Origin of the sequence: Providencia sp. PROV156 (assembly GCF_028480905.1) — a bacterium.
Classification (GTDB): domain Bacteria; phylum Pseudomonadota; class Gammaproteobacteria; order Enterobacterales; family Enterobacteriaceae; genus Providencia; species Providencia hangzhouensis.
Map to the genome: position 1 here is coordinate 1 of NZ_JAMPPE010000025.1, position 57,671 is coordinate 57,671.

Annotated in this window: 50 protein-coding genes (1 of these 50 running past the window's edge); 41 read left to right on the forward strand and 9 right to left on the reverse strand. The window is 40.6% G+C overall.

Features of this window, described 5'->3' with window-relative positions; all coding sequences use genetic code 11:
- The first annotated feature begins 230 nt into the window (after window positions 1–230).
- From PSF31_RS16585 to dld, 8 genes are all read left to right on the forward strand, one after another.
- Window positions 231–1,721, forward strand: a complete 1,491-nt coding sequence (locus PSF31_RS16585) for an amino acid permease (protein WP_096863850.1) — start codon at window positions 231–233, stop codon at window positions 1,719–1,721.
- Between the two features lie 250 nt (window positions 1,722–1,971).
- On the forward strand, window positions 1,972–3,108 hold the full coding sequence (locus PSF31_RS16590; RefSeq protein WP_172974367.1) for an ABC transporter substrate-binding protein: 1,137 nt from the start codon (window positions 1,972–1,974) through the stop codon (window positions 3,106–3,108).
- Window positions 3,109–3,127: 19 nt separating this feature from the next.
- Complete coding sequence (locus tag PSF31_RS16595) at window positions 3,128–4,222, forward strand: FecCD family ABC transporter permease (protein WP_004253151.1); 1,095 nt, start codon at window positions 3,128–3,130, stop codon at window positions 4,220–4,222.
- The gene (locus tag PSF31_RS16600) at window positions 4,216–5,004 is read left to right on the forward strand and encodes an ABC transporter ATP-binding protein (RefSeq protein ID WP_094960415.1); all 789 of its coding nucleotides are present in this window, start codon (window positions 4,216–4,218) and stop codon (window positions 5,002–5,004) included. The genes PSF31_RS16595 and PSF31_RS16600 overlap by 7 nt, the downstream gene beginning before the upstream one ends.
- A gap of 270 nt (window positions 5,005–5,274) precedes the next feature.
- On the forward strand, window positions 5,275–7,257 hold the full coding sequence (locus PSF31_RS16605; RefSeq protein WP_096863852.1) for a ligand-gated channel protein: 1,983 nt from the start codon (window positions 5,275–5,277) through the stop codon (window positions 7,255–7,257).
- A gap of 358 nt (window positions 7,258–7,615) precedes the next feature.
- Window positions 7,616–7,828 carry a hypothetical protein gene (locus PSF31_RS16610; RefSeq protein WP_004253162.1) on the forward strand — a complete coding sequence of 71 codons (213 nt, stop codon included), beginning with the start codon at window positions 7,616–7,618 and terminating at the stop codon, window positions 7,826–7,828.
- On the forward strand, window positions 7,818–9,203 hold the full coding sequence (locus PSF31_RS16615; RefSeq protein ID WP_004253165.1) for an APC family permease: 1,386 nt from the start codon (window positions 7,818–7,820) through the stop codon (window positions 9,201–9,203). The genes PSF31_RS16610 and PSF31_RS16615 overlap by 11 nt, the downstream gene beginning before the upstream one ends.
- 329 nt (window positions 9,204–9,532) lie before the next feature.
- A complete protein-coding gene (dld, locus tag PSF31_RS16620) occupies window positions 9,533–11,272 on the forward strand; it encodes a D-lactate dehydrogenase (RefSeq protein WP_004253168.1) in 1,740 nt (579 codons plus the stop codon).
- A 72-nt stretch (window positions 11,273–11,344) separates the two neighbouring features.
- Here dld and sbcB read toward each other — a convergent pair whose 3' ends face one another.
- Window positions 11,345–12,772, reverse strand: coding sequence for an exodeoxyribonuclease I (gene sbcB / locus PSF31_RS16625; RefSeq protein ID WP_096863853.1), 1,428 nt, complete (start codon window positions 12,770–12,772; stop codon window positions 11,345–11,347).
- A 347-nt stretch (window positions 12,773–13,119) separates the two neighbouring features.
- Here sbcB and PSF31_RS16630 point away from each other — a divergent pair, with 347 nt between their 5' ends.
- Together PSF31_RS16630 and tmaR are read left to right on the forward strand one after the other, a co-directional pair.
- Complete coding sequence (locus PSF31_RS16630) at window positions 13,120–14,403, forward strand: MFS transporter (RefSeq protein ID WP_004253175.1); 1,284 nt, start codon at window positions 13,120–13,122, stop codon at window positions 14,401–14,403.
- Between the two features lie 124 nt (window positions 14,404–14,527).
- Window positions 14,528–14,860: a PTS system regulator TmaR gene (gene tmaR, locus PSF31_RS16635; RefSeq protein ID WP_004253179.1), complete on the forward strand. Its 333-nt coding sequence runs from the start codon at window positions 14,528–14,530 to the stop codon at window positions 14,858–14,860.
- 66 nt (window positions 14,861–14,926) lie between these two features.
- On the opposite strand, the gene PSF31_RS16640 is transcribed toward tmaR, so the two are convergent.
- Window positions 14,927–15,616, reverse strand: a complete 690-nt coding sequence (locus PSF31_RS16640; protein WP_094960618.1) for a helix-turn-helix domain-containing protein — start codon at window positions 15,614–15,616, stop codon at window positions 14,927–14,929.
- Between the two features lie 211 nt (window positions 15,617–15,827).
- On the opposite strand from PSF31_RS16640, the gene PSF31_RS16645 reads away from it, so the two are divergent.
- From PSF31_RS16645 to PSF31_RS16655, 3 genes are read left to right on the forward strand one after another with little or no spacing between them, the layout of a single operon-like run.
- A complete protein-coding gene (locus PSF31_RS16645; RefSeq protein ID WP_096863854.1) occupies window positions 15,828–18,158 on the forward strand; it encodes a molybdopterin-containing oxidoreductase family protein in 2,331 nt (776 codons plus the stop codon).
- Between the two features lie 2 nt (window positions 18,159–18,160).
- Entirely contained in the window at window positions 18,161–18,709 is a 549-nt protein-coding gene (locus PSF31_RS16650; RefSeq protein ID WP_176489289.1) for a 4Fe-4S dicluster domain-containing protein, read from the forward strand.
- Window positions 18,710–18,711: 2 nt separating this feature from the next.
- Window positions 18,712–19,527: a dimethyl sulfoxide reductase anchor subunit family protein gene (locus tag PSF31_RS16655; protein ID WP_096863855.1), complete on the forward strand. Its 816-nt coding sequence runs from the start codon at window positions 18,712–18,714 to the stop codon at window positions 19,525–19,527.
- Window positions 19,528–19,747: 220 nt separating this feature from the next.
- On the opposite strand, the gene PSF31_RS16660 is transcribed toward PSF31_RS16655, so the two are convergent.
- Window positions 19,748–20,038 (reverse strand): putative quinol monooxygenase, encoded by a 291-nt coding sequence (locus PSF31_RS16660; RefSeq protein ID WP_004253191.1) that lies wholly within the window; start codon window positions 20,036–20,038, stop codon window positions 19,748–19,750.
- Window positions 20,039–20,236: 198 nt separating this feature from the next.
- Window positions 20,237–23,515, reverse strand: coding sequence for a ribonuclease E (gene rne / locus PSF31_RS16665; RefSeq protein WP_096863856.1), 3,279 nt, complete (start codon window positions 23,513–23,515; stop codon window positions 20,237–20,239).
- Window positions 23,516–24,058: 543 nt separating this feature from the next.
- Between rne and rluC the strand changes: the two genes are divergently transcribed.
- Complete coding sequence (gene rluC, locus PSF31_RS16670) at window positions 24,059–25,018, forward strand: 23S rRNA pseudouridine(955/2504/2580) synthase RluC (protein WP_096863857.1); 960 nt, start codon at window positions 24,059–24,061, stop codon at window positions 25,016–25,018.
- Between the two features lie 42 nt (window positions 25,019–25,060).
- Here rluC and PSF31_RS16675 read toward each other — a convergent pair whose 3' ends face one another.
- A complete protein-coding gene (locus PSF31_RS16675) occupies window positions 25,061–25,648 on the reverse strand; it encodes a Maf family protein (protein WP_096863858.1) in 588 nt (195 codons plus the stop codon).
- Between the two features lie 143 nt (window positions 25,649–25,791).
- Here PSF31_RS16675 and yceD point away from each other — a divergent pair, with 143 nt between their 5' ends.
- The 22 genes from yceD (at window position 25,792) to umoD (ending at window position 47,049) form a co-directional block, all read left to right on the forward strand.
- A complete protein-coding gene (gene yceD, locus PSF31_RS16680; RefSeq protein WP_004253206.1) occupies window positions 25,792–26,316 on the forward strand; it encodes a 23S rRNA accumulation protein YceD in 525 nt (174 codons plus the stop codon).
- Between the two features lie 12 nt (window positions 26,317–26,328).
- Window positions 26,329–26,499 carry a 50S ribosomal protein L32 gene (gene rpmF, locus PSF31_RS16685; protein ID WP_004253223.1) on the forward strand — a complete coding sequence of 57 codons (171 nt, stop codon included), beginning with the start codon at window positions 26,329–26,331 and terminating at the stop codon, window positions 26,497–26,499.
- A 12-nt stretch (window positions 26,500–26,511) separates the two neighbouring features.
- On the forward strand, window positions 26,512–27,552 hold the full coding sequence (gene plsX, locus PSF31_RS16690) for a phosphate acyltransferase PlsX (protein ID WP_096863859.1): 1,041 nt from the start codon (window positions 26,512–26,514) through the stop codon (window positions 27,550–27,552).
- Window positions 27,553–27,561: 9 nt separating this feature from the next.
- On the forward strand, window positions 27,562–28,512 hold the full coding sequence (locus tag PSF31_RS16695) for a beta-ketoacyl-ACP synthase III (RefSeq protein WP_094960620.1): 951 nt from the start codon (window positions 27,562–27,564) through the stop codon (window positions 28,510–28,512).
- Between the two features lie 18 nt (window positions 28,513–28,530).
- Window positions 28,531–29,463 carry an ACP S-malonyltransferase gene (fabD, locus tag PSF31_RS16700; protein ID WP_096863860.1) on the forward strand — a complete coding sequence of 311 codons (933 nt, stop codon included), beginning with the start codon at window positions 28,531–28,533 and terminating at the stop codon, window positions 29,461–29,463.
- 7 nt (window positions 29,464–29,470) lie between these two features.
- Window positions 29,471–30,205, forward strand: coding sequence for a 3-oxoacyl-ACP reductase FabG (gene fabG, locus PSF31_RS16705; protein ID WP_004253233.1), 735 nt, complete (start codon window positions 29,471–29,473; stop codon window positions 30,203–30,205).
- 155 nt (window positions 30,206–30,360) lie between these two features.
- Window positions 30,361–30,597 carry an acyl carrier protein gene (acpP, locus tag PSF31_RS16710; protein ID WP_004253236.1) on the forward strand — a complete coding sequence of 79 codons (237 nt, stop codon included), beginning with the start codon at window positions 30,361–30,363 and terminating at the stop codon, window positions 30,595–30,597.
- Between the two features lie 77 nt (window positions 30,598–30,674).
- Window positions 30,675–31,925: a beta-ketoacyl-ACP synthase II gene (fabF, locus tag PSF31_RS16715; RefSeq protein ID WP_096863861.1), complete on the forward strand. Its 1,251-nt coding sequence runs from the start codon at window positions 30,675–30,677 to the stop codon at window positions 31,923–31,925.
- A 150-nt stretch (window positions 31,926–32,075) separates the two neighbouring features.
- The gene (pabC, locus tag PSF31_RS16720; RefSeq protein ID WP_096863862.1) at window positions 32,076–32,906 is read left to right on the forward strand and encodes an aminodeoxychorismate lyase; all 831 of its coding nucleotides are present in this window, start codon (window positions 32,076–32,078) and stop codon (window positions 32,904–32,906) included.
- 52 nt (window positions 32,907–32,958) lie between these two features.
- Window positions 32,959–33,981 (forward strand): endolytic transglycosylase MltG, encoded by a 1,023-nt coding sequence (mltG, locus tag PSF31_RS16725; protein ID WP_096863863.1) that lies wholly within the window; start codon window positions 32,959–32,961, stop codon window positions 33,979–33,981.
- A gap of 5 nt (window positions 33,982–33,986) precedes the next feature.
- A complete protein-coding gene (tmk, locus tag PSF31_RS16730; protein ID WP_004253248.1) occupies window positions 33,987–34,616 on the forward strand; it encodes a dTMP kinase in 630 nt (209 codons plus the stop codon).
- 24 nt (window positions 34,617–34,640) lie between these two features.
- Window positions 34,641–35,633, forward strand: coding sequence for a DNA polymerase III subunit delta' (holB, locus tag PSF31_RS16735; RefSeq protein ID WP_096863864.1), 993 nt, complete (start codon window positions 34,641–34,643; stop codon window positions 35,631–35,633).
- A 12-nt stretch (window positions 35,634–35,645) separates the two neighbouring features.
- Window positions 35,646–36,437 carry a metal-dependent hydrolase gene (locus PSF31_RS16740; protein ID WP_004253269.1) on the forward strand — a complete coding sequence of 264 codons (792 nt, stop codon included), beginning with the start codon at window positions 35,646–35,648 and terminating at the stop codon, window positions 36,435–36,437.
- Between the two features lie 40 nt (window positions 36,438–36,477).
- Window positions 36,478–36,828, forward strand: a complete 351-nt coding sequence (gene hinT / locus PSF31_RS16745) for a purine nucleoside phosphoramidase (RefSeq protein WP_036957623.1) — start codon at window positions 36,478–36,480, stop codon at window positions 36,826–36,828.
- Between the two features lie 13 nt (window positions 36,829–36,841).
- Window positions 36,842–37,234, forward strand: a complete 393-nt coding sequence (locus PSF31_RS16750; RefSeq protein ID WP_004253275.1) for a YcfL family protein — start codon at window positions 36,842–36,844, stop codon at window positions 37,232–37,234.
- A gap of 2 nt (window positions 37,235–37,236) precedes the next feature.
- Window positions 37,237–37,815 carry a penicillin-binding protein activator LpoB gene (lpoB, locus tag PSF31_RS16755; RefSeq protein WP_004253278.1) on the forward strand — a complete coding sequence of 193 codons (579 nt, stop codon included), beginning with the start codon at window positions 37,237–37,239 and terminating at the stop codon, window positions 37,813–37,815.
- Window positions 37,778–38,680 (forward strand): phosphotransferase, encoded by a 903-nt coding sequence (locus PSF31_RS16760; RefSeq protein ID WP_272683213.1) that lies wholly within the window; start codon window positions 37,778–37,780, stop codon window positions 38,678–38,680. The genes lpoB and PSF31_RS16760 overlap by 38 nt, the downstream gene beginning before the upstream one ends.
- Before the next feature lie 64 nt (window positions 38,681–38,744).
- Window positions 38,745–39,764, forward strand: coding sequence for a beta-N-acetylhexosaminidase (gene nagZ, locus PSF31_RS16765; protein WP_094960434.1), 1,020 nt, complete (start codon window positions 38,745–38,747; stop codon window positions 39,762–39,764).
- A gap of 1,374 nt (window positions 39,765–41,138) precedes the next feature.
- Complete coding sequence (locus PSF31_RS16770) at window positions 41,139–42,491, forward strand: OprD family outer membrane porin (RefSeq protein WP_004253295.1); 1,353 nt, start codon at window positions 41,139–41,141, stop codon at window positions 42,489–42,491.
- 35 nt (window positions 42,492–42,526) lie between these two features.
- A complete protein-coding gene (locus PSF31_RS16775) occupies window positions 42,527–44,146 on the forward strand; it encodes a bifunctional metallophosphatase/5'-nucleotidase (protein WP_096863866.1) in 1,620 nt (539 codons plus the stop codon).
- A 412-nt stretch (window positions 44,147–44,558) separates the two neighbouring features.
- Complete coding sequence (locus PSF31_RS16780) at window positions 44,559–45,863, forward strand: NAD(P)/FAD-dependent oxidoreductase (protein ID WP_004253300.1); 1,305 nt, start codon at window positions 44,559–44,561, stop codon at window positions 45,861–45,863.
- Window positions 45,864–46,452: 589 nt separating this feature from the next.
- Window positions 46,453–47,049: a UmoD family flagellar biogenesis regulator gene (gene umoD / locus PSF31_RS16785; RefSeq protein WP_004253302.1), complete on the forward strand. Its 597-nt coding sequence runs from the start codon at window positions 46,453–46,455 to the stop codon at window positions 47,047–47,049.
- Between the two features lie 69 nt (window positions 47,050–47,118).
- Here umoD and mfd read toward each other — a convergent pair whose 3' ends face one another.
- Complete coding sequence (mfd, locus tag PSF31_RS16790) at window positions 47,119–50,562, reverse strand: transcription-repair coupling factor (RefSeq protein ID WP_096863867.1); 3,444 nt, start codon at window positions 50,560–50,562, stop codon at window positions 47,119–47,121.
- Window positions 50,563–50,838: 276 nt separating this feature from the next.
- Here mfd and lolC point away from each other — a divergent pair, with 276 nt between their 5' ends.
- Genes lolC through lolE form a run of 3 tightly spaced genes read left to right on the forward strand, consistent with a single transcriptional unit; the run spans window position 50,839 to window position 53,982 of the window.
- The gene (lolC, locus tag PSF31_RS16795) at window positions 50,839–52,041 is read left to right on the forward strand and encodes a lipoprotein-releasing ABC transporter permease subunit LolC (protein ID WP_004253308.1); all 1,203 of its coding nucleotides are present in this window, start codon (window positions 50,839–50,841) and stop codon (window positions 52,039–52,041) included.
- Window positions 52,034–52,735 (forward strand): lipoprotein-releasing ABC transporter ATP-binding protein LolD, encoded by a 702-nt coding sequence (gene lolD / locus PSF31_RS16800; RefSeq protein WP_096863868.1) that lies wholly within the window; start codon window positions 52,034–52,036, stop codon window positions 52,733–52,735. The genes lolC and lolD overlap by 8 nt, the downstream gene beginning before the upstream one ends.
- Window positions 52,735–53,982: a lipoprotein-releasing ABC transporter permease subunit LolE gene (gene lolE / locus PSF31_RS16805; RefSeq protein WP_096863869.1), complete on the forward strand. Its 1,248-nt coding sequence runs from the start codon at window positions 52,735–52,737 to the stop codon at window positions 53,980–53,982. Before lolD ends, lolE begins: the two co-directional genes overlap by 1 nt.
- Before the next feature lie 78 nt (window positions 53,983–54,060).
- On the opposite strand, the gene PSF31_RS16810 is transcribed toward lolE, so the two are convergent.
- Both PSF31_RS16810 and PSF31_RS16815 read right to left on the reverse strand, forming a co-directional pair.
- Window positions 54,061–54,606, reverse strand: coding sequence for a class IV adenylate cyclase (locus PSF31_RS16810; RefSeq protein ID WP_272683214.1), 546 nt, complete (start codon window positions 54,604–54,606; stop codon window positions 54,061–54,063).
- Between the two features lie 139 nt (window positions 54,607–54,745).
- Window positions 54,746–55,234: a TIGR00645 family protein gene (locus PSF31_RS16815; protein ID WP_094960443.1), complete on the reverse strand. Its 489-nt coding sequence runs from the start codon at window positions 55,232–55,234 to the stop codon at window positions 54,746–54,748.
- 419 nt (window positions 55,235–55,653) lie between these two features.
- On the opposite strand from PSF31_RS16815, the gene cobB reads away from it, so the two are divergent.
- Window positions 55,654–56,487, forward strand: a complete 834-nt coding sequence (gene cobB, locus PSF31_RS16820) for a Sir2 family NAD+-dependent deacetylase (protein WP_036958103.1) — start codon at window positions 55,654–55,656, stop codon at window positions 56,485–56,487.
- 51 nt (window positions 56,488–56,538) lie between these two features.
- Here cobB and PSF31_RS16825 read toward each other — a convergent pair whose 3' ends face one another.
- Window positions 56,539–57,249 (reverse strand): SDR family oxidoreductase, encoded by a 711-nt coding sequence (locus PSF31_RS16825; protein WP_004253328.1) that lies wholly within the window; start codon window positions 57,247–57,249, stop codon window positions 56,539–56,541.
- A gap of 385 nt (window positions 57,250–57,634) precedes the next feature.
- Between PSF31_RS16825 and pepT the strand changes: the two genes are divergently transcribed.
- On the forward strand, window positions 57,635–57,671 hold the 5' end (the start) of the coding sequence (gene pepT / locus PSF31_RS16830; RefSeq protein ID WP_004253330.1) for a peptidase T. 1,199 nt of this gene lie beyond the right edge of the window; the window shows 37 of its 1,236 coding nt (coding positions 1–37); its start codon is at window positions 57,635–57,637; its stop codon lies beyond the right edge, outside the window.

Below are 57,671 nucleotides of genomic sequence, written 5' to 3' on the forward strand. Positions count from 1 at the left end.
CTTTTTATGCGCCTTGAACAGTCACATTTGTTGCTACTGACACGATAAAGAGAATAAAACGTCGTCCTCTTATAAGAGGGTATACTGAATTTTTTGAGATAACGTGTTTTACTTATAATTTTGTATGAATTATGAAGGTATCTTATAACAGTGAAGAGTTGCTTAGTTCTCACAGTCTATTTTGCTAGAATCCATGCGATATTAGCTGAATAATAAAATACAGGGAACAAATGTCAGAACAACATACCAATACTATCTCGCTGGGCGGCCCACAAAGACTACGCCGTGAGTTAAAGGCGCGCCATCTTGCGATGATTGCTATCGGTGGATCTATCGGTACCGGTTTATTCGTTGCATCCGGTGCAACGGTTGCACAAGCAGGCCCCGGTGGAGCACTCCTTTCTTATGCTATCATTGGCTTAATGGTCTACTTTTTAATGACCAGTTTAGGTGAATTAGCCGCTTATATGCCTGTCTCAGGCTCATTTGCAACCTATGGTGCAAAATATGTCGATGAAGGTTTTGGTTTCGCACTAGGGTGGAACTACTGGTACAACTGGGCTGTAACAATTGCAGTTGACTTAGTTGCTGCTCAATTGGTGATGACCTATTGGTTCCCAGATACCCCAGGTTGGATTTGGAGCGCTATTTTCCTTGCGATTATTTTCTTACTGAATTTCATCTCTGTGAAAGGGTTTGGTGAGGCGGAATACTGGTTCTCATTAATAAAAGTCACCACAGTCGTTATTTTTATTGTTGTTGGCGTATTAATGATTTTTGGCATCATGAGCGGTGCGGAAAATGCCGGGTGGCATAACTGGGAAATTGGTGATGCACCTTTTGCGGGTGGTTTTTCAGCAATGATTGGCGTGGCAATGATAGTTGGGTTCTCATTCCAAGGAACTGAATTAATCGGTATTGCTGCGGGGGAATCGAAAGATCCTGCCAAAAATATTCCCAAAGCAGTACGCAAAGTATTTTGGCGGATATTGTTATTCTATATCTTTGCAATCTTAATTATTAGTTTGATCATTCCTTATACTGATCCAAGCTTACTGCGTAATGATGTAAAAGATATTAGTGTGAGTCCATTCACTTTAGTATTTGAAAATGCAGGTTTATTATCTGCTGCTGCGGTGATGAATGCGGTTATCTTAACGGCAGTATTATCGGCAGGTAACTCGGGTATGTACGCATCAACGCGTATGTTGTATACCTTAGCGCGTGAAGGTAAAGCACCACGTATTTTCGCTCGTTTATCTAAAGGTGGCGTACCTCGTTATGCGTTGTTAGCAACGACGGTTATTGCGGGCTTATGTTTCTTGAGTTCCATGTTTGGAAACCAGACGGTGTACTTGTGGCTATTAAATACATCGGGGATGACAGGGTTTATTGCTTGGTTAGGTATTGCAATTAGCCATTATCGTTTCCGTAGAGGCTATATTGCACAAGGGAAAGATCTTAATGACTTACCTTATCGTTCAGGTTTCTTCCCAATTGGTCCTATTTTTGCCTTTATTTTGTGTTTAACAATTACATTAGGCCAAAACTACCAAGCCTTTTTAGAAGATAAAATTGATTGGGTAGGGGTTACGGCAACTTATATTGGAATTCCGCTGTTTTTAGCAATTTGGTTTGGTTATAAGATAGTGAAGAAAACAACGTTTATTCGCTATAAAGATATGAGCTTTCCAAGTTACCGAGAAAATTTAGATAAATAATATTCTTAGAATATCTATCATAAAAAACAGCACTCTTTATAGGGTGCTGTTTTTTTATATATAGCGCAACAAACCTGCATTTTGGCGGTAAAATAGGCTGAATGTTTGGCTTTACGATGATGGTCACAGAATTCCATTGATGAAAGTCATGATTAAACTAATAATCGTATTGATAAGTATTCTTATTTGCTTTATTGTTACCGCATAAAAAAAAGGTAAGTCAATGAGGTTAATAGTGGAGCTTAATACTATGTCGTCGGTAGCCAAGAAGTCTGTAGCTAGGTCGGTAGTAAAAGGAATAGGTTTAGCGTTATTAGCAAGTGCCAGTATGAGCGCTTGGGCTGCAACAGTGACTGATATTGCAGGCCGTACTGTTGAGGTTCCTGATAATGTTAATCGCATTTTATTAGGTGAAGGGCGCCTGTTTAGTGCAATAGCTCTGCTGGAAGGTGATAAACCTATTGACCGAATTGTCGGTTGGCAAGGTGACCTTCGAAAACTAGACCCTCAAACCTACGCTGTTTATAAAGCTAAATTCCCTGAAATTGACAATATTCCACTGATTGGTAATACCAGCGCAGATAGCGTCAGTTCAGAAAAAGTATTAACCCTAAATCCTGATATTGCGATTTTTGGTTTGTCAGGCCATGGGCCGGGTAAAAACAGTGAATTAGTTAACCAGCTTGAGAAAGCCGGCGTGCCTGTTGTATTTGTGGATTTCCGTGATAAACCACTGGAAAACACCTTGCCAAGTATGCGTTTACTTGGTAAAGCGTTGAACCGCGAACAGGCAGCAAATAAATATGTCGATTTTTATGAAAGAAACCAAAAATTAGTCACTGATATTACTTCTAAAATACCAGAAGATAAAAAACCAAGTGTTTTTATTGAGTTACGTGCAGGAGCATTTGAAGATTGCTGTGGTACCGCTGGCGATGGAAATATGGGGAACTTTATTGATTTAGCTGGTGGTAAAAATATTGCTAAAGGCGTTTTGCCGGGCGCGCTTGGTACGATGAACTTAGAGAAAATCATTGCTGCGGACCCAAATATTTACATTGCATCTGGAGCAAAAGCACCGGGAAGTAAAGATGCAGGCGTTCAATTAGGGGCGCAAAGTTCATTAGCTGATGCGAAAGAAAGCCTGAAAAAAATAACTGAACGTAAAGGAATTAGCTCGCTATCAGCTATAAAAGATAAGCAAGATTATGCTATCTGGCACAATTACTATAACTCTCCATACAATGTGATTGCGACACAAGTTTTCGCCAAATGGTTTTACCCAGAACGATTTACCGATCTTGAACCGCAAAAAACACTGGATGAATTACATAGAGAGTTTCTCGCTATCGAACCAACAGGTGTATATTGGGTCAGCGAAAAGTAATGAAAATGGGTAAGAATTGATGAGTATCACGAGCGAGCCAATAGTGGCGGCTGAAAAAGCAGCGATTCAGGCTGATAACAATGTAAAACAACATTATCAAAATATGTTGCGTCGTCGATTGACATGGATAGCTGTTATCGTCGCTGCGATTTTATTATCACTGGTTATTGATTTCACCTTAGGTCCTTCAGGGTTATCCCTTGAACGCTTATGGCAAACCTTAATGACCCCAGAAGCAGTTGATGCAGGAACTCGAGTCATTGTTTGGGATATCCGTCTGCCATATGCATTGATGGCCGTGGTGATTGGTATGTCATTAGGACTTGCTGGTGCTGAGATGCAAACGATCCTTAATAACCCGTTAGCGAGCCCATTTACACTAGGGGTATCTAATGCGGCGGCTTTTGGTGCCGCATTGGCGATTGTTTCAGGGATTGCAATTCCAGGCGTGCCTGACCAATGGGTAATATCAGCCAATGCCTTTATTTTTGCATTATTAGCAGCCTTGATGTTAGACGCGGTAACTCGCTGGACGCGTGTAGCAACCTCAGGTGTCGTATTGTTCGGTATTGCACTTGTGTTTACCTTTAATGCATTGGTTTCTATGATGCAATTCATCGCAACAGAAGATACCTTGCAGGGTTTAGTCTTTTGGACGATGGGCAGTTTATCAAAAGCAACATGGGTAAAACTTGGTGTGATGGCATTGGTTTTCGCGCTTGTTTTCCCGGTTGCCATGATGAGTTCATGGAAATTAACGGCTTTAAGGTTGGGTGAAGATAGGGCGATCAGTTTCGGTATTGATGTGCGCCGTTTAAGGCTAACAACATTATTACGTATTAGTATTTTATCGGCTTTAGCGGTGGCGTTTGTGGGGCCTATCGCCTTTATTGGTTTAGTCGCACCGCATATTGCAAGGTTGATTTTTGGTGAAGATCACCGTTTTTATCTGCCAGCAAGTGCATTAATTGGGGCGTTAATCTTATCAATGGCCTCAATAGCATCGAAGAATATTATTCCGGGTGTGATTATTCCTGTTGGGATTGTGACATCGTTAGTGGGTGTGCCGTTTTTCTTAAGCATTATTTTACGTCATAGAGGGAACGTATCATGAGTGGCCTGATTATTAACCAATTTAATGCAGGTTACCCAAAGCGCCCCGTAATTGAGAACCTATCGACGGATATCTTACCTCGCGGCAAGATAACAGTATTACTTGGGCCCAATGGTAGTGGCAAATCCACATTGTTACGTTCTTTGGCGGGGCTAAATAAAGCCACAGGGCAGCTGCTACTGGATGGCCAGGACTTAACTCAACAGAGTTTTGCCCAGCGAGCACAGAATGTGGTGTATTTACCGCAAACGTTACCTGCTGGTGTACATCTGTATGTTTTAGAGTCAGTGATTGTTGCTCAACGTGCTTCAGGCGGTTTGAGCAATGAGAATAGTAAAGACGAAGTGATGGGGTTATTACGTCAATTGGGTATTGAACATTTGGCGTTAAGTTATTTAGACCAACTTTCAGGTGGTCAAAAACAATTAGTGGGTTTGGCACAATCTTTAATTCGTCAACCCAACTTATTGTTATTAGATGAACCTTTAAGTGCACTGGATTTAAATTACCAATATCATGTGATGGATTTAGTCGCGAAAGAAACGAAACGTCGAAATATAATCACGGTTGTGGTGGTTCATGATATTAACATTGCTCTCAAACACGCAGAACATGTATTAATGTTGAAGCAAGGTAATTTAATTGCTCAAGGTGAACCTGCTGAGGTAATTACCCCTGAAAGCCTTGCTGAGGTCTATGGTGTACGCGGTCGTATCGAACGTTGTTCGCAAGGTGTTCCGCAAGTCCTAATAGATGGGCTGGTTGATAAATTAGCAAGTTAATATCGTAATAGAATAATGTGCTTGCAGCACTCGGCAAGCACATTAAATAAAAATAAAATGAGAGGATGTAATATTAAAAAAAACAAATTAAATATTAATTAATAGTAATTACCCACAGGAAATTTAATTGAATTATATAATGGTTTTTTACCATGGATTTCCTATGGGTATTTAAATACCCCAATAATAAAAAATATTTTTTGATTCAATGAAATCAATGTGAGCAAATCAATTCATATATAAAACAAAATATCTCTTGGAGAGTTGGGAATGGTTGTTTTTAATAAAAGAAAAGTGGCAATTAGCATTATTGCGGCTATTGCTGCGGCACCTGCATTTGCTGATGACAGTAAAGATAAAATCTATGTAACAACAGCATCAGGTTATCAACAGAAAATTGAAGATGCACCTGCGTCTATTTCTGTAGTAACTCGCGAACAACTCGAAACTAAAGCTTATCGTGATGTGACTGACGCATTAAAAGATGTACCGGGTGTTTTAGTCACCGGAGGCGGTAGTAGCTCAGACATCAGCATCCGTGGTATGGATGCTAAATACACCATGATTTTAATCGACGGTAAACGCGTTGATACACGCAGCACTCGCCCAAATAGTGATGGTTCTGGTATTGAACAAGGTTGGTTACCACCATTACCCGCCATTGAGCGTATTGAAGTAGTACGTGGCCCAATGTCATCGCTGTACGGTTCAGATGCGATGGGAGGGGTTATCAATATTATCACTCGTCGTGTTCAACAAGAGTGGACGACCAGTTTACGTGCAGACGCAACAATTACGGAACGTAAAAATTCAGGTAATACAGGGCAAGGCAGCTTTTACACCTCAGGTCCATTAATTGATGGTCTACTGGGTGTGAAACTACAAGGACAATATTCACATCGTGGTGAAGATAAAATCATTAATGGTTTTAACCGTCAAATCATGGCGAGTGGTGGAGCAACGGTATCGTTGACTCCAGATGACAAAAATACCTTCGACGCAGAATTTAAACGTGATAACCAACATCGTGATGACCGTGAGGGTTATACCAGCAAAAGAGGCGACGGTAGCGGTTTTAGCAAATATGAGTTGACTCATATGGCATTAACCCATACGGGTATTTATGATATTGCATCAACAGATACCTATGTTCAATACGATGAGACAAAAAACCCAGGCCGTAAAATGACGGCAGAAGACCTTGTTTTCCGTAATCAAAGTGTCTTTTTATTGGGGGATCATAGTTTAAGCCTTGGTGGTCAATATCGTAAAGAGAAGTTGAAAGACGAAGGTAATAAATTTAAACAGTATAATCAGCTTGAACGATATAGCTGGGCGTTATTTGCAGAAGATGAATGGTTAATGACCAATGATTTTGCGTTAACCGGTGGTATTCGTATGGATAAAGACGAAAACTACGGTTCACACTGGACTCCACGTTTATATGGTGTGTGGCATGCTGATGAACAGTGGACAATTAAAGGTGGGGTAACTACAGGTTATAAAGCACCAAGCTTGCGTGAATCGTCCGCAAACTGGGGACAAGCAACAGGCGGTAGTGCAGGAAATGCCGTTATTTATGGTAATCCTGATTTAAAACCAGAGAAAAGTATTACTGAAGAAATTGGTGTTATTTGGAACAATCAGGATAATATTACTGCTGGGATAACTATCTATAACACTGACTTTAAAGATAAAATTACTGAAGTTAGGCGTTGTGAAGAAAATAGTAGCACAGTAAGAGCATGTACAGTAGCTCAAGATGGTGAAGGTGACAAGCCTAACAAACCGTATCGTTTCATCAGCGATAAAGCGAACGTTGATAAAGCAAGAATGCGAGGTGTTGAACTAACGTTCAACTGGCGTATTGTGGATGACTTAAGCTTTGCAGCTAACTACACCTATACTGATACTGAACAAAAAAGTGGTGTAAATAAAGGTAAGCCATTAAATAAACAGCCTAAACATATGGCTAACTCCACTCTGACATGGCAAACTACTGAAGATTTAGAAACATGGACGCGTATGAATTTCCGTGGTAAAACCTCTGAATACCAAGGTCGTGGACAAAAAATGTCAAGTGGTACAGCATCTTATGCTTTATTTGATTTAGGTGCGAGTTATCAGCTTAACAAAAACGCGAACATTGTTGGTGGTGTCTATAACGTCTTAGATCGCCGAATCGATAATGCGACTTACGGTGCCGAATTAGAAGGCCGTCGCTACAATATCGGTATCAACTACAACTTCTAATCGAATAATTAATCTCGATTAATCCAAACCCTTTGGCTTCCCCAAAGGGTTTTTTGCTGATTAAAATCTGATAAAAACGCTCAGAAAAAAAGATATAAGCAGATAGGGCAAAAAGTCAGAAATAATCAAAATTTCTCATGGAAAATAGGGTGATTTGTTAACAATTTAACTTGCTATTTCGAGTTATGGCGTGCAAAATGCGCGAACTAAAAAATAACTGATGCTTAATCAAATGAAGCATCGGTTTTTTTGTTTTTAGGAACGTTCATTCTAGCGGGGCCGGACATAGAGCCGGAGAGATAATTTTAATATTTACGTGTAGCAAACATTTTACGCTACCGATTTGAGGAATGCTTTTATGGCTTACTTTTTCGCATTCGCAGCAGGGCCAGGCGCTGGCGGCTGCCGTATCGATGACTACGGGGCTCTCGGTGGCTTCGCTCACACGCCTTTCTCCCTTTCTTCGTTTTTCTCTGCCTATAGGCAGATGCAAAGTCTTCCCAGTAACTGTCGATTAAGCCGAAGTAGTATGCAATCGAAAGTTATGGGAGGGCTTAGACGTGCAAAATAATACGCCAATTCCATTAGACATCGGTCACAATCAAACGGGTGCGAATAACCGCGTACAACTTGCAAAAACCTTAACATTGGTGCAAGTGGTCATGATCGGTATTGCGTATATCCAGCCAATGACGATATTTGATACCTTCGGAATGGTGTCAGATAAAACCGGTGGACATGTTCCAACTTCATACATTATTGCACTTGCTGCGATACTGTTTACTGCTCTGAGCTATGGTAAATTGGTGAAACGTTTCCCATCAGCCGGTTCAGCGTACACTTACGCCCAAAAATCAATGAGCCCACATATTGGCTTCTTGGTGGGTTGGACATCCTTGCTGTCCTATATTTTTATGCCAATGATCAACATCTTATTGGCTAAAATTTATTTACAAGATATTTTCCCTAATGTTGAGCCAGCGATTTTTGTTGTGGGATTAGTCATATTAATGACAGCAGCAAACTTACGCGGTATCAACGTGATAGCGAATTTAAGTACCGTGATTGCGATTATCCAAATTGGGGTAATGGCGGTCTTTACGGGCTTAGTGATTCACGGCGTTTCAAATGGTGAAGGTTCAGGTGAGATTTGGACATTTAACCCATTTGCTAATGAAAAAACCGAAGTGATCCCGCTTATTGCTGGGGCAACAATCCTTTGTTTCTCATTCTTAGGTTTCGACGGATTAAGCTCACTGTCAGAAGAAACACCTAATGCAGGCAAAGTGATCCCACGTGCTATTTTCTTAACCGCGTTAATCGGTGGAATTATTTTTATTACTGTGTCTTTCTTCTTACAGCAGTATTTCCCTGATGTTTCACGTTTTAAGAATATTAATGAAACACAGCCAGATATTATGCGTTTTGTTGCTGGTGCATTCTTCCAGTCAATCATTCTGGTTTTCTCATGTGTTACGGTATTAGCGTCAGGTATGGCGGCTCACGCAGGTAGCGCACGTTTAATGTACGTTATGGGGCGTGATGGGGTATTCCCAGAAAAAGTGTTTGGTTATGTAAGCCCAACATGGCGTACTCCGGCATACAACGTATTAATGGTTGGTTTCTTGGCATTAGGCGCTATCTGGTTTGAAATGGATTTTGCAACCGCGTTAATTAACTTTGGTGCGTTAATCGCGTTTACCTTTGTTAATATTTCGGTTATCAGCCAATTCTTTATTCGTGAACGCCGTATGACAGGGTTCAAAAATATCCTGAATTACTTGATTTTGCCTGTTATTGGTACACTGACAGTGTGTGTGTTATGGCTGAATATCGAAGAAGACTCAATGGTTTACGGATTGGTTTGGACGGCAGTTGGTTTGGTCTATATGGCTGTACTGACACGTATGTTTAAGCGGCCTATGCCGCAAATGAGCGACGTTTAACTATATTCTTCATAATTTCGCGCCGTAGCTACGTTATTCTTCATATTTCGCGCCGTAGCGGCGTTGCGTTCTCAAAACGACATGGGTCACATACTTATGTATGCTCCCCATGATCGTTTTGCTCGGCGCCTTGCTACAACACGAACTATTTTGAATATGTCCAGAATTAGATTCAAAAATAGCGCCTTGAGGCGCTATTTTTTTACCCGTTAAGAATTATTTAAGATAAAGCGTGTAGCCTATTAACATCATAATATTATGTGATATTGTTGTTACAACACATAATGCAGAACTATGATAATCACGAATTCGATTAATAAGGCACACAAATGAATGATGCAAAGAAACCTGAGAATCAACGGTTATTACTGACGCTTAGGAATATTGTTGGCAAAAAAAATATTTTAACAGAGCCACATAAAACAGAACGTTATCGTAAAGGCTTCCGCTCTGGTATGGGGGATGCAATCGCGGTTGTATTTCCAACAACATTGCTCGAACAGTGGTATGTTTTCAAGGCGTGTGTTGAAGCAGACAAAATTGTCCTGATGCAAGCGGCTAATACAGGGTTAACCGAAGGGTCGACACCGAGTGGCTATGACTATGATCGCGATATCGTCATTATTAGTACGTTGAAATTAAACCAAATTCAAGTTTTACCGGAATTTAACCAAGTCGTTGCGATGCCGGGGAGTACTTTGTACGACTTGGAGAAAATCTTAAAACCATTAGGGCGTGAACCGCACTCTTTGATTGGCTCTTCTTGTATTGGAGCTTCGGTTGTGGGTGGTATTTGTAATAGTTCTGGCGGTTCATTAGTGCGTAGAGGCCCCGCCTATACTGAGCTTGCTCTTTATGGTCGAGTCAGTGACGATGGAAAAGTGGAGCTTGTCAATCACCTAGGTATTGATTTAGGTAACACACCAGAAGAAATCCTGACGAATTTACAAAATCGTGGCTATAGTAGTGAAGACGTACAAGTTAGCGATAAACTCGCTTCTGACCATGAGTATGCAGAGCGCGTTCGTGATGTCGATGCAGATACACCATCACGCTTTAACGCGGATGAACGTCGTCTATTTGAAGCATCAGGGTGCGCAGGAAAATTAGCCGTGTTTGCGGTTCGTTTAGATACCTTCCCAGCCGATAAAAAAACACAGGTATTTTATATCGGTTCAAATAACCCTGACGTTTTGGAAGATATACGCCGTTATATTTTAAGTGAATTTAAAAACCTGCCAGTTGCAGGTGAATATATGCACCGTGGTTGCTTCGATATAGCAGAAGTTTATGGTAAAGATACCTTTTTAATGATTGATAAATTTGGTACTGACAAAATGCCAATGTTTTTCACTATTAAAGGGCGTATTGATGCAGTATTAAATAAAGTCCCATTCCTGCCATCAAATCTGATCGACCGTACTATGCAGGTTCTCAGTAAATTATGGCCTTCCCATTTACCACCACGTATGAAAGAGTTTCGTGATCGTTATGAACACCATTTAATGTTAAAAATGGCCGGAGATGGCATTGATGAGGCTAAAGTTTGGCTAAAATCTTATTTTGCAAGCGCCGATGGCGGCTATTTTGAATGTACACCAGAAGAGGGGGCAAAAGCATTTTTACACCGCTTTGCCGCTGCTGGCTCCGCTGTTCGTTATCACGCTGTTCATAATAAAGATGTGGAAGATGTATTACCTCTCGACATTGCTTTACGTCGCAATGATAGAAATTGGTTTGAAACATTACCACCAGAAATTGAAAAGCTATTAGTTCATAAATTATACTGCGGTCATTTTATGTGCCATGTTATGCACCAAGACTATGTCTTGAAAAAAGGCGTTGACCCGAAAGAACTAAAAGAAAAAATGTTAGCTTTATTAGATGAAAGGGGGGCTCAATATCCTGCGGAACATAACGTAGGGCATTTATATAAAGCCCCAGAACAATTAAAATCATTTTATAAACAATCTGACCCTACAAATACAATGAACCCCGGTTTAGGTAAAACAACTAAACGCAAAAATTGGGAAGGGGATTGTGGCTGCGCTCATACTCATGATCATTAATGAACGCGTCATATAAATAACAAAAGGCAGGTATTGGGAAACGTTTCAATATCTGCCTTTTTTATTACTAAATTAACTGGCGAGATCTCTCGCATAGCTAATCAATGCTTTTAATTGTTGGCAACGCTTTTCATCATGTTGATGCTCTACAAGTAATAGCTGTATTTGTTGCATATATTCTGTTAAACGCTCTTCACTAAAGTAGTCTCTACGGTGCTGTAACCAGCGTTGCTGCTCATCATAAGACAAGGTGGCAGGGTAGTTACGTGCTTTATAGCGAAAGAAGAGCTCTTTCATGCGCTTATCTTCAAAACTGAGTTCCAATGCAGGCAAGTTCTGTGGCGATGTTTCACGAATAATATCCATGGTTGAGCGGTCAGAAGGACTAAAGAATCCATTATAAATTTGTGTATCGACATCATCCGACTCTGTAAATACTTGTGGTTCGCTAAATAACTCAATTAATTTATTACGAATTTCAGGGTTCTTGCGTAAAGTTTCCAGATTGCGCATACACAAGTCACGGTCAACACCGGTTCGTTCCGCATCTTCAGGGCGCAGTGTTTTTTCTGGTGCTAAAATAGGGCACTTATTAATGTGAACGAGTTTTACAGGAACGGGAGAAGCGCCTGCCAATTCAGCTTTAGGTGTATATAATCGGGTACGCAATTGTTGAACATCTAACTCAACTAATGGTGAGATATCAGCAGATAAATCACACATAATAACGGCATTTTTGTTGTCAGGGTGCCAAGCAAGAGGAGCGACTAAGCTGACATAAGAACGTAATGCACCAAACATACCAGACACATGAACTAGTGGTGTTATTTCTACAATATCAATAAGTTGACTTATTTTGTTTTTATTTCTTAATTGATAAAAATAATCAAACATTCTGGGTTGAGCGGCTTTCAACAGTTTGGCCATGTTAATGGTGGCTAAAACGTCAGACATTGCATCGTGAGCATTTTCATGAGCAACACCATTCGCTTTAGTTAAATGTTCTAAACGCATACTCGGCAGGCCATCTTCATTCTCTGGCCATTGAAGACCTTCAGGGCGAAGCGCAAAACAGGCACGCAAAGTGTCGAGTAAATCCCAACGTGAATTTCCTTGCTGCCAACTATAGGCATACGGGTCATAAAAATTTCGATAAAAAATATTACGGGTAACTTCATCATCGAAATGAATATTGTTGTAACCCATAATGCAGGTATTGGGGACACTAAAAGCCGCATGAATTCGTTTAGCAAACTCGGCTTCATTAACGCCTTGAGATAATGCGACCTGTGGGGTGATCCCAGTGATCATGACGGCTTCAGGTTGCGGCAAATAGTCATCAGCTGGAGCGCAATAAAAAACCTCTGGCTCTTCAATGATATTAAAATCAAGGTCGGTGCGGACGCCTGCAAATTGCGCAGGCCGATCAAGAGCAGGGCGCTTACCAAAAGTTTCATAGTCATGAATAAAAAAAGTAGGTTGTTTTTTATTATCTTGCAACGTTTTCACCATTTCGATGGTTATATAGTAGATTGATAGTGGTTAATTTATTGGTATTCACTATACATTGTTGATTAATGATACCTTATCTACTGTGAAAGCTAAACCAAGGCTATCTGATATTGAACTGGCGCGATTGATAGCAGTTTAATTTGATAACTCGATAGAATATTTTACCCAGCAGGAGGCCGTTATCTTAAGTTATAAGTATTGTGATAACCGTCACATATATTAATTGTTAACGTTAACATTAGTGATTAACATCACAATTAATAGGTGATTTTGTGGTTTGTAATTAATGTTAACCTTAACATTTCATCAGGATAATTTTTGTTAGGTGATGAAATATGAATCGTGGTTCAAGAAAGTATTATGCCTCTTTGAGTGCATTATTGTTTTTTTTCTTTTTCACCTGGTCATCAACATTTTCTGTCGTTGCAATCTGGCTGCGTAAATATGTTGGTTTAGATGGCGCAGATACTGGGGTTATTTTTTCTTGTATTTCGATTGTGGCGCTTTGCGCGCAACCACTTTATGGATTCATGCAGGATAAATTAGGGTTACGAAAAAATTTACTATTATTTATTGCAGTATTACTGATTGCATCAGGGCCATTTTTTATGGTTTTTGGTACGTTGCTAAAATGGAATGTATTTTTAGGCAGTGCAATTGGTGGCTTATTTATTGGTATGACCTTTCACGCAGGGATTGGGGTGCTTGAGTCTTATACAGAGAGGGTCAGCCGATTACGTAATTTTGAGTATGGTAAAGCGAGGATGTGGGGCTCATTGGGTTGGGCGACAGCTACCTTTTTTGCCGGGCGTAACATTAACGTGAACCCTGATTACAATTTTATTATGGCAACTGTTTCAGGCCTATTATTTTTAGTTATTCTATTGAAATTAAAAACGGCAAATACGGATGCTTATAATAGCCTTGAACATGGCAAACCTTCTACGATAACCGTGAAAGACGCTCTACAATTGTTTGTACAACCTCAATTTTGGGCTTTAATATTATTTGTATTAGGAACCTGTATATACAGTGTATATGACCAGCAATTTATGGTGTATTTTGCTCATCAATTTCAGAATGAACAATTAGGTAATGAGATGTACGGTTATCTAAACTCATTGCAGGTTTTCTTGGAAGCAGGGGGGATGTTTTTAGCACCATTTATCGTCAACCGGATAGGTGCTAAAAATGGGTTATTATTTGCGAGTTCAGTGATGGCGTTACGCATTATTGGTTCAGGCTTAGTTGATGGTGCAATTATGATATCGATAATGAAATTACTGCATGCCGTTGAACTCCCGATTCTTTTAGTCGCGATTTTTAAATATAACAGCCTTCATTTTGATAAACGTTTGTCATCGACACTTTATTTGGTTGGCTTTAGCTGCATGAGCTCTGTAGTTGCAAGTATTTTATCGCCATTAGCTGGCTGGGGATACGATCAAATTGGTTTTGCTCATACTTATCTCGTCATGGGGGGATTTGTGATTATTACGACAATATTATCTGCATTTTGTCTCAGAGGTGACGGGACAGGTAATCAAGAAATCGGAAGTAAAGATCAGAGAAATAAGTTTGATAAAGATCACTCCGATAATTTGGTCGTTAAAGTATAAAGTGAAATCAAGTTTCAGCGGAATAATTTGATAAATATGCGAAACGGGCTTGTAACACGATAGGATTAGAATGTATTGTGTTAATAGATAATGCGTTTTGAATATTGACTAGAGGGTTTTAAACATGGACAACGCTAACAAGCCGTCTTTCCAAAATGTTCTGGAATTTGTGCGTATGTTTCGTCGCAAAAATAAAATTCGTCGTGAAATCACCGACAATGAGAAAAAAATTCGTGATAACCAGAAGCGTGTTTTGCTACTGGATAACTTGAGTGAATATATAAAACCAGGCATGTCGATTGAGGATATTCAGGCAATTATTGCGAACATGCGTAGCGATTATGATGATCGTGTTGATGATTATATTATCAAGAACGCTGAGCTTTCCAAAGAGCGCCGTGAAATATCTAAAAAACTCAAAGAAATGGGTGAATTGCCTCGCATCGATGTAAAATAATCAACTAATAAAGCCGAGATAATCTCGGCTTTATTGTTTTTGAGTTATTATCATGAAGGTTTGTTGTTATAAATTTAGTTTATTAACTTGTTTGATTAATGCAGTTGCTAATCTTTCCATTTCATTTTCTGCAATAAATCCCATCGTCACTGCGGCAGCAACAAGCTGACCTTCGCCATTAAATACAGGACAAGCAATAGATTGCGCTCCGGGAATACCTTCTGTTGGTTGGTAACGGATAGCATAGCCTTGTTGGGTCACTTTATGAATTTCGTCTTGTGAATAGGAATTAGAGCCAAATTGGCCATCAAATGCTGAATAAACCAGCCCTGCCGCACTTTTTACGACAGGCAATGGCGTGTTAGGTAAAAAGTCAATTTCAATATTTTTAAAGCTACGATTATATTTAACCAAAGAAAGTGCTTTCCCTAAGCGGGTGGCAACACCTGTTGAGACATTTTGTTCATCACGAAATTGAATCAAAGCATTATTAATAGTGTCGATATAAGAGTCTTCAGGTTTAACAAAATTGGCTAAGAAGGTTAAATTTCGGCCTAAGCCATAACGGCTAGTTTGAATGTCTTGATACAGCATTTGTGTACGGCATAGTGAAACAAGATATTTATGTAGCCGACTTTTTGATATCTCACAGCCTTTTGAAATATCCGCTGCGCGCGCAATACCTCCATTCTGAGCAATATAATTTAAAATGCTTACGGCTATATCAACAGAATTAACACCTTGCAGAGTAGACATACATAAACCACCTAAATTTAACAAGTTTGGGTATTTTACCATGAGTTGCCTTGTGCTGCTAACGACCCGACGTGACAAACAAAATAATCCGAAAGCGGTAGTACGTTATTACCTATAAATAGATAGAATTATTGATGCTACTCAAGTTCACTTTTGGTGAATGGAGTATATATATAGTGAACTTTAAAAAGCAATGTCGAGGTTTACTATAATGAAAACTATAAATTCACTACGTTTGAAACGCCGAACTCTGCTCAAAGGGCTTGGTGTTGTGGGGTTGGCGAGTATTGCTCCCTGTTCTTATACACAAGAAAACAGCAATCAACCCTTACCTAAGGTGCGACTAAAATTGTCGGACTACAAAACATTTCGGTCAACTTGTGCAATGGAGTGTTTACATTGCAACCTAACTGCATATACCTATCAAGGTAAGCTGATGAAAATACAGGCGACTGAAGGGTTTAATGTCAAATGTTGCTTGCGAGGTATGAGCCGGACTAAATGGGTCTATCATGAGCAACGCATCAAAACCCCATTACTGCGAGTCGGCGAAAAAGGTAAAGCGGAATTCAAACCGATAAGCTGGGATGAAGCGCTGGATCTTATCGAAAAAAATATCAGAGAAACCATTGATAAATATGGTAATGAAGGGTTATTTATTTCCACGCATGCAGGGAATATGGACTCTATCAAGAATGATATGGGAAAAGCCTTTTTTGATTATTTAGGCGGAGCAACGAAACAGGCGGGTTCATTGTGTTGTTCAGCGGTAACAGCAGCGATGATCCCAATGCTAGGTTTAAGGTATGCAGATACCCGAGATACGATAGCCGACAGCCGCTATATCTTATGTTGGGGAAATAATCCTGCTGTTACCATGCAAGCCTATTTTAAAAATTATAACCAAGCGAGAAGAAATGGTGCTCGACTAGTGGTTATTGACCCGCGCTATAGTGAAACCGCTGCAAAAGCAGACGAGTGGATCCCGATTATTCCAGGGACGGATACGGCTTTGGCATTGGGAATGATCAAAATCATTATTGAAGAAAACCGAATAGACGAAAACTTCCTTAGAACACATACAGGCGCTGTTTATTTAGTTGACGCCAATCAGAAACAAGTTAGGCAAAATAATGACGATAAGGACAGTTATTTAGTTTTCGACATATTAAGCAAAAAATTAGTTCGTCATGATTCATCGGGTATTAAACCGGCACTATTCCAACAGGAGCTTCCTGAAGATTTGGGGTATACCACGGTTTTTGAGCAAATTTATCAACAAGCCAAAGCATGGGATGTTGCTCGAGTCAGTGAAGAAACCGATGTTCCAGCGGAAACTATCGTACGTCTTGCTCGGGATTACTCATCAATAACACCTTCAATGATTGTGCAAAATATGTCAGGAGCACAGCGAACTGAGCACGGTGCTTATGTTGCAGGAAGTCAATTCTACCTTGCATTACTCACTGGCAATATCGGTAAACGAGGGGCGGGGGTTTGTGATGCCGGTGGAGCTCGGCAAATGGCTAACTTTAGTCCAATCGTTCCTCCTGCTCCGAATGTGAAAAATATTCCACCTATTCCGGTGGCGAAAGTTGGTGATTTTATCGTCAATAAAAAGCCGCATCCGATTAATTTTTGGTGGATTATGACAATGGGGGTTATGACCCAATTACCGAATACTAACAAGGTTCGGGAGGCTCTGAAGAAAGTTCCATTTGTAGTGGTGGCTGATAATCTCATGAGCTCAACAGCGTTATATGCAGATTTAGTCCTACCTGTTACAACGATTTTTGAAGATACAAGTTTGATGGCGGGGGTACGTAGCCAATATGTTCAATTAATGGAACAAGCCGTTGAACCTGTTGGTGAAGCAAAACCCGATTATTGGATTTTCGCCCGGTTAGCAGAGCGTTTCGGCTTTGGAGATGTATTCAATAAGCCAATAGAACACTACATTGATGCCTGTTTAGTCGGTTCAGGCATCACTCGTCAAATGTTAGAAAAAGGCCCAGTACGTCCCGTAGAAGGAGACTGGATTCCTTTCAAAGACGGTATTTTTAGAACATCGACTAAAAAAGCGCACTTGTTTGTTGAAGATTGGCAAAAGAAAAACTTTTCGCCTGTCGTCGCTTACTATCAAGTGACTGAATCTGTTAAAGGTTCACCTGAATTAGCCAAAAAGTATCCATTAATGGCGGTTCAGCGCAAGTTAGCGCGTAGTGTGCATTCAAGTCATGGAATGAATGAATGGATTCTGGAAGTACAACGAAATCAGCCGAATGTTTTAATTCACCCAGAAGATGCTAAATCTAGAGGTATTCAGAATGGGGAATGGGCAATCACCTTTAATGACCGAGGAGAACACAGAGCCATTGCTGTTGTGACAACGCATATTAAAAAAGGCGTGATTTCACTAGATAACGGCTGGTGGGAGCAGCAGGGGGGAAGCAGCAGTCATGTCACGAATGACCAAGTTGAACATTTGGGAACAGGGCACTGCTGTAATAGTACGTTAGTTGATGTCAGAAGGGAGGCGTAATCATGGTTAAGCAATATGGTTTTTTGATAAATACAAAAGATTGCTATGGTTGCCGTACTTGTTCAATGGCCTGTAAATCCGAAAATGTCACCCCACCAGGGGTTATGTGGCGTCGAGTTCGCGAATTTAATGATGACTCACCGAATGCCCAAGCATTTATTACGATGTCTTGTAATCATTGTGATGATCCTCAATGTTTGAGAGTCTGCCCTGCTGACACCTATACCAAACGGGCGGATGGCATAGTCGTTCAAGACCATGAAAAATGTATCGGTTGCCAGATGTGTATCATGGCTTGCCCATATCATGCTCCTGTTTTTGATCCTGCTGAAGGGAAAACGAGCAAGTGTAATATGTGCGCAGAACGGTTAGATGAAGGGCTACTACCAAGGTGTGTGGAGTCTTGCCCGACGGGCGCTATTGAGTTTGGTGATATTACCGAGCTACGTAAAAAGCACACGACAAATTGGGCGGTACTGGAGCAGCGTTATAATATGCCCGATCACACAATTAGTAATCCAAATATTGTGATTATTGGGATGGAGGACTAATCATGGATATTAAACATATGGAACTCCCTCTGGTATTTTTTACAGTGATGAGCCAGTGGGGGATCGGGGCAGTTCTCGCATTAACTATTTACCAAATGAAAGCCAGTCAAGAGTCCCTATTATCAGGGCCTGTATTGCGTCGAGCAGTGCTATTGATATGGTTGATTGAAGTTATTGGCTCATCAATGTCAATGGGGCATTTAGGTGTGCCTCTTGAAGCATACCGTTCCGTTTTGGGGTTAAGCCATTCATGGTTAAGCCGCGAGGCCGTGACATTTGTATTATTAAATGGCGTTGTCACGTTATGGGCTCTATCTTGCTGGTTGCAGCCCACAGTAAACATGCGCAACACGATATTAGGCTGGGTAAGTGGGATTGGTGGATTAGCCGCTATACTTGTCACGGCACAAGTCTATTATCAAATGGTCGCTCACCCATTATGGCATACTCCGGCAACACAAATCGCATTTATAGGCAGTGCAATTGTCCTTGGTTTTAGTCTAGTGGCCTTATTTGTTATTGGGCAAGGAAAGCCATTACCATCGGCAATTAAAGTGGGTGTGTTTATAGGTGTTGCATTGGTATTGTTCGCACAAATTATTCGCCTGCAATTACCTGCAAGCCAAGGTGGAAGTTATTTGCTGTGGTGGCAAGTCGTGATGAGTATGCTATTGCCGTCTATGATGGTGATAAAGGCATATAAAGAGCGGCCATCAGTCGTTTTGCTGGTATTGATGATGTTGGCAGTGTTTAGCGGAGAGTTAGCGGGTCGTGCCTTGTTTTATGGAGCGGTTATGATCCAAGCTCCTTGGTTCTAAAAATCCTCGTCATATTTCGGCCTGTCGCGTTGTTGGCTTCACACACTCGCCCTAGTCACATACTTATGTATGCTCCTAGGGCCTCGTTTAGCTTGCCGCCTAGCGACAGACCGAACTATTTAGAGGATTATGTAGGTTTTTTTGTCGATATCAGAATTCGGCCTGTAGTGTTGTGTATGGGTTCTAGTTATATGCTTGGGGGTACGTTTAGCTAATGTGCTTATTCAAAAGCACCATTCATCAGTTTGATAATAGGGTCCGAACGCTTATAGCTGTTGATTAGAGGAACTAGGCGTTTGAAATGTTCGCTGGCACAGTGAATATCGAGCGCTTCTTGATTCGGCCACTCCTCGATAAAAATAAAGTGCCCAGGATCTTTTTGGTCAACGTAAAGGTCATAACTGATACACAATGGTTCTTGTTTAGTTGCAGCGACCAATTCACGGTATAGCGGCATAACAATCTCAATCGCTTCGCTTTGAATAAAATCTTCCGCAATGACTTTTAACATATATTTCCCTTTTCTTTATAAAATAACTGTGTATAAACACAGCAATACAAACACAAATTCGTTGAGAGCTCAATGTAAAAAACTGGCGAGATGATGAGTTTTTTTTAATTAAAAAATTTATTATTCATGAAATGTATTGTAATAAAAAAGCCCTGATAGTTTCCTATCAAGGCTTTTATATTTACAGCTAGCGAGTTGTTAGAAATCAGCAGGTTTTGCCATTGCAGAGGTTGCTACGTTTGAAGCAACATGACCACCTGCGCCGCCTTTACCTTCAAAGGTTGAGGCTTCACGCTGGAATTCTGTTATCTCAAATGGTGCAGCAGCACTTGCAGGTGCGGGCGCTTTTGTCATTGGAGAATAAGCATGACGTTTATGTAAGCTGACCGCTGGGTTGCTTGCTACCGTTGCTGGTTCAGCTACGGCAACAGGTTCGATAACTTCCTCGACACTGACTACCTCGGCTGATGCCGTGACAGAAACTTGAGGAAGTTGTATTTCTTCAACGACTTCATTGACAATAACAGGCGTTGTTTGTTCGTCCGCAATAGAAACGCTTTCAACCACTTCTGTTTGAGCTATTTCAACCTGTGGCTCAATAACTTCAGCCACTATTTCTACAGTCTCTTTTACAGCTTCGACGGTTTCAATTCCTTGCGAAACATCAGTTTTCTCTTCGACAACAACTGGAGTTGGTTCGACAATGCGTTCAACAACTGTTGCTTCGTTAACTAATGGGGTTTCTTCTACATTAACCATTTCTGTAGCGGTGTCTTGTACCTCGTGTTTAACCTCTTCAGCCACGACTGGAGAGACAATTACGTGGCTTTGTGACGCGGTAACATTTGAGGTTTCAGCTACAGAAGCTTCATTAACACTTTGTTGTTCAAGCATTTCTTCATTGGTGATGATTGCCATGCTTTCTTGTTGAGGCTGAGCAATCGGGTAATGAATAAATACTTTGCCAGACGCAAGCTCTGGTGAGGCAACGGCAGCGATTAATGGCATTGGTGATTTAGTTAAATGGCGCTCATCACGGTAGCGACGACGACGTTGACCACTGACACGCAAGTGACGAGGTGAACGACGAGAACGGCGTGGAATGATGGTGTCTTGTTTTTCTTCACCATCAACTTGAGCCACGGCTTCTTGACGCTCTTCAGTTTGTACTTCACCTTCAGTTTGGTTCACAGATACCGTTGGTGCAGGTAATGCTGCAACTGGCTCAGTGGTTACTTCAGGTGCCGTTTCAACAGGAGTAATGATTTGCTCGCTATCAGTAACACGGATTTTTTGTGCTAATTGGCGACGTTGACGACGTGGGGCAACCGGACGTTGTTCTTCTTCCTTTTCCACCGCATCTTCGACATGACTTTGCTGAGCATCTTGTTGAGTTTTGGCCACTTGCTGTTGACGTTTTTCGTCTTGGCGACGACGACGCTCAGCACGTTGTTCGCGACGTTGCTGCTGGTTGTCACGATTGTTAGACTCAGTTGCTTGCTCATCTTGCTGGCTCGTATTCTTATTATTACGGCCTTTATTACGAGTGTTCGCATCATCCGATGACGTATTACGGTTATTGCGATTATCACGGTTGTCACGATTATCCCGTGTTTCATTTTCATCGCGATCACGACGATTATTATTACGGCGATTATTATTGCGACGATCATTGTTACGGCGGCGGTCATTATTATTGCGGTTTTTCGGCGCTGGTTTCTCAACCACTTTTTCTTCTTCACCAAATAGGTTCTTGAAGAAAGCCGCAATTTTACTGAACAAACCTGGGGATGCAGGTTCAGTTGCCACTGATTTTACTGGTGCTTTTGTTGCAGTTTCTTTTGGCTTCACTGTAGACATGTCTACAGGCTCTTGCAGTGCAAAAGCTGAAATTGCAGGTTGCTCAGGGATTTTGCGCTCAGCGGTAGCCTCGTCACTTTGTGTCAAAGTGACGGTTTCGTGATATTGAGCTAAGTTATAGCTTAAAGTATTTACCTCTTCACCTTTACGAATGCGGATCACATGGAAGTGAGGCGTTTGCATTTGGTCATTAGGGACAATCACAACGCGAACATGGCTTTGGCGTTGTTCGATATCACTAACGGCTTTACGCTTTTCATTCAATAGGTAAGATGCAATTTGTACAGGAACAATGGCATGCACTTCGTGAGTATTTTCTTTCAGTGCTTCTTCTTCGATAAGGCGAAGAACAGACAGGGAAAGTGATTCGTTATCACGAATGGTTCCCGTTCCTGAACAGCGAGGGCACACGTGATGGCTGGATTCACCTAACGATGGGCTCAAGCGCTGACGTGACATTTCTAATAAACCAAAACGAGAGATGCGTGCAATTTGAATGCGAGCACGGTCTTGGCGTACAGCTTCACGTAAGCGGTTTTCTACTTCACGTTGATGCCTAACTGGCGTCATATCGATAAAATCGATAACAATCAAACCACCTAGGTCACGTAGACGTAATTGACGTGCAATTTCATCAGCCGCTTCTAAGTTAGTATTGAACGCAGTTTCTTCGATATCGCCACCACGTGTTGAACGTGAGGAGTTGATATCGATAGCGGTCAGAGCTTCAGTGGTATCAATAACTAATGCACCACCTGATGGCAAACGCACTTCGCGTTGGAACGCAGATTCGATTTGTGATTCAATTTGGTAGTGGCTAAAAAGTGGAACATCGCCACTGTAGTGTTTGATCTTGCTTGCAAAATCACCACGACCGATAGCTTCGATATGGTTGCGTGCCATTTCGACAACTTTCGGGTTATCTATTAGGATCTCACCGATATCTGGGCGTAGATAATCGCGGAATGCACGAACAATAACGTTACTTTCTTGGTGGATCAAGAAAGGTGCAGGGCGGTTTTCAGCGGCTTTTTGAATCGCTTCCCAGTGACGTAAACGGTAAAGCAAATCTTGTTGCAGTGATTCTGCAGATTTACCCACACCCGCGGTGCGAACGATTAAGCCCATGCCATCTGGAATTTGTAAAGAAGACAGCGCTTCTTTTAGCTCAGTGCGGTCTTCGCCTTCGATACGACGTGAAATGCCTCCCGCACGTGGGTTATTTGGCATTAAAACGAGGTAACTTCCTGCCAAGCTAATGAAGGTGGTTAATGCGGCACCTTTATTTCCACGCTCTTCTTTATCCACTTGAACGATAACTTCTTGGCCTTCTTTTAACACATCTTTAATGTTAGGACGGCCTTGGGAGTGATAGTTGCTTGGGAAGTATTCACGAGCGATTTCTTTGATAGGAAGGAAACCGTGTCTTTCAGCGCCATAGTCAACAAAAGCAGCTTCAAGACTAGGTTCGATACGAGTGATTTTACCTTTGTAAATATTGGCCTTTTTTTGCTCATGACCGGGACTTTCAATATCCAAATCATAGAGGCGTTGCCCGTCAACAAGGGCAACACGCAACTCTTCCTGTTGAGTTGCGTTTATTAGCATTCTTTTCATGTTATTACTTACTCATTATTTTCTTTTAAATAAAGAGCAGCGAAAGAAAGAGCTACTGTAAACCGATGGCCTCGTGATTTTTACAAAACCGTCTGCCTCGCGGCAGTCGTTCGTATAGAGACGCGCAGTATTCGGTGAACCTGATTTTTAGATTAAAAATTCAGCGTTCTTAATCAGGATGCCGTAAGTTATTAAAGAAAACGGAAGTTCCTAACCCAATAAGCCAAAATTCGTTGCTCGCTAATTTATTTGATGTTGCTAAATGTCTTACGCCATTGCTGCACTGTTACGCCATCAAATAAGAAATCCTATAAAACGTTAACTTTCGTTTTTTAAACATCTTAGCAACTTCATATTATTCCATTGCCATAGGCATTATAGCAAGTCGATACGGAAGTTATATGGAAATTTTATTTAGAAATAGGATAAATCATGCAGAAAATAACCAAATTAAAAAAAAAGATAAAAAATTTTGTGGAGTCGGTATGATAGGGAAAGCGAATAAGAGCATATTTTAATCAATTAGAGTTAACGCATTCCCGAATGAATACACAAAATCAAGTTCAATTTATTGACATCAGCGATGACGAAGCTGGGCAACGTATCGATAACTTTTTGCTCACTAAACTTAAAGGTGTACCAAAGAGTATGATTTATCGCATTATCCGCAAAGGGGAAGTGCGTGTTAACAAGGGGCGGATAAAGCCTGAGTATAAATTAGTCGAAGGGGACCAAGTCCGCGTTCCTCCCGTTAGGGTTGCTGAACGGGAAACTACACCGGTTTCGGCTAAACTGGATAAGGTCGCTGCATTAGCGAATTGCATTTTATTTGAAGATGACGTTCTCTTAGTGCTGAATAAACCATCTGGTACTGCTGTTCATGGTGGAAGTGGTTTAAGCTTTGGCGTTATCGAAGGCTTGAGGGCTTTGCGACCCGAAGCGCGTTTCCTTGAATTAGTCCATCGCTTGGATAGAGACACTTCTGGGATTTTGTTAGTGGCGAAAAAACGTTCTGCACTTCGCGCACTACATGAACAATTGCGTTTAAAACAAATGCAAAAAGATTATTTAGCACTCGTAAGAGGTAATTGGCAGTCCCACATGAAAGTTGTTCAAGCTCCTTTACTGAAAAATATTCTACAAAGTGGTGAACGTGTCGTGAAAGTGAGCAGCGAAGGGAAGCCATCAGAGACACGCTTTAAAGTGGAAGAGCGTTTTGATAATGCAACTTTAATAAAAGCGAGCCCTGTCACAGGGCGTACGCATCAGATTCGTGTGCATACTCTCTATGCGGGGCATCCTATTGCATTTGATGACCGTTATGGTGACAAGCAATTTGATAGCCAATTGGCCGGAACAGGTTTAAACCGCTTATTTTTGCATGCGAGCGCACTGAAATTTACACACCCTAAAACGGGAGATGAGATGCGTTTGCAAGCTCCATTAGATAACCAATTGAATCACTGCCTAAAAATATTACGTAGTCGTAAAGCAGAAAAGTAGGTTATTTAATTAACTGGCAGGTATTTCCTGCCAGTTAACTGATTAATTATCAAACAATGGGCTAACTTGGTGTTGTCGTAACATTTCAAGTAATAGAATAAGTGGAAGCCCCACTAACGTATTGGGGTCACGCCCTTCCAAACGTTCAAATAAGCTAATCCCTAATCCCTCTGATTTAAAACTTCCAGCACATTGATAAGGCTCATCTTTAAGTAAGTAATTAGTTATTTCGGCGTCAGATAGTGATCTAAAATGAACGTGAAACAATTCACACTCGACATTAAACTTACCTGTTTCAGTATCGAGTAAACATAGGCCAGTATAAAAAGTGACCTTATTGCCTGACGCAGATTTAAGCTGTTGAAAGGCATTATCAAAATTATGCGGTTTGCCCATAATTTTATTTCCAATTACACAGACTTGGTCAGAACCAATAATCAGGTGCTGAGGGTATTTAGCAAAGAGTGCGTTGGCCTTTTCATGAGATAAACGCATGACTAAAGCCTGAGCGGACTCATTCAATATGGGCGATTCATCAATATTGGGAGCCACTGCTAAAAAAGGCAATCCCAGTTTTTTTAGTAGGGCTTGTCGGTATGTTGAAGTTGACGCCAAAATAATCGATTTCATGATTTTTCTCGAAACTCGTAGCCAAAAGGGTTAACTCATTTTAAACTATAAAACGTAAAACCTACGGTTTTTTGGTGAAAAGGCGAGTTTACCCCGCCTTTTTCTTTGACTATAGCTCATTACAAAGTTAATATGCGCGCCTTATGCAAAAGGTAAAATTACCCCTGACTATCGATGCGCAGCGTGCAGCTCAGAAAAACCTCGACTATGTTGGGAGTTATACATCTGAGCAAGTTACACGAATTGCCGAATCAGTAGTCAGTGTAGATAGTGATGTAGAAACCGAATTATCATTTAAAATTGATAATCAGCGTTTGACTGTCATCGAGGGGAAATCCCAAGTGGATGTCACCTTACAATGCCAACGTTGCAGAACTGATTTCAAACATCATGTCTACGTATCGTATTGTTTTAGTCCTGTCGTCAATGACGAAAAGGCCGAAGCATTACCGGAGCTCTATGAACCGATTCAAATTGATGAATTTGGTGAAATAGATTTGCTGGGAATGATAGAAGATGAAATAATTCTATCCTTACCAGTGGTTCCGGTTCATGATTCTGAACACTGTGAAGTGTCCGAAGCGGACATGGTGTATGGTGAACTGCCTCCTGAGGCAGAAAAACCAAACCCATTTGCCGTATTAGCCAGTTTAAAGAAAAGTACTTAAGGAGTAAGGTCAATGGCCGTACAACAGAATAAACCAACTCGTTCAAAACGCGGTATGCGTCGTTCACATGATGCACTGACTGCTACCCTAGTTTCTGTAGATAAAACTTCCGGTGAAACTCACCTGCGTCACCATGTGACTGCAGATGGTTACTACCGTGGCCGTAAGGTTATCAACAAGTAATTTGTTGTTACCTTGGCTAATCTAACCATCGCGTTAGATGCTATGGGCGGGGATGTTGGTCCCCGCGTCACGGTGCCTGCTGCATTGCAGGCACTGGCATCTAATCCAGCACTCAAATTACTGCTTGTCGGTCAACCCGAAGCCATTCAACCTTTGCTTGCACAACAAAGTGCTGAGCTAATTTCGCGCGTCGAAATTATTCCTGCTGACGGCATTATCGCAAACGATGCAAAACCATCAAACGCGATAAGGCAAAGCAAAGGAACGTCGATGCGAGTGGCTTTAGAGTTAGTGAAGATAGGGCAGGCACAAGCGTGCGTGAGTGCGGGGAATACGGGTGCGCTGATGGGCTTAGCGAAATTAATGCTAAAGTCTATAGAGGGGATTGAGCGCCCAGCGCTAATGACAATCCTACCTAATCAGCAAAAAAGTCAAACAGTAGTGCTAGATTTAGGCGCTAATGTTAACTGTAGTAGTGATATGCTAGTCCAATTTGCCGTAATGGGTTCCGTGATGGCTGAAGAAGTGGTTAACATTTCTAAACCGAGAGTTGCGTTACTGAATATTGGCGAAGAAGAGAGTAAAGGGTTGGATAATATCCGCGAAGCCGCCTCAATATTAAAAGAAACGACATCAATTAACTACATTGGTTATGTAGAAGGTAACGAGTTACTGACAGGTAAAACCGATGTGTTAGTGTGTGACGGCTTCGCAGGTAATGTCTCATTGAAGACGATGGAAGGTGTAATACGCGTCATCCTTTCATTGATAAAATCGACCGGCGATCAACATAAAAAAAGCAGTTGGTTTATGCAACTGGCGAAAAAATGGTTAAAAAAACGTTTAATGAAACGTTTTGGGGACATGAACCCCGACCAGTATAACGGTGCGACTCTGTTAGGATTAAAAGGTATTGTCATCAAGAGTCACGGTGCAGCGAATGAAGGCGCTTTTAAAGCGGCTATTGACCGCGCAGTACAAGCTGTTGAAAAACAAGTCCCAGAAAGAATAACAGCGCGACTAAATATTGTTTTACCCAGGAGTGATCAATAACCTATGGCTATGTACAGTAAAATCTTAGGAACAGGCAGCTACTTACCAGCACAAGTACGTACCAATGCTGATCTGGAAAAAATGGTTGATACTTCTGATGAGTGGATTGTGACACGCACTGGCATACATGAAAGAAGAATTGCTAACGAAGAAGAAAGTGTTTCAGTGATGGGTTTTCATGCGGCCAAAAATGCGTTGGACATGGCACAAGTCGATGCAACAGACATTGGTTTAATTATCGTCGCAACCACATCAGCAACTCACGCTTTCCCTAGTGCTGCTTGCCAAATCCAACAAATGCTTGGTATTCAAGATTGTGCGGCATTTGATGTCGCAGCTGCATGTGCAGGTTTTACTTATGCGATTAGTATTGCTGATCAATTCGTTAAAACGGGCATGACTAAAAAAGCATTAGTTATTGGTGCAGATGCATTATCTAAAACATTAGATCCCGAAGACCGTGGCACAATTATTTTATTTGGCGATGCGGCAGGGGCTGTGGTTATTGGCGAATCTGAAGAGCCGGGTATCATTTCGACGCATTTACATGCAGATGGCCGTTATGGTGATTTACTCACATTACCTAATCGTAGCCGTTGCTCTGAAGACCCTGCCTATTTGACCATGACAGGTAACGAAGTCTTTAAAGTTGCAGTGCGTGAATTAGCGCATATTGTCGATGAAACATTAGCACAGAGCGGCATTGCCAAAGAAGAACTTGATTGGCTAGTCCCACATCAAGCAAATTTAAGAATTATTTCTGCGACGGCGAAAAAATTAGATATGACGATGGATAAAGTCGTTGTCACATTAGACCGTCACGGTAATACTTCGGCAGCATCAGTTCCTACAGCGTTGGATGAAGCGGTGCGTGATGGCCGTATTCAGCGTGGTCAACTTGTGCTTTTAGAAGCCTTTGGTGGTGGTTTCACTTGGGGCTCTGCATTGGTTCGTTTTTAATTAACTGAGAAAATAGACATGACACAATTTGCTATGGTATTTCCCGGACAGGGTTCTCAGTCTTTAGGTATGTTAGCGGCACTAGCTGAAGAAAATCAGCTGGTTGAGCAAACATTCGCTGAAGCATCGGAAGCATTGGGTTACGATCTCTGGGCGTTAGTACAAAATGGGCCAGAAGAAGAATTAAACAAAACATGGCAAACACAGCCTGCGTTATTGGCAGCTTCTGTGGCTATTTTCCGTGTTTGGAAAGACAAAAATGGCGCAATGCCAACGATGATGGCGGGTCACAGCCTTGGTGAGTATTCTGCTTTAGTTTGTGCGGGTGTTATCGACTTCAAACAAGCGATTAAACTGGTTGAATTGCGCGGAAAACTTATGCAAGAAGCCGTTCCTGAAGGAACTGGTGCGATGTATGCCATTATTGGTTTAGATAATGAATCAATTGAAAAAGCTTGCCAAGAAGCCGCTCAAGGCCAAGTGGTTTCACCAGTTAATTTTAATTCACCAGGCCAAGTCGTCATTGCGGGTGAAAAAGCGGCAGTCGAACGTGCGGGTATCGCATGTAAAGAAGCGGGTGCAAAACGCGCATTACCATTATCTGTTAGCGTCCCTTCTCATTGTGCATTAATGAAGCCAGCTGCTGATAAATTAGCCGAAGCGTTAGAAAAAATTGATTTTTGTGAGCCAGACTATCCAGTTATTAACAATGTTGATGTTAAAATTGAGAAATCGGCACAAAATATTCGTGATGCTTTAGTCCGTCAACTGTATAATCCAGTACGCTGGACGGAAACAGTAGAATTAATGGCAGATCAAGGTGTTGAACATCTTATTGAAGTAGGTCCAGGGAAAGTATTGACTGGTCTTACCAAGCGAATTGTCTCTAATTTAACTGCCGTCGCAGTCAATGATCCTGTATCATTAAGCACTGCTTTAGAAAATAGCTGAGGACGACATGAGCTTTGAAGGAAAAATTGCACTGGTAACAGGCGCGAGTCGTGGAATTGGTAAAGCGATTGCTTTAACATTAATTGCTCGTGGTGCTACTGTTATCGGGACAGCAACCAGCGAAAAAGGCGCAGAAGCCATTACCGCTTATCTTGATGGCAAAGGTAAAGGTTTAGCATTAAACGTGACTGATGCAGCATCAATCGAAGAAACTTTGACCAAAATCCGCGAAGAATTTGGTGAAATTGATATTTTGATTAATAATGCAGGTATCACTCGTGATAACCTATTGATGCGTATGAAAGAAGATGAATGGCAAGATATTATTGACACCAATCTTTCATCCGTTTACCGTTTGTCTAAATCCGTTTTGCGTGCCATGATGAAAAAACGTTGTGGACGTATTATTTCAATTGCATCCGTTGTTGGTGTGATGGGAAATGCGGGGCAAACTAACTATGCAGCAGCGAAAGCAGGGTTAATTGGTTTTAGCAAATCATTGGCTCGTGAAGTCGCTTCTCGTGGTATTACTGTCAACGTCGTTGCACCTGGTTTTATCGAAACTGATATGACTAAAGCATTGACAGATGAACAGCGTGCAGGCATTTTATCTCAGGTTCCTGCGGATAGACTGGGTGATGCACAAGAAATTGCCAGTGCTGTAGCGTTTTTAGCTTCTGATGAAGCTGCTTACATCACAGGTGAAACATTGCATGTCAATGGTGGCATGTACATGATCTAAAGAAATGATGGAACTATTTGCATTTTTAATGTTATCTAACGCTAAATAATGCAAAATAATAGTTCCAACAGCCGGGATTGGGTTGTATCTTTTCCTGTATTTCATAAACTACGAAAACCATCGCGAAAGCGAGTTTTGATAGGAATTTTAATAGTATGAGCACTATCGAAGAACGCGTTAAGAAAATCATCGTTGAACAACTGGGTGTTAAAGAGGAAGAAGTTGTAAATACAGCTTCATTTGTTGATGACTTGGGCGCTGATTCTCTTGACACAGTTGAGCTAGTTATGGCTCTGGAAGAAGAGTTCGATTGCGAAATCCCTGACGAAGAAGCTGAAAAGATCACAACAGTACAGGCTGCGATTGACTACGTCGAGAACGCATCTAAATAATTGTACGAAAACTTATCTAGGCGATCACTCGATCGCCTATGTTCCTTTTGTAACTTTTCCCTCCTTGGAGGAAATACGTGTCTAAGCGTCGTGTAGTCGTAACCGGACTGGGCATGTTATCTCCTGTCGGCAACACAGTTGAGTCATCATGGAAAGCTGTTTGTGACGGACAGAGTGGTATCAGCCTAATCGATCATTTTGATACTACTAACCACGCAACTAAATTTGCTGGCTTAGTAAAAGATTTCAATTACGAAGAATTTGGCATCTCTCGTAAAGATGCAAAGAAAATGGATCCATTCATCCAATATGGTATCGCTGCTGGCTTTCAAGCCTTTAAAGATGCTGGATTGGAAGTAACAGAAGCCAATGCTACTCGAATTGGTGCAGCGATTGGTTCTGGTATTGGTGGGTTAGGCTTAATTCAGGACAACTGTGAGTCATTACTGCACGGTGGGCCTCGTAAGGTAAGTCCATTCTTCGTACCATCGACCATCATTAATATGGTGGCTGGTCATTTAAGCATTATGTACGGTTTCCGTGGTCCAAGTATTTCAATTGCAACTGCCTGTACATCAGGTGTGCATAATATTGGTCATGCAGCTCGTATGATTGCTTACGGTGACGCCGATGTAATGGTTGCAGGCGGCGCTGAAAAAGCGACTACACCACTTGGTGTGGCTGGTTTCGGTGCAGCGCGTGCATTATCGACTCGCAACGATGACCCGCAAGCGGCAAGTCGCCCATGGGATAAAGACCGTGATGGTTTTGTTCTGGGAGATGGCGCAGGTATCATTATTCTTGAAGAATATGAACATGCGAAAGCACGCGGTGCAAAAATTTATGCAGAAATTGCAGGTTTTGGGATGAGCAGTGATGCTTACCATATGACATCACCACCTGAAAATGGTGCGGGTGCAGCACTTGCAATGGAAAATGCACTAAATGACGCAGGAATCAAAGCGAGAGACGTGGGGTATATCAATGCTCACGGTACTTCAACTCCTGCAGGCGATTTAGCAGAAGCACAAGCAGTCGTTAATGTATTTGGTGAGGGCACAGATGTATTAGTCAGCTCAACTAAATCAATGACTGGGCACTTACTTGGTGCTGCAGGTGCTATTGAGTCAATCTTCACTATTTTGGCATTGTGCGATCAAATTGTTCCACCTACCATTAATTTGGATAACCCAGATGAAGCGTGCAAACTGGATTTTGTTCCAGGTGAAGCACGTAAAGTGGATAACATGGAGTATGCTCTGTGTAACTCGTTTGGTTTTGGTGGCACCAACGGTTCATTAATTTTCCGTCGTTATCACGGCGAATAATTAATCTATTACCGTTAGTTATTAGCCCTAGTCACGTATTGTGGCTGGGGCTTTATTTTGCCCAGTTCTTTGCACAGTTCTTCGCTTTAGTTTATGATAATCCCACTTGATTACTGTCTGATTTATCAGCTTTTATTATAAGTATTATCAATGTCATATTGGGTTGATGGGCAGCTTTGCCAGCAAATAAGTGTTACTGATCGCGCAGTCTCTTTTGGGGACGGCTGCTTTACGACCATACATGGCGTTAATCAGCAAGCTAAAATGTTAAATGAGCATATTGCTCGGTTAAAGCACGATAGCCAAAGATTGAAAATTGCTCAGCCAGATTGGGAAAGGTTGGCAGAGCATCTAAAGCAGGTTTGTGCAGAACAGACTCAAGATGAATTTGTGGTCAAAGTGATTATTAGTCGCGGTGCTGGTGGTAGAGGATATAGCTCTAAAGGTTTTACCTCGCCGACGGTGATAGTCAGCGTTTCTCCCTTCCCGAATAATTATGTCCAATTACAGTGCAAAGGGGCTAACCTCGTTCTTAGCCAAATTCCATTGGCTCGTAACCCATTGCTAGCAGGGATGAAACACCTCAACCGCTTAGAACAAGTCCTTATTAAGCAAGAGGTTGATGAACTTAATGCAGATGAAGCTATTGTGCTAGACACCGACGGTATTATTGTTGAATGCTGTAGTGCTAATGTTTTCTGGCGAATTGGTCAAACAGTGTATACCCCAGTTTTATCTCATAGTGGTGTGAATGGATTAATGAGACAAAAGATAATATCACTGTTACAAGATAGCCAGTACCATCTTCAACAGGTGGAACGCTTTGCTAACGTCTTAACTCATTGTGATGAAGTGGTTATTTGTAATGCGCTGATGCCAGTTTTACCGGTACAAAGTATTCAAATGGATAAACAACTTCCACCATTACAATTTGCGTCTCGTGAGCTGTTTGAGTATCTATTTTTGCGTTGCAAAATTTAGTTTTTATAAATGAATTAATTATTACCAATACACGCATTGAAATGGTCAATAAATGAAATTAGCCAAAAAAATCATTCTAATCGCCGTTACCTTGGCTGCTATTGTCGCAGCCGCGGTCTATTGGCAATATCGTCAAGTATTGGACTATGCCAAAACGCCAATTAACATCACACAAGAAAAAATTTTTACGGTACCAGCAGGAACTGGGCGTGTCGCATTTGAAGGGTTACTTATTGAAGATAACATTCTTGAAAAAGGGAATGAATTTCAATGGTTACTCAAACTACGCCCTGAACTGGCTCAGCTAAAAGCAGGAACTTACCGCCTGCAACCGGGTATGAATGTGGAACAACTACTACAATTAATTGTAAGTGGTAAAGAAGCACAATTTTCGATCCGTTTTATTGAAGGTAACCGTTTAAGTGATTGGGGTAATATTTTACGTGATGCTCCTTACTTAGAGCATAAAACTACCAACTTAACCCCGACAGAACTGCACGCCCTGATTGGGTTTAACGGAGAAGGGACTTTAGAAGGGTGGCTATATCCTGATACCTATTTATACACAGCGGGGACAACAGACGCTGAAATTTTAAAACGTGCTTATAAACGTATGCAAAACAGCCTTGATGAAGAGTGGAAAGGGCGTGATAGGGATTTACCCTATAAGAATGCCTATGAAATGCTTATTATGGCTTCGATTATTGAAAAAGAAACTGGTATTGATAGTGAAAGAGCCCAGGTTGCATCCGTATTTGTTAACCGCTTAAAGAAAAATATGCGTCTGCAAACCGACCCAACCGTCATCTATGGGTTAGGTGAAAAGTATCGTGGTAAAATTTATCGTAGTGATTTAGATAATTACACACCATACAATACTTATAAGATTGATGGTTTGCCACCAACACCGATTGCAATGCCGAGCCTTGCATCGTTAAAGGCTGCCGCACATCCGGCTAAAACGGATTACATATTTTTTGTCGCAGATGGTAAAGGTGGGCATACTTTTAGTCGTAATTTAAACGACCACAATCGTGCCGTTAAAGTTTACCGCCAATTTGAACAGCAAAACTGATAAAAATGAAAAACCAATTTATTGTTATTGAAGGACTCGAAGGCGCTGGTAAAACAACTGCAATCAATACGGTTGTGGAAACGTTGAACCAAGCAGGGATCACAGATATTGTTTTTACCCGCGAGCCTGGTGGAACGCCATTGGCAGAGAAACTCCGTGAGCTGATAAAGCAAGGTATTGCAGGTGATAAAGTCACGGATAAGGCTGAATTGCTGATGTTATATGCAGCCCGTGTACAACTGGTTGATACGGTGATCCAACCTGCATTAGCGGCCGGCAAATGGGTGGTCGGTGACCGTCATGATTTATCTTCCCAAGCTTATCAGGGGGGGGGGCGTGAAATTGATCGTCATTTGATGCAATCATTACGTGACTTAGTGTTGGGCGATTTCAAACCTTCATTAACCTTATACCTTGATTTACCTCCTGAATTAGGTTTACAACGTGCAAGGTCACGGGGTGAGTTAGATAGAATTGAAAAAGAATCGTTAGCCTTTTTCGAAAGAACACGCAGCCGTTATCTTGAGCTGGCCGCGGGTGATGAAACGATACTCACTATTGATGCAAGCCAAAATATTGAGCAAGTACAGCAAGATATTCGCCAAACGCTGACACAGTGGTTAGCGCGTGCTTGATAAACCACATAAGGTATTAATCCCATGAATTGGTATCCTTGGTTAAATGAACCTTACCGACAAATCATTACTGCGTACCAAAGCGGTCGAGGCCACCACGCGTTACTGCTTCACTCAATACCGGGAAATGGGGCACAAGCACTATGCTATGGAATTAGTCGTTGGCTTATTTGCCAAGAAAGAGACGGGCTAAAAAGCTGTGGGCAATGCCATAGCTGTCGTTTGATGCTCGCGGGTAATCATCCTGACTATCATATTATTGAAGTAGAAAAAGGGAAGTCTACTGTTAGTGTTGATGCGGTTAGAAAATTAATTGAAACCTTGAGTCGCCATGCTCAACAAGGCGGCAACAAAGTGGTGTATATTCCACAGGTTGAAGCATTGACAGATGCAGCAGCTAATGCGTTATTGAAAACATTGGAAGAGCCAGCAAAGGATACTTACTTTTTACTTGGAAGTGATAAACAAGAGAATTTGCTTGCGACCATTCGCAGCCGTTGCCTGAGTCATTTCTTACCTGCTCCCGATCCACAAATAGCACTCTACTGGTTGCAAAAGCAAAAGCCGGGTATTGCTGTTGAAAATGCGATAACGGCATTAAAAATATGCCAAGGTGCGCCACTTTCTGCGCTAGCCTTATTGGATGAACAACGCTGGCAAAAACGTAATGCACTATGCCATAGTTTAGGTCATGCATTGCAAACGGGGGATATGTTGAGTTTGCTGCCTAGTTTGAATATTGATGAGGCGCCTAATGCCTTAAATTGGCTACTTAGCTTATTGGCGGATGCTATTAAAATTCAACAAGGGGCTGGGGTTTTTTGCATCAACCAAGATCAGCAATCTCAAGTTCTGCAATTAGCTGGTGCTATGAATCGAACACAGTTAATAAATATGTATGATAAGTGGTTATATTGCCGCCATCAATTACTGACAGTTCCTGCACTGAATCAGGAACTGATTCTGACAAATCAATTATTACAATGGGAAGCTTCGTTGTCTCTCCCTACATTTTAAAAAGAGTTAAATATGTTTGTTGTTGATTCACACTGTCATCTCGACTGTTTAGATTATGAAAAATTACATACGAATGTCGACGATGTTATCGCAAAGGCTTCGGCCCGTGATGTCCGCTTCATGTTAGCTGTTGCTACAACGTTGCACGGTTTTGAAAGCATGAAAAAAATGATTGGTATGCGTGACAATATTGCTTTTTCATGTGGTATTCATCCTCTCAATTTAGACGAAGGATATGATTTCGCACGACTAGCACAATTAGCCGCAGGAAATGAGGTCGTTGCGCTAGGAGAAACTGGGCTGGATTACTATTATCAGCAAGAGAATGCCGCGTTGCAGCAAGAGTCTTTTCGTCAGCACATTCGCATAGGTCGTGAAGTCAATAAACCCGTCATTGTGCATACTCGTGCGGCACGAGAAGACACCTTATCTATTCTACGCGAAGAAAATGTGATGGACTGTGGCGGGGTATTACACTGCTTTACTGAAGATAAAGATACGGCTGTTGAACTACTCGATTTAGGTATGTATATCTCATTTTCAGGGATCGTCACATTTCGTAACGCAGAGCAAATTAGAGAAGCCGCCCGTGTTGTTCCTTTAGACCGAATTTTAGTCGAAACTGACTCGCCATATTTGGCTCCTGTTCCTCATCGTGGCAGGGAAAACCAACCCGCGTACGTCCGGGATGTTATTGAGTATATGGCGGTGCTAAAGGGGGTTAGTGTTGAGCAACTCGCTGAAATCACGACACAAAACTTCAATCGTTTGTTTCATTTAAATGTTGGCACAAATAACGTATAAATTAGTTCACTAGAACGATTAAATGACTAAGGAAATTGAAATGGCAGAAGAAACGATTTTCAGTAAAATTATCCGTCGCGAGATCCCTGCAGACGTGGTTTACCAAGATGAACTTGTCACCGCATTTCGTGACATTTCGCCACAAGCACCTTCTCATATTCTTATTATTCCTAATAAATTAATTCCAACTGTCAATGATGTTACTGTGGATGACGAACTTGCATTAGGTCGTTTGTTTACTGTTGCAGCGAAAATAGCCAAAGAAGAAGGTATTGCAGAAAATGGCTACCGTTTAATCATGAACTGCAATGAACATTCAGGGCAAGAAGTGTTTCATATCCACATGCATCTAGTGGGTGGTCGCCCATTAGGGCCGCTATTGGCGAAATAATAAGGGATCGGCAATGAACCGTATTGCATTACTTGCTTTGGTAACTGTGTTGCTAAGTGGTTGCATATTTAAGAAAACACAAGGGCTGGTTTTTAATGAGCAACAGCGCATCATTATGGAGCCCGCAGTACTTGCACAAGGGGTCATTGTCGAAAACCCAGTGATAGGTAGTGAAAATCATCAAACTATCGCTACTATTAACATGAGTAATTCACAGCCTAAAGTGGTGAATATTGCTTATCGTTTATACTGGTATGATAAGCAAGGATTAAACGTAGAAACATCGAATACCTTGTATCAGCAAATCGCAGCAAATTCTGATGTGAAAGTTCGTGCTGTGACTTCTTCTCCACGTGCAACAAATGTACGTGTTCATGTATTTTTATCGTCAAAGGCCGGAGAATAATAATGAAACGCATCTTAATGGTTGCTGCCGCGACATTAATTTTGGCTGGGTGCCCTTCATATCCACCTCAACAACCAGGTACACAACCCCCAATTGTGCCAGTAGAGCCGGAAAAACAACCAGAAGTGACTCCGCCACCCGTTGATGTTGTTCCAACTCCACCAAAGCAACAAACAACAGATTGGTCCGCTTCCATTACACCTTTAGTTAATCAAATGGCCAGTGCGGATGGGGTCGAAAACGGCAAAGTACTGTTAGTTGATTCAGTGAAAAATAACACGAATGGTTCAATACCGGTGCAAACTGTAACATCAGTTATGACAACCGCGGTTGAGAACACCAATCGTTTTAAAGTGGTTCCCGCCAGTGTGGTGAGTTCCGCACGTAAAACACTCGGTTTATCACAAGAAGACAGCTTAGTCACCCGTAGCAAAGCGATAGGGTTAGGCCGCTATGTCCAAGCGGAGTATGTGATTTACAGCGTGATGTCAGGTTCAAATAAAGAAAGAAGCCTTGAAATGCAATTGATGGATGTGCAAACAGGTGAAATTGTTTGGACTGGAAAGCACAATATTGAGTAACCAGCAGTCACTTTTTCGACTGTTAGTGACACATTTTCCTACAATCTCTGTACGTGATTGGAAAATATCCTCACTAACAGGGTTGTCAGGTGGAAGTTATTTACTGGAATGTTTTCTACCTGCTCGCGAAGTGAAGCTGATAGCACGTGCAGATGGAAATGCACAAACTGCTTTGTATGTTGACCGAAAGAAAGAAGCGCGGATATTGCAGCAATTACGCGCTTATTCATTTACACCTCAAGTGATTGGTCGGAATTCACAATGGTTATTATTAGGGTGGTGTGAAGGGCAACACCCTGATAACAATACTTTTTTGTTACCTAGTTTTCAGTGCGAGCTTGTAAATATAGTCACACAATTACATTGTGCTCCACTGCTGGGGTATCATTTACAACTCCGCAATGAAATATCTCATTACGGCTATTTAATTGATAAAAAACGGTTATCACCTCGCTGGAAAAAACTCCATTGCCATTTTACCTCTGACGCTTTTCCCAAAATGCTGAAACTGGCGCCTGCCCATATGGATATTCATACAAAAAATATTGTTCGCACATCAACAGGGCAGCTAATGCTATTGGATTGGGAGTATGCGGCAAATACAGATATCGCATTCTCTTTAGAAACCTATTTCCAATTTAATGGTCTGACAGACATTCAGCGAGATTTTTTCTTGAGGCAATATTGTGATGTTCACGGTGCTTATCGAGACAAACAGCAATTGGCGAAAAGCTGTCAATCATGGGCACCTTGGGTAAAATATATGACATTAATGTGGTATGAAGTGCAGTGGAATGAAAGCCAGTCAACTGACTTTTTGGTACACTCACAATTATTACGGCAATATTTTGGTTTAATAGGTTGATAGCCAAAGGCTATCAGAAAACAGTATCGGATTAAGACAATTAGTTTAATAAGTGAGGCATGTTATGGGCCCTATAATGCTAGATGTTCAGGGTTATGAATTGGACAACGAAGAGCGCGAAATATTAGCTCACCCATCCGTGGGGGGGTTAATACTGTTTACCCGTAACTTTCATGACGCAGCACAATTACGAGAGCTTGTCCGCCAAATTCGTGATGCATCAAGACACCGGTTGTTGATAGCTGTTGACCAAGAAGGTGGTCGAGTACAACGTTTCCGTGATGGTTTCACCGCATTGCCTTCTGCTCAGGCATTTGCAGCACTCAATAGTGAAATCGATGGTGCTAAACTCGCTGAAGAGGCGGGTTGGTTAATGGCATCAGAGATGATAGCCATGGATATTGATATTAGTTTTGCACCTGTTTTGGATCTTGGCCATCAAAGTATTGCGATAGGCGAACGCTCATTCCACGAAGACCCAGAAATTGCGATGGTCATGGCAGAACGTTTTATTAAAGGTATGCGCAGTGCGGGTATGAAAACGACAGGGAAACACTTTCCTGGTCATGGTGCAGTGAAAGCTGACTCACATAAAGAAACACCACGGGATGACCGCTCCTTGGAGAAAATTCGTGGTAAAGATATGTTGATTTTTAAAGACTTTATACAACGAGAGCTACTCGATGCAGTGATGCCTGCTCATGTTATTTATACTCAAGCTGATGATCGTCCTGCGAGCGGTTCACCATTTTGGCTAAAATCAGTATTGCGAGAGCAACTTGGTTTTCATGGTGTCATTTTCTCTGATGATTTATCGATGGAAGGCGCTGCGGTGATGGGAAGTTATCCTGAGAGAGCCCAGGCATCGTTGAATGCGGGATGCGACATGATTTTAGTCTGTAATAATCGTGAAGGTGCAGTCAGCGTCTTAGATAACTTACCGAAACAATATGATAGCCAAGCTTCTAAGCTATATCATAGCGGCCGACAATATAGTTTAACAGAGTTGCAAGCAGTTGAGCGTTGGAAAAATAGCCATCGTCAACTCGTTGATTTGCATGAGCGCTGGCAAGAACATCGCTAATAATTTCTAGTACATCTGAAAGGCCAGTAATTTATTACTGGCTTTTTTGCATAAGTACGCAAAAAAGACAAATTGCTTTGCATGAATAAAATAATAAAATTATGACTTGTGGTAAAAGTTACCCGTAACTTTCTTGTTTTTTTACAGTTAATCTCAATGTTCTTTTCGACTATATTTGATAAAAATGAACTAATACTTATTTCACTATTAAAAATAATTAGAAGGTTTTTATTAATCTCATTAGTGTTATGTTTCATTTTTGAAAAAATAAAATAGAAATTTTGATTATTTAATTTTTTGGTAATTATATTTTGAGTTTAATTGAAATAAATAACCATACATTTGCATTAAGTCTGGGTTTTTATATGGTTAGAGTGCTGGGTATAGCTATGTTAATTTTAATAATGAAAGCAATCATCTAAAAAAGTTAAGATGATTTTAAATAAATGAAAAATAGAATGATTTAATCAGTGCTTAATAACTATTGGTGCCTATCATTTGCTCAAGTGTTACTTAATTTAAATTTGCCTACAGGGAATAATACTTTCTCTTATAAGGGGGGATATAGAACGATCATGAGTAAATATACAGCAACAAATAATACGCATTCATGTGAAGGTTTCTATTGGGTGAAATTTTATACATATAGCCTATATGTATAAAGCTATTACAAATACCTATTTAAGTGGATGAGTTAACAACTAAATGAATTACCGATGAAATTCTATTAAAAATAATGAGTTACATCTTAAATTTACCTTAAGATAAAATGTGATATACATCACTATTAAAAAGTAGCTTATTGCAACGGATGTGGCGTGTTGTGACAGCGATCGTTTTAATTGACATAAAATTACGATAGCATTCGTATTATGAAAGATTTATGACAATTTAGAGTGATAAGTAATCAATTAAAAAAATAGCAATTTAATAGTTGCATTTTAAGTTAAATATTCAAATTTATTTGAGATGATTATTTCTCAGGGATATTTTTTGCTCTAAAAAATTATATAGGAAATAAAGTGCAATTTTTTTCTTAATAAATAATACAGTGTCGATAAATACAGTGCCGTAGTGTGAGGTTTAAGCTAGACAAACACCAAATATGAGTAAATGGCGCTATCGAATCAATAATGTATTTTTGAATTCTTATAAGGAATATTTCTATTCATAGTAATAAGTAAACACAAATACAGGAAAATACTGTATTGAATTTTATATTTAAAATGACTTATGTGTTTGAAATGGATGTATCTGTTTGTCTTTAAGTTAAATTGTTTTATTAAGCTAAAAATAAAAATGGTGTTTTGTTGTTCATGGAAACATGGCACAGCATAAAATTAATTCAAATAATCATTAACTAGGTTAATTCCAATGAAAGTTAAAAATATTGCGTTATTAATGCTTTCTCCTTGCTATTTAGCGGTAGCAATGGCAAATGCCAGCAACTGGGAAGATTCTATCAAGGAAAACTCATTCATTGCGGATTCGGAGCTAGAGCTGTCAACCCGCAACATGTGGAAATACTTAAAAACAGAAAACCGTTTTGATAAAAACGAAAACCGTTATCGAAAACAAGTTGCGAATGCTTGGGGACAAAACTTTCAAGCAGATTTCAAATCAGGTTATTTTGCTGATGTAATTGGCTTTGATGCCTCTTATTACGGCGGTATCAAACTGGGGGCAAGTAAAGACTTCGCCTCCCGTGCAATTTTATATAATGATGATGGCCATGCGAAAGGGTACAACAAAATTGGTCAACGTTATGCAAAAGTAAAACTGGACCTTGAGCCAGTAAAATTTAATGCGAAAGCAGGTTGGTTTACGCTGAAAAATACGGGTATTTTCACGAATTCACAGCGTTTATCATTGAACAGTTATAGCGGTTACTACACTAATACTGCGATCAGTGATTGGAGTTTGGATTTATTATATCTCGATAAGAAAGTCATGCGTCGCGATAGCCCAAATATTGATGCGATGTATTTCACTGATGCTAATGGTGTTCGACACAATGTTAATCATGTCATTACAGGTGGTATTAACTACAATACTAAACCATTGAAAGTATACTATTTCTATGGTCAAGCAGATGATTTGTTCCGTCAACAAGGTTTAGAAGCAAAATATAAACTGACTTCAGATGTGACACTAGGTACACAAATCTATAACCATGAATATGGTAGTGATGGTAAACGTACTGAAACCGATAAACAAAAAGGGAAGCGTAATTTTGACAAACGTGCATGGCACTACGCAGGAACGGCAGAATGGCGTATTCCTGAGTCACCTTGGACGTTAAGCACAGGTTTAACTCATACCCAAGCGAAAAAAGCGAATGGCGTAGGCCAGTTTGCGCGTAACCCAATTGGTAACACTCGTGGCCGTTTTAACTCACCAGCCTATGCAGATATCGACTACGTACGCGATGGTGAAACCATGGTTGCAATGGCAGCAGAGTATCGTATTAGTAAAGAACTCTCTGTTGGTGCGCGTACTAACTATTCAGAATTTAAATATGAAGGTGAAAGATTAAAACAAGGTCAATTTGGTCTATTCAGCTATTGGAAACCAACTGAAAACCTTTCTGTTTCTTTAAGTGGCGGTCTGGGCTGGCACCACCGTCAGGAGAACGACTACACGACGCCAAAATTATATGATGGTCACTCACGTCGTGCACACTCGTTATCTGGATCAATGACAACGACTTATCGTTTCAAAATGTAGTCGATAGTTGAAAAGGATTAAAAAAGGTAAAATAAATGAAACATAAAATTGGATTACTCACACTGCTCATTTCTGGTGCACTTTTAGCGGGTTGTGCTCCCAAAAATACAGATACCGTAAAAGTACAAGTCATTGGTATTAATGATTTCCATGGGGCTTTACAAGCCCCAGGTGATGGTAAATTAGGTGGTATTGAGTCAATTGCCACGCTGGTTAATCAATTAAGAGCGCAAAATGATAAAACTATCGTTGTTGGCGCGGGTGATTTAGTCGGGGCAAGCCCATTACTGTCATCGATGTTTTATGATGAACCTACCATTGAAGCCTTAAGTGCGATTGGTATGGAAACCAGTGCAGTTGGTAACCATGAGTTTGATAAAGGTAAAGAAGAGCTGCTGAGAAAACAAAACGGCGGCTGTCACCCAACAGCAGGTTGTGTGGGTAAAGATTCCTTTGATGGTGCTAATTTTAACTACTTAGCGGCCAACGTTATTGTGAAAGAAACAGGAGAAACTCTGTTCCCATCTTACTTTATTAAAGAGTTTGATGGCATTCCAATGGCATTTATTGGTTTAACGTTAGAAGGTACGCCAGCTATCGTGACACCAAGTGGAACCGCAGGGTTAGAATTCAAAAATGAAGTCGAAACTATTAATAACCAAGTGAAATTATTAAAAGCACAAGGTATTAACAGTATCGGTGTTCTGATCCATGAAGGCGCAACACAACAAGTTGATACCAAAGTTAAAGATATTAACCGTTGTGATAATATCAAAGGCCCAATCGTTGATATCGTTAAACAATTAGATGCGAATGTAGACTTTGTTGTCAGCGGTCATACACACCAAGCTTACAATTGTGAAATCAATGGGATGACAGTAATTTCAGCCCAGTCTAACGGGACTTTATTATCTCAATTGAATATTGAGATTGATAGAAATACGAAAGATATTGTTAGTATCAATGCAAAGAATATCCCTGTTGAAACGAGCCGTTATGAGAAAGACCCTGAGTTAACCACGTTCGTACAAAAATACGAAAAAATTGCCTTGCCTATTTCGCAACAAGTGATGGGCTCTTTAACAGCAAATGTGGATAAAAAATTATTGCCTGCAGGAGATTCAACTCTAGGTAAGATTATTGCTGATGGGCAATTATATGCAGCTTCCAGCAAAGAAGCGGGCGGTGCGCAAATTGCGTTTATGAACAGTGGCGGTATTCGTGCTGATATGAAAGCAGGGGAATTAACTTACGGTGATATTTTCACTGTCCAGCCATTCTCTAACGTGGTTGTTACGCAATCGCTAACAGGTGCACAAATTAAACAAGCGCTTGAGCAGCAGTGGGATCGTGCTCGTCCACAAGTTATGCCAGTTTCTAAAGGTTTTTACTACGAGTGGGATGACAGCCGCCCAGTAGGTGATAAAGTTATTCAAAAATCAATGAAATTAAACGGTAAGCCGTTAGACATGAATAAAAGCTATCGTGTTGCTGCGAATGAATTCTTAGCAACGGGTGGTAGCCGTTTCTCTGCCTTCAACCAAGGTAAAAACCGTGTTTATAGCCTGCCAGATAACGAAGCGTTAATGCAGTACTTTAAAGATAACTCACCAGTTTCCGTTCCAACGGATGTGCGTATCAAGAAAATTAAATAATAAAATTTAATATTCCATTAAAAACTCTGAGAGTGTTTATCATCCTCAGAGTTTTTTTGTGCTTAATTTCCGGCATGGGGTAACGATGAGAAGGGGGGATTGATTGTGTTTACTAAATAAAAAATGATAAAGTAATAATTCTCATTATCATTATGATTTTGTGAATTTAAACAATTGATTGATATAACGGCTAAAAAGCTGACTCGATTCGTTTGGGGAAAAAAATGATTTGACGAATGTGATCGTAGTCATAATAATCAACTAAATTGATGTGAATCAATATTTGGTATTACCAATAGACCAGTCATGATATTCTAATAGGGTTAGTGTGAGTTGTGGCTAATTATTGTTATATAAGGTTTTTTTATGAGAAACCTTAAATAACATTAATATATTTTGTTTCGAGGGATTTATGACCTTATCTCAACCCAAAATCATCGTTGTCGGCGGTGGGGCTGGTGGATTAGAACTGGCAACACGTTTAGGCCGTAAGTTAGGCCGTAAAAAACGCGCACAAATTACCTTGGTTGACCGCAACCCAAGCCATTTATGGAAACCACTATTACATGAAGTGGCGACAGGTTCGTTAGATGATGGGGTCGATGCGATAAGCTATTTGGCCCATGCTCGCCATAATGCATTTAATTTCCAATTAGGTTCACTCACGAATATTGACCGTGAAAATAAAAAAGTGGTTCTCGGTGAACTTTATGACAAACATGGTGAATTATTGGTCCCTTTGCGTGAACTAGAATACGATATTTTAGTGATGGCGTTAGGAAGTACGTCGAATGATTTTGGTACACCAGGTGTTAAAGAACACTGCATTTTCTTAGATAACCCACACCAAGCGCACCGTTTTCACGACGAAATGCTAAATCTGTTTTTACGTTACTCAGTTCGTGATAACGCAGAGGAGAGCGTTAATATTGCCATTGTTGGTGGCGGTGCAACGGGCGTTGAGTTATCAGCGGAACTCTATAACGCAGTAGAGCAACTGACCAGTTATGGCTTTAAAGGGCTAGACACAGATGCATTGAATGTCACACTAGTTGAAGCGGGTGAACGTATCCTGCCGGCTTTACCGCCGAGAATTTCAAGTGCCGCACATCAAGAACTTAATAAACTCGGCGTGAATGTATTGACGAAAACTATGGTAACCAGTGCTGATGCAGATGGTTTGAATACGAAAGAAGATGGTAAAATTCATGCGGATCTTATGGTTTGGGCTGCAGGGATTAAAGCACCTGATTTCATGAAAGATATCGCTGGGTTAGAAACAAATCGTATCAACCAATTGGTGGTAAAACCGACGTTACAAACGTCTCGTGACGATATGATTTTTGCCATTGGCGATTGCGCTTCTTGCGCTAAGCCTGAAGGGGGATTTGTGCCACCAAGGGCTCAATCAGCTCACCAAATGGCCAGCCTTTGTTATGACAATATTGTCGCTTTAATGAAAGATAAACCTTTAAAAGAATATGTTTATAAAGACCATGGCTCATTAGTTTCACTGTCTCGCTTTAGTACAGTTGGCAGCTTGATGGGGAATTTAATGCGTGGGGATATGATGGTAGAAGGGCGTATCGCTCGTTTTGTGTATATTTCTTTATACCGTATGCACCAAATCGCATTACACGGTTACATTAAAACGGGGCTAATGATGCTTGTTGGCAGTATTAACAGAATTATTCGTCCAAAGTTAAAATTGCACTAGTCAACGACTAGCTACTTGTTTAATTTGGTTTTATTAGCACTATGCACCTGTATATTCGTATAACAGGTGCATTATTTTTTATTATTTATAATGATAAATAATAATGTTAATAAATATATTAACTAAATCTGTCAAGGCTTATCTATGTTAAATATTGCGTAGAAAAACTATTTAGATCAAATTTAATAGGTTAATTATCGATTATATTGTCACTATTACTTATATAAATATATATTTTATTTTAATGAAACTTAAACCTAGAAATTAATATAAAATAAATGATCCGAATATTAACTTATCTTAAGTTTTAAATAATTAAGATGTAAATCCATTTATATAACGATAACAGCCAACCATAACAGGCTATTCTATTATCCTATTGATTTAAAACAGTAATATTTTTGATTGTAATCAATAGGTGAAGTTGCACTAATGGTAAAGTTTATTTTTCTAAAACAGTTATAATAAACATATGTTTTAATGATAATTTAAGATAATTCTAAAAAACAACACTATTAGTAGGTAATTATCGAATTATTTTGAGTAGTGGTTACAATAGGCACTGCATATTTTAATAAGGGTTAACACGATGAAGCTAAAATTTAAGTTGTTATTAGCAACTGTAGTGATGCTCCTTATTGTATTGCTCGTGAATTCATTCAGCCAAGAGCCGGAAACTAAATTGGCTACGGTATTATCGGTTGAGCCGATCAAAGCGAATCGCCTTGTTGAGTACGAAAATTGTACAGTAACAGGGGTTTTAGGCACCTTTAATCAGCAATCCCTTTCTCGTTTTCACCCTGCGCAAAGCGAATGCAAAATGATTTTTATGATTGAAGCATTACAAGGGAAAAGCTTTCCATCTCTATTTGATATGCAAAATCAAACCTGTGTTAACACACAAAAAATGGAATTAGTGATTGTTGGATATGACGTTGTGTACCAAATTGGTAAAACAGTTGGAAAAGTCAGAACATCCTATGAACCATCAATGTTTATTCCTTTAGATGATAAAGGGCGTTTAGTGCTCACTTCATCCAATTCAGTATGTGAAACCATGCGCAGTGATATAAAAGAATTATTACCCTTTTATTGTTTACAGCAAAATGAATTACCAATCACAAAAAACTCATCAGCAGTCTTAGAACTGCAACCGAATAAAAATACATTTGGCTTTATGGAATAATTTTTTCTATAAATATTATAGAGATAAAAGGCTACAAGAGTAGCCTTTTATCATTTTAGAGCATCAAACTTAGCTAATTTGATGCTCTTCAAACCCAATGAGTAATTGTTTAATAAACTCTAGTCGAGAAACTCTTTCTGTTAAATCATGGAAAAATTTTAGTCTAACAGGGCCATCTAACCGATAAGTTTGTGGCTGGTTTTGTAATAAGCTTATTAAGAAACTTGGGTCGACTTTATTTTTATCACCAAACTCAATAAAGCCACCTTTTTCATGAGCTTCAATACGTTTAATACCAAGAGCTTGAGCTTGTAATCGAATAGCTGCGTTCGCTAATAGGAATTTACCTGCGTCAGGTAAACTACCAAAGCGGTCGATCAGTTCTGTACGCAATTCGTCAAGCTCCTGACTGTTTTTTGCACTGGCTATTCGTTTATAGAAAGACAAACGAATATTCACGTCGTGAATATAGTCGTCTGGCAACAGAACAGGCATACGCAACTCAACTTCTGTTTGTTGGCTAGTCAAATCTTCTAATGAAGGCTCACGCCCCTCTTTAAGCGCATCAACAGCACTTTCTAATAGCTCCATGTACAGGGTAAAACCAATCGTGGTCATTTGCCCACTTTGGTCTTCACCAAGTAATTCACCCGCACCACGAATTTCTAAATCGTGAGTTGCTAAAGCAAAACCAGCTCCTAAGTCTTCCAATGATGAAATGGCTTCAAGGCGTTTATGTGCATCGGTGGTCATAGCTTTGGGATGCGGGGTGAGTAAGTAAGCGTATGCTTGATGGTGAGAGCGACCAACTCGTCCACGTAGTTGATGGAGTTGAGCTAATCCGAAATGATCCGCGCGTTCAATGATAATGGTATTCGCTGTTGGTATATCAATACCAGTTTCAATAATTGTGGTGCATATCAATACATTAAAACGTTGATGATGGAAATCTGTCATTACGCGTTCTAACTCGCGCTCGCGCATTTGGCCATGCCCAACAACAAAACGTGCTTCAGGGACTAACTCTTCAAGGCGAGCCTTTGCCTTTTCAATATTTTCAACATCATTGTAAAGGTAATAAACTTGGCCGCCACGTAAGGTTTCCCGTAAAATTGCCTCACGGACAACTAAGTCATCATATTGGCGCACAAAGGTTTTTACAGCCAAACGGCGCGCTGGTGGTGTGGCGATAATAGATAAGTCACGCATACCACTCATGGCCATGTTAAGAGTACGAGGAATAGGTGTGGCGGTCAGCGTTAAGATATCAACGTCTGCACGCATAGCCTTTATTCGTTCTTTATGGCGGACACCAAAGCGGTGCTCTTCATCGACGACGAGCAAACCTAAATCTTTCCATACTAAGTCACTTTGTAGCAACTTATGGGTACCAATTAGAATATCAACTTTGCCTTCCGCGGTCTGGGTAATAATTTGTTGTTGCTCTTTCGCTGTTTTAAAGCGTGATAACATTTCTATGCGGACAGGCCAGTTAGCAAACCTATCTTTAAAATTATCATAGTGTTGTTGTGCAAGTAGTGTCGTGGGGACTAAAACGGCAACTTGTTTGTTATTATTAATCGCAAGGAATGCGGCTCGCATTGCCACTTCGGTTTTACCAAAGCCCACATCACCACACACGAGTCGGTCCATTGCTAATGGTTGGCACATATCACTGAGAACAGCATTGATGGCGACTTCTTGGTCAGGCGTCGTTTCGAATGGAAAGCCTTGACAAAATTCTTGGTATTGTTGTTTATCATGCTTGAATGCAAAGCCAGCCTTAGCGGCTCGTTGCGCATAAATATCAAGCAGTTCTGCGGCAACATCGCGTACTTTTTCTGCGGCTTTCTGGCGTGCACGACCCCAGCTATCACTACCTAATTTATGCAATGGGGCATTTTCATCAGCACCACCTGCATAACGACTAATTAAATGGAGTGAAGAAACAGGAACATACAGTTTATCATCACCGGCATAGGTTAAAATTAAATATTCGGCTTTAATACCGCCCGCTTCTAAGGTAATTAAACCTTGGTAACGGCCTACACCATGCTCAATATGTACCACAGGTTGCCCAGGGCGTAATTCAGCTAAGTTGCGAATGAGGGTGTCAGTATTAATGGTGCGGCGGTTATCTGCCCGGCGACGAACAACACGCTCCCCAAGTAGGTCACTTTCGCAAATTAATGCCCTATGGATATCGGATTGAATAAAGCCGTGTTCAGCGGCACCAATGGTGATGGCAAATCTGCTGTCAGTAGGGCTAGTATAGCTTTGAATAATTTCAGGGCGAATTTTTAAACGGGCTAATAGCTCGGTAACGGTCTCACGTCGGCCTTCACTTTCCACAGAAAAGACGATGGTTCCATCAAATTGTTCAGTAAACTGACGCAATTTTTCAAGCGGCGTTTTGCTTTGCCCTTGTGTGCTGATATCCGGTAATGGCAGGTAATCTAAATTAGTATTTGCCGCTTTTTTGGGTAAAGATTCGAGGGATAACTGAATACGCGGCCATTTTTTTAACGATTGATTAAGCTGTTCAACAGTTAACCATAGCTCAGAAGGGGGGAGTAATGGGCGCATTGGGTCAACACCACGGCTTTCATACCGCTGCTGAGTATCAACCTGAAAGCGTTCAGCCGCTTCTTGTAAGCTCTGAGAAACAATTAAACTTGATGGCGGTAAATATTCAAATAAAGATGGCAGTGGCTGAGCAAAGAATAAAGGCTGCCAATACTCGATACCCGTCGGTAAGGTATTTTTACTGACTTGCTGGTAAATATGCTCTGGATCACGGCGAACTTCAAAGCGCTCGCGCCATTGGCTGCGGAAACGTTCAATAGCGTCTTTATCGGTCGGGAATTCATGAGCTGGGAGTAAATTGATTTGCTCTACTTCTTCGAGTGTTCTTTGTGAGTCAACGTCAAACGTTCGCAAGCTATCAATTTCATCATCGAAGAAATCAATACGAAACGGCAACGAGCTACCCATGGGAAATAAATCGAGTAAAGCGCCCCGTGTGGCATATTCACCATGCTCTAAGACTTGCTCTACATGGCGGTAGCCAGCGTTATCGAGCTCATTACGTAAGTTATCACGGGAAAGTTTGTCACCTTTTGCCATCACTAAGGCATGACTGGTTAAAAAGTCAGCAGGACAGACTTTTTGCATCAATGTATTGACGGGAAGAATTAATGCGCCTTTTTGCAAACTGGGCAAACGGTACAGTGTCGATAAACGATGAGAAATAATTTCCTGATGGGGGGAGAAATTGTCATATGGCAATGTTTCCCAGTCAGAAAGAGTCTCTATAGGGTGTTGTGTAAACTGTTGAATTTCATCTCTTAAACGTAATGCATTTTGCATATCACGTGTCACGATGATCACAGGCCCTTGGTGACGTTGTATTATTTCTCCACATTCAAGTGCACCAGCCGCCCCGATAAGGCAACCTAAATGGCGAACATCGCCACTACGACTAGGGAGTTCATAACGAAATTTTGACAACATAGAAATCTTCGGTATCTCACAGCGATTAGTAAGCAGTTAAACAAGAGTTAGCCCAAACATAGCCAATTTTTGTACGAAAAATAGTTAAGTTAATCAACAAATAGTTAAACTACAAAATTTATAACAAAACAATCAGTTTTAACTCGTAATTCGTCTGAAAGTCAGACAAAAAGGCACTTAAAGCAGAAAAAAAACCATCGGGTGGTTCCATTCATCAATCGTACCCTTTATTATCGCTGAACACTTCGCTTTGGCAACAGGGGCATCATAGATTTCATGCACCAATCTGTCTCATTATTTATAGGCCTACGCTATTTACGTGGGCGTGCTGCGGATAAATTTGGGCGTTTCGTATCCAGTTTATCTGCTATTGGTATCACACTAGGGGTTGCGGCATTGATAACCGTCACCTCAGTGATGAATGGGTTCGAGCGATCGTTACAAGATAGCATACTTGCTTATATGCCGCAGGCAATTTTAACCTCTGCCTCTGGAAATATAGACCCAGCAAAATATCCAATATCCGATCTACAACATTTAAAGGGTGTCAGCCAGATCGCACCTATTGTGCAATCTGATGTGGTATTACAAAGCCGAACCAATGTTGGCGTGGGCGTTATGGGGGGAATCGACCCCGAAGAATCTTCGCTGTTATTGGATAAACTGGTTGTCGGGCAACGCAATGACCTCAAAGAAGGCAGTTATAATGTTTTTCTCGGGAATAAACTTGCAGAAACACTCGGGGTAAAACGTGGTGATGAGGTTCGCTTAATTATTCCAGGCGTGAGTCAGTTAACACCGATGGGGCGCATTCCAAGCCAGCGCCTATTTACTGTGGCTGGTATTTTCCAAACAAATGGGGAAGCGGATACGAGTGAACTGGTCGTGGCACAACAAGATGCCGCACGTATGCTTCGTTATCCCGCAGGCCACATTACTGGGTGGCGCTTATATTTAGATGAGCCTTTACAAGTTGACGTTCTAAGTCAGCAAGCGTTACCAGATGGCTTAGTATGGAAAGACTGGCGGGAGCGTAAAGGGGAGTTTTTCCAAGCCGTTCGCATGGAAAAAAATATGATGGGCTTATTGCTTAGCTTAATTATCGCAGTGGCGGCATTTAATATTATTACCTCGCTATCACTGTTAGTGATGGAAAAGCAAGGCGAAGTGGCTATTTTAAAAACCCTAGGTCTCAAACGTTGGCGTATTTTAATGATATTTATGATCCAAGGCGCTGGAGCGGGGGTGATTGGCTCACTCATTGGCACGATATTAGGCACGATACTTTCTAGTCAACTGAATGTCATTATGCCGCTGATCGGTTTATTACCCAAAGGCGTCTCTTTACCTATTGTGCTTGATTACTCTGGTATTTTAATTATTGCACTAAGTGCAATGCTGATTTCTCTGCTGGCAACGCTTTATCCTTCTTGGCGTGCAGCAGCGGTTCAACCTGCTGAGGCTTTACGTTATGAATAAACAACCACTTCTGGTCTGTGAAAAATTAAGCAAAACATATCAAGAAGGGACATTGTCGACGCAAGTGTTGAAAAATGTCAGTTTTTCCATGGGGCGTGGGGAAATGATGGCCATCGTGGGAAGTTCTGGTTCAGGTAAAAGTACCTTATTGCATTTATTGGGTGGCTTAGATACCCCTTCAGAAGGGAATGTTATCTTTCGTGGGCAGCATATAAATCAATTAACCTCAGATGAGCGTGCTGCTATTCGTAATAAAGATCTCGGTTTTATTTATCAATTTCATCACCTTTTACCGGATTTTACTGCCCTTGAAAATGTGGCAATGCCTTTATTAATTGGGGGGATTGCGAAAGAAACTGCGTTTTCTAAAGCAACTGAAATGTTAGAGGCAGTTGGGTTAGCACACCGAGCAGGGCATCGGCCTTCTGAATTATCAGGGGGAGAACGCCAGCGTGTTGCTATTGCAAGGGCGTTAGTGAATGAGCCAGCACTGGTTTTGGCAGATGAGCCGACAGGTAACCTTGATTTACGTAATGCAGATGCCATTTTTGAGTTGTTGGGTGAATTAAACCGAACACAGCGGACCGCATTTTTAGTCGTCACCCATGATATGACTCTGGCTCGGCGGTTATCCCGCCAATTGGAAATGCGAGATGGGCATTTGCAACAGGAAATTACCTTGGGGGCTCGGTAATGTCTAAATTGCCTCTTTCACTAGTCACGGCGCTGCGTTTCAGCCGTGGTCGACGCCGAACAGGGATGGTTTCATTAGTCTCGATAGTTTCAACGTTGGGGATTGTTCTTGGGGTCGCGGTGCTAATTATCGGTTTAAGCGCAATGAATGGCTTTGAGCGCGAATTAAATAACCGTGTGTTATCTGTTGTTCCCCATGGGCAAATTTTTGCTGTTAAGCCACCGTATAAAGATTTGGAGTTTGCTGAGCAAGTTATCCGTAAAACGCCCGGTGTAGAAGGTGTTAGCCCTTACATCAATTTTACGGGGTTACTTGAACGTGGTGCAAATTTAAAAGCAATTCAAGTCATGGGGGTTTCACGAGAAACTCAGCCACAAGTCAGTGCGTTACCTCAGTTCATTCTCAATGATGCTTGGCAACATTTTGATGCAGGCAAACAATCAATTATTTTAGGCCAAGGTGTGGCGGATGCATTGAATGTGAAGGTTGGGGACTGGGTAACAATCATGATCCCAAATACCGATGCTAGCTTGAAAATTCAGCAGCCTAAGCGTATTCGTGTACAGGTGACGGGTATTTTTAAACTTAGTGGTTTGCTCGATCACCAGTTAGCACTCGTTCCTCTCGCAGATGCACAGGAATATCTCGACTATGGGGATGGTGTGACAGGGTTTGAAATCAAAGCAACAGACCCATTTATTGCCGATCAAGTCGTTTATGATGCAGGCTTGAAAACAATGCATCATGTCGTTGTAAAAAGTTGGATAGGCGATTATGGCTATATGTATAATGATATTCAAATGGTTAGAAGTATCATGTACTTAGCTATGATATTGGTGATTGGCGTTGCGTGTTTTAATATTGTTTCTACCCTTGTTATGGCAGTTAAAGATAAAAGTAGTGATATCGCTGTATTGCGTACCTTAGGGGCAAAAGATAGGCAAATTCGTGCTATTTTCTTATGGTATGGCTTGTTGGGTGGCCTTGTTGGTTCATTGATTGGCGTTGTGCTTGGGGTCGTCATATCATTAAATCTAACACCCATGATTAAGGTGGTAGAGGCTATTGTTGGCCATCCAATTTTATCGGGTGATGTTTATTTTATTGACTTTTTACCTTCTGAATTGCATGTCATGGATGTGGTTTATGTTTTAATTACAACCATTGTATTGAGCTTACTAGCTAGTTGGTATCCTGCTCGTAGGGCAAGCAAATTAGACCCTGCACGTATTCTTAGCGGGCAATAGCTATTAGTAGGGTTATAGGGTTAGAGAGCCAATGGTTTTTAGGAGACGATTCTAAAAACTTATTGGTTCTTCTTATGATTACTGCGCAGCTAAAAACATCTGCTTATAACTACGAGTTTCCACCATTTCTTCTGTTAATCCATATTGCTTGGCGGTCGCCATCAATTTTTGATATAGAGCTTCAAGTAAATCCTGCTCATCTGTCATAATGGCAAATTCAGCAAACCAGCCGATCCCACTAAGGTGGTCAATTGTAATGTGGATGTCATTCAGGAAATAAATGCTTCTTATTTTAGTTGTGGTTAAGTAGCAATGATATCCCAGTGTCGTTAACATGTTTTGTACATGGCGGCAGTCATCAATATTAATGGCTTTGCATTCAGAAGCTCCAGGCCCTTTAACTATCCATAATTTTATGCCTGATGGCACCATTTCACGTACACACATACTGACGCCATTGTCAGCTAGTGGTAGATGCGGGTTTTCATAGAAACAATCTGTTTCTGTATTATTTTCCGTAAAGGGTTCAGCTAAGTCGGCCTTTATTTTATGCAGAAAAGTGTCGGGGTCCGGTAAATGAAATTTAATTTCAGCTTCATATTTACCGACAAAATGTTGGCTCATGTAAAGTTCCTTGGTACTAACCTTCAGGATAATGATGGTAACACAAAGCGAAAATAGACGAGGGAGATAAAGATGAGGTTAGCGAATAAGTAAGTGCCTAGGTGTTTAAATTAGGCACTTTTAGCATACATTCTACTGGTTATTTTTTTGTCATTTTATCTAGATAACCCATAACGAATGCAGATAATACAAAGGTTAAATGGATAACGACATACCACATCAACTTGTCATTTGAGACACTTTTCAAGTCCATGAAGATTTTTAATAGGTGAATGGAGGAAATAGCAACAATGGAAGCTGCAACTTTATTTTTTAATGATGAAGCATCCATTTTACCTAGCCAGCCTAGTTTTTCACTGCTGTCAGGGATATCCATTTGGGAGACAAAGTTCTCATAACCTGAAAACATCACCATCACCAATAACCCACCGACTAATGCCATATCAATCAATGATAATAGCGTCAAAATTAAGTCTGCTTCAGGAATTGAAAGGATATTTGGCAAAATATGGTATAGCTCTTGAAAGAACTTAATGGTTAAAGCCAATAGTGTCAGTGAAAGCCCAAAATAAATAGGCGCTAAAATCCAACGTGAAGCATACATCGCTCTTTCAAAAAACTTTTCCATGAAACCCCTTTTAGTGGTGAATTAGCAACACAGTAAAATCTGCGAGGCGTATTTTAACTGCACGGGGAGTGAACGAGAAAGGTTTTTTTATTGTTTTACAGTTACGAACGTTTTATGGCGAATTTATGAAATATTAGTGTCATTTTTATGAATAAAAAGTGACAAAATCGATACCTTCGATATTTTTATTTGCATTCAGCGAGATGATGCGTTTTAGTATGTTAACATTTAGATAATGTCATCAGTTGTGGTAAGGAAATAGTTAGTATGCCAATAAAGTATATACTTGGAGCTTGATTATTTTAAAAATTCCAAACAATCAGCGTTTATAAGTTTGTGTCGTAATGACATGATAAAAACAATTAATATTTAACATGATATAAGTTTATTGGTTATATGGATGAAAGGAAGCTTTGATGTTGCGATTTCGTTATAGGTTGAAAAAAGCTCGTAAGAATAAATGTATACGCCGCCAGCGACTTCGTAACCGGTCTTTTTATATAGATAATAGATTGGGTAATATGAAAAATGTCAATATTGTCGTTTTAACAGGAGCAGGTATTTCAGCCGAATCTGGGATCCAAACATTCCGTTCTGCGGATGGTTTATGGGAAGAGCATCGCGTTGAAGATGTGGCAACTCCTGAAGGTTTCGAACGTAACCCTAAATTAGTACAACGTTTTTATAATGAGCGACGTCGGCAGTTACAGCAAGAAAATATTAAACCTAATGCTGCTCACTATGCACTTGCACAGCTTGAAGAAATTTTTGGTGACCGCTTTTTGTTAATTACACAAAATATAGACAATTTACATGAAAGAGCGGGAAGCCAGCGGGTTATCCATATGCATGGTGAACTATTAAAAGTTCGCTGTAATTGGTCAAATCAAGTATTGGAGTGGAAAGGGGATTTATCGGTCGATGACCGCTGTCATTGTTGCCAATTCCCTCAGCCACTGAGGCCCCATATTGTTTGGTTTGGTGAAATGCCAATTGGAATGGATTATATTTATCAATCCCTTGAATCTGCGACCATTTTTATCTCTATTGGAACCTCTGGCCATGTGTACCCTGCTGCAGGCTTTGTTCATGAAGCTAAATTACATGGGGCACATACGGTCGAACTGAATTTAGAGCCTAGCCAAGTGGAAAGTGAGTTCGATGAAAAACACTATGGTTTAGCCAGCAAAGTCGTTGTTGAATATATCAATAAGCTTATTACTGAGTTACAGGTTAAAAATACCGCGCAATAAGCTTTCAATACATAACATTATAAGGGGAAACGTATTGTTTCCTCTTATAGGTTAGACGTTTGTATCCATCATGGCTGGCATCGTAATCTCTTTGACGCAGGTTGCATTGCTCGTATTGGCGATAAAACGCACGGCATTGACAACGTCTTGTAATGGGATCAATTGCCCATGACTTTTTTCAATGACTTCGTCAACGGGGGTAGTGAGTGGATACTCAGTCGCTAAATAACCTAAATTTATAACCGATATTGCTATTTTATCTTCCCGTAATGTTTCTCTTAACGATTGAGCTATTCCCCTGATGGCATATTTGGTAGCAGAAAAGGTGACTTCCTTGCCATTATGATTATCTAAACCCCATGTGGAACCAATCAATATAATCTTGCTATTTTTCGCTAAACGCAAATTGGGTAACAGTGCTTTTAAGTTCAATAAACAGGCGCTGATATTAGTCTGAACCATATTCAGCAGCTCTATGTCATCAGTCGATTCAAATTGGTACTCTTCACTAAAAGCGAGTTTCTCCCATATACCCACATTATAAATTAAGGTATGAATAGGTTGACTCTGAATAACAGACTTAATGGAATTCGCGCTATTAATGTCATTTAAATCAGCAGGGATCCACGTAAAATTAGTTTGCTCAAAAGGAGGTTTTGAGCGAGAAACACCGTAAATATGGTCTGTATTTTCAGGGAATCCTTCGACTAATGCCTTACCTAATCCTTTGCTAACACCATAAATTAAACATGTTTTTGACATGAATTTTCCTATAAACGAGTAAAATTTTGTTTTGTTTATTATTAGCTAGTAAATAAAATAATAAGGCTTCATATATAGCATACTATTTCAATTTAATGATTGATGATTAGTGTAGTGGATGAATGATATTTAACCAAATGGTGTGCTTTTAGGTAACAAATAAATAATAATCGAATAATTAATACAATTTGATTATTACCCTTATTTATTATAGGTATTGATTGCTGCAGTAATAGCCAACCTGTTAAAGATAGGCTAAAAAATAAATTTCTTTAAAGATTTATCATAAAAAATAGTGAGCATTAACAGGAAAGCTGATTTGAGACAATAATTGAATCTGTGATCTTTCCCATAATATAGGCATTGATATTTTAGGGGGAAGGGTATGGACAAACTCTTAGAGCGGTTTTTTGAATATACCG

What these genes read in the sequence shown, in the direction of transcription:
- PSF31_RS16585 (WP_096863850.1), top strand. Translation starts at nt 231, where the DNA reads ATGTCAGAACAACATACCAATACTATCTCGCTGGGCGGCCCACAAAGA.
- PSF31_RS16590 (WP_172974367.1), top strand. Translation starts at nt 1,972, where the DNA reads ATGTCGTCGGTAGCCAAGAAGTCTGTAGCTAGGTCGGTAGTAAAAGGA.
- PSF31_RS16595 (WP_004253151.1), top strand. Translation starts at nt 3,128, where the DNA reads ATGAGTATCACGAGCGAGCCAATAGTGGCGGCTGAAAAAGCAGCGATT.
- PSF31_RS16605 (WP_096863852.1), top strand. Translation starts at nt 5,275, where the DNA reads ATGGTTGTTTTTAATAAAAGAAAAGTGGCAATTAGCATTATTGCGGCT.
- PSF31_RS16610 (WP_004253162.1), top strand. Translation starts at nt 7,616, where the DNA reads ATGGCTTACTTTTTCGCATTCGCAGCAGGGCCAGGCGCTGGCGGCTGC.
- dld (WP_004253168.1), top strand. Translation starts at nt 9,533, where the DNA reads ATGAATGATGCAAAGAAACCTGAGAATCAACGGTTATTACTGACGCTT.
- PSF31_RS16630 (WP_004253175.1), top strand. Translation starts at nt 13,120, where the DNA reads ATGAATCGTGGTTCAAGAAAGTATTATGCCTCTTTGAGTGCATTATTG.
- tmaR (WP_004253179.1), top strand. Translation starts at nt 14,528, where the DNA reads ATGGACAACGCTAACAAGCCGTCTTTCCAAAATGTTCTGGAATTTGTG.
- PSF31_RS16640 (WP_094960618.1), bottom strand. Translation starts at nt 15,616, where the DNA reads ATGTCTACTCTGCAAGGTGTTAATTCTGTTGATATAGCCGTAAGCATT.
- PSF31_RS16645 (WP_096863854.1), top strand. Translation starts at nt 15,828, where the DNA reads ATGAAAACTATAAATTCACTACGTTTGAAACGCCGAACTCTGCTCAAA.
- PSF31_RS16650 (WP_176489289.1), top strand. Translation starts at nt 18,161, where the DNA reads ATGGTTAAGCAATATGGTTTTTTGATAAATACAAAAGATTGCTATGGT.
- PSF31_RS16655 (WP_096863855.1), top strand. Translation starts at nt 18,712, where the DNA reads ATGGATATTAAACATATGGAACTCCCTCTGGTATTTTTTACAGTGATG.
- PSF31_RS16660 (WP_004253191.1), bottom strand. Translation starts at nt 20,038, where the DNA reads ATGTTAAAAGTCATTGCGGAAGATTTTATTCAAAGCGAAGCGATTGAG.
- rne (WP_096863856.1), bottom strand. Translation starts at nt 23,515, where the DNA reads ATGAAAAGAATGCTAATAAACGCAACTCAACAGGAAGAGTTGCGTGTT.
- rluC (WP_096863857.1), top strand. Translation starts at nt 24,059, where the DNA reads ATGAATACACAAAATCAAGTTCAATTTATTGACATCAGCGATGACGAA.
- PSF31_RS16675 (WP_096863858.1), bottom strand. Translation starts at nt 25,648, where the DNA reads ATGAAATCGATTATTTTGGCGTCAACTTCAACATACCGACAAGCCCTA.
- yceD (WP_004253206.1), top strand. Translation starts at nt 25,792, where the DNA reads ATGCAAAAGGTAAAATTACCCCTGACTATCGATGCGCAGCGTGCAGCT.
- rpmF (WP_004253223.1), top strand. Translation starts at nt 26,329, where the DNA reads ATGGCCGTACAACAGAATAAACCAACTCGTTCAAAACGCGGTATGCGT.
- PSF31_RS16695 (WP_094960620.1), top strand. Translation starts at nt 27,562, where the DNA reads ATGTACAGTAAAATCTTAGGAACAGGCAGCTACTTACCAGCACAAGTA.
- fabD (WP_096863860.1), top strand. Translation starts at nt 28,531, where the DNA reads ATGACACAATTTGCTATGGTATTTCCCGGACAGGGTTCTCAGTCTTTA.
- fabG (WP_004253233.1), top strand. Translation starts at nt 29,471, where the DNA reads ATGAGCTTTGAAGGAAAAATTGCACTGGTAACAGGCGCGAGTCGTGGA.
- acpP (WP_004253236.1), top strand. Translation starts at nt 30,361, where the DNA reads ATGAGCACTATCGAAGAACGCGTTAAGAAAATCATCGTTGAACAACTG.
- pabC (WP_096863862.1), top strand. Translation starts at nt 32,076, where the DNA reads ATGTCATATTGGGTTGATGGGCAGCTTTGCCAGCAAATAAGTGTTACT.
- mltG (WP_096863863.1), top strand. Translation starts at nt 32,959, where the DNA reads ATGAAATTAGCCAAAAAAATCATTCTAATCGCCGTTACCTTGGCTGCT.
- tmk (WP_004253248.1), top strand. Translation starts at nt 33,987, where the DNA reads ATGAAAAACCAATTTATTGTTATTGAAGGACTCGAAGGCGCTGGTAAA.
- holB (WP_096863864.1), top strand. Translation starts at nt 34,641, where the DNA reads ATGAATTGGTATCCTTGGTTAAATGAACCTTACCGACAAATCATTACT.
- PSF31_RS16740 (WP_004253269.1), top strand. Translation starts at nt 35,646, where the DNA reads ATGTTTGTTGTTGATTCACACTGTCATCTCGACTGTTTAGATTATGAA.
- hinT (WP_036957623.1), top strand. Translation starts at nt 36,478, where the DNA reads ATGGCAGAAGAAACGATTTTCAGTAAAATTATCCGTCGCGAGATCCCT.
- PSF31_RS16750 (WP_004253275.1), top strand. Translation starts at nt 36,842, where the DNA reads ATGAACCGTATTGCATTACTTGCTTTGGTAACTGTGTTGCTAAGTGGT.
- lpoB (WP_004253278.1), top strand. Translation starts at nt 37,237, where the DNA reads ATGAAACGCATCTTAATGGTTGCTGCCGCGACATTAATTTTGGCTGGG.
- nagZ (WP_094960434.1), top strand. Translation starts at nt 38,745, where the DNA reads ATGGGCCCTATAATGCTAGATGTTCAGGGTTATGAATTGGACAACGAA.
- PSF31_RS16770 (WP_004253295.1), top strand. Translation starts at nt 41,139, where the DNA reads ATGAAAGTTAAAAATATTGCGTTATTAATGCTTTCTCCTTGCTATTTA.
- PSF31_RS16775 (WP_096863866.1), top strand. Translation starts at nt 42,527, where the DNA reads ATGAAACATAAAATTGGATTACTCACACTGCTCATTTCTGGTGCACTT.
- PSF31_RS16780 (WP_004253300.1), top strand. Translation starts at nt 44,559, where the DNA reads ATGACCTTATCTCAACCCAAAATCATCGTTGTCGGCGGTGGGGCTGGT.
- umoD (WP_004253302.1), top strand. Translation starts at nt 46,453, where the DNA reads ATGAAGCTAAAATTTAAGTTGTTATTAGCAACTGTAGTGATGCTCCTT.
- mfd (WP_096863867.1), bottom strand. Translation starts at nt 50,562, where the DNA reads ATGTTGTCAAAATTTCGTTATGAACTCCCTAGTCGTAGTGGCGATGTT.
- lolC (WP_004253308.1), top strand. Translation starts at nt 50,839, where the DNA reads ATGCACCAATCTGTCTCATTATTTATAGGCCTACGCTATTTACGTGGG.
- lolD (WP_096863868.1), top strand. Translation starts at nt 52,034, where the DNA reads ATGAATAAACAACCACTTCTGGTCTGTGAAAAATTAAGCAAAACATAT.
- lolE (WP_096863869.1), top strand. Translation starts at nt 52,735, where the DNA reads ATGTCTAAATTGCCTCTTTCACTAGTCACGGCGCTGCGTTTCAGCCGT.
- PSF31_RS16810 (WP_272683214.1), bottom strand. Translation starts at nt 54,606, where the DNA reads ATGAGCCAACATTTTGTCGGTAAATATGAAGCTGAAATTAAATTTCAT.
- PSF31_RS16815 (WP_094960443.1), bottom strand. Translation starts at nt 55,234, where the DNA reads ATGGAAAAGTTTTTTGAAAGAGCGATGTATGCTTCACGTTGGATTTTA.
- PSF31_RS16825 (WP_004253328.1), bottom strand. Translation starts at nt 57,249, where the DNA reads ATGTCAAAAACATGTTTAATTTATGGTGTTAGCAAAGGATTAGGTAAG.